The 53,873-nt window shown below is 65.2% G+C and carries 57 protein-coding genes and 1 pseudogene (2 of these 58 only partly in view); 21 read left to right on the forward strand and 37 right to left on the reverse strand.

Annotated features, from left to right (window positions below; genetic code table 11):
- The 3 genes from ACWYRN_RS22400 to ACWYRN_RS22410 all read left to right on the forward strand — a co-directional run.
- Nucleotides 1-71, forward strand: the end of a protein-coding gene (locus ACWYRN_RS22400) for an SDR family NAD(P)-dependent oxidoreductase (protein ID WP_488689954.1). 739 nt of this gene lie to the left of the window's left edge; only the last 71 of its 810 coding nucleotides appear in the window; its start codon lies off the left edge, out of view; it ends in the stop codon at nucleotides 69-71.
- Nucleotides 68-1,033 carry an alpha/beta fold hydrolase gene (locus tag ACWYRN_RS22405; protein WP_488689956.1) on the forward strand — a complete coding sequence of 322 codons (966 nt, stop codon included), beginning with the start codon at nucleotides 68-70 and terminating at the stop codon, nucleotides 1,031-1,033. The genes ACWYRN_RS22400 and ACWYRN_RS22405 overlap by 4 nt, the downstream gene beginning before the upstream one ends.
- Nucleotides 1,034-1,249: 216 nt before the next feature.
- Entirely contained in the window at nucleotides 1,250-2,092 is an 843-nt protein-coding gene (locus tag ACWYRN_RS22410; protein ID WP_488689957.1) for a DUF817 domain-containing protein, read from the forward strand.
- Between the two features lie 52 nt (nucleotides 2,093-2,144).
- Here ACWYRN_RS22410 and ACWYRN_RS22415 read toward each other — a convergent pair whose 3' ends face one another.
- The 6 genes from ACWYRN_RS22415 to ACWYRN_RS22440 all read right to left on the reverse strand — a co-directional run bounded on the left by ACWYRN_RS22415 (nucleotide 2,145) and on the right by ACWYRN_RS22440 (nucleotide 8,349).
- Complete coding sequence (locus ACWYRN_RS22415; RefSeq protein ID WP_488689959.1) at nucleotides 2,145-2,597, reverse strand: hypothetical protein; 453 nt, start codon at nucleotides 2,595-2,597, stop codon at nucleotides 2,145-2,147.
- 283 nt (nucleotides 2,598-2,880) lie between these two features.
- Nucleotides 2,881-3,327: an STY0301 family protein gene (locus ACWYRN_RS22420; protein WP_488689960.1), complete on the reverse strand. Its 447-nt coding sequence runs from the start codon at nucleotides 3,325-3,327 to the stop codon at nucleotides 2,881-2,883.
- A complete protein-coding gene (locus tag ACWYRN_RS22425; RefSeq protein WP_488689962.1) occupies nucleotides 3,324-3,779 on the reverse strand; it encodes a BPSL0067 family protein in 456 nt (151 codons plus the stop codon). Before ACWYRN_RS22425 ends, ACWYRN_RS22420 begins: the two co-directional genes overlap by 4 nt.
- Nucleotides 3,780-3,788: 9 nt before the next feature.
- The gene (locus ACWYRN_RS22430; RefSeq protein WP_488689963.1) at nucleotides 3,789-4,280 is read right to left on the reverse strand and encodes an Hcp family type VI secretion system effector; all 492 of its coding nucleotides are present in this window, start codon (nucleotides 4,278-4,280) and stop codon (nucleotides 3,789-3,791) included.
- Nucleotides 4,281-5,159: 879 nt separating this feature from the next.
- Nucleotides 5,160-7,313 (reverse strand): TonB-dependent siderophore receptor, encoded by a 2,154-nt coding sequence (locus tag ACWYRN_RS22435; RefSeq protein ID WP_488689965.1) that lies wholly within the window; start codon nucleotides 7,311-7,313, stop codon nucleotides 5,160-5,162.
- A gap of 199 nt (nucleotides 7,314-7,512) precedes the next feature.
- On the reverse strand, nucleotides 7,513-8,349 hold the full coding sequence (locus tag ACWYRN_RS22440) for a class I SAM-dependent methyltransferase (RefSeq protein ID WP_488689966.1): 837 nt from the start codon (nucleotides 8,347-8,349) through the stop codon (nucleotides 7,513-7,515).
- A 76-nt stretch (nucleotides 8,350-8,425) separates the two neighbouring features.
- Between ACWYRN_RS22440 and ACWYRN_RS22445 the strand changes: the two genes are divergently transcribed.
- Nucleotides 8,426-8,842 carry a helix-turn-helix domain-containing protein gene (locus tag ACWYRN_RS22445; protein ID WP_488689967.1) on the forward strand — a complete coding sequence of 139 codons (417 nt, stop codon included), beginning with the start codon at nucleotides 8,426-8,428 and terminating at the stop codon, nucleotides 8,840-8,842.
- A gap of 152 nt (nucleotides 8,843-8,994) precedes the next feature.
- Entirely contained in the window at nucleotides 8,995-10,101 is a 1,107-nt protein-coding gene (locus tag ACWYRN_RS22450; protein ID WP_488689968.1) for a metallophosphoesterase, read from the forward strand.
- Between the two features lie 33 nt (nucleotides 10,102-10,134).
- On the opposite strand, the gene ACWYRN_RS22455 is transcribed toward ACWYRN_RS22450, so the two are convergent.
- The 6 genes from ACWYRN_RS22455 to ACWYRN_RS22480 all read right to left on the reverse strand — a co-directional run bounded on the left by ACWYRN_RS22455 (nucleotide 10,135) and on the right by ACWYRN_RS22480 (nucleotide 15,367).
- A complete protein-coding gene (locus ACWYRN_RS22455) occupies nucleotides 10,135-10,464 on the reverse strand; it encodes a DUF3471 domain-containing protein (protein WP_488689969.1) in 330 nt (109 codons plus the stop codon).
- A 6-nt stretch (nucleotides 10,465-10,470) separates the two neighbouring features.
- On the reverse strand, nucleotides 10,471-11,667 hold the full coding sequence (locus ACWYRN_RS22460; RefSeq protein ID WP_488689971.1) for a serine hydrolase domain-containing protein: 1,197 nt from the start codon (nucleotides 11,665-11,667) through the stop codon (nucleotides 10,471-10,473).
- 338 nt (nucleotides 11,668-12,005) lie between these two features.
- A complete protein-coding gene (locus ACWYRN_RS22465) occupies nucleotides 12,006-12,707 on the reverse strand; it encodes an aspartate/glutamate racemase family protein (RefSeq protein WP_488689973.1) in 702 nt (233 codons plus the stop codon).
- 145 nt (nucleotides 12,708-12,852) lie between these two features.
- Nucleotides 12,853-13,224 (reverse strand): hypothetical protein, encoded by a 372-nt coding sequence (locus tag ACWYRN_RS22470; protein WP_229435788.1) that lies wholly within the window; start codon nucleotides 13,222-13,224, stop codon nucleotides 12,853-12,855.
- 129 nt (nucleotides 13,225-13,353) lie between these two features.
- Nucleotides 13,354-14,652, reverse strand: coding sequence for a chloride channel protein (locus tag ACWYRN_RS22475; protein WP_488692868.1), 1,299 nt, complete (start codon nucleotides 14,650-14,652; stop codon nucleotides 13,354-13,356).
- A gap of 217 nt (nucleotides 14,653-14,869) precedes the next feature.
- The gene (locus tag ACWYRN_RS22480) at nucleotides 14,870-15,367 is read right to left on the reverse strand and encodes a hypothetical protein (RefSeq protein ID WP_488689975.1); all 498 of its coding nucleotides are present in this window, start codon (nucleotides 15,365-15,367) and stop codon (nucleotides 14,870-14,872) included.
- A 206-nt stretch (nucleotides 15,368-15,573) separates the two neighbouring features.
- On the opposite strand from ACWYRN_RS22480, the gene xth reads away from it, so the two are divergent.
- The gene (xth, locus tag ACWYRN_RS22485) at nucleotides 15,574-16,356 is read left to right on the forward strand and encodes an exodeoxyribonuclease III (RefSeq protein WP_488689976.1); all 783 of its coding nucleotides are present in this window, start codon (nucleotides 15,574-15,576) and stop codon (nucleotides 16,354-16,356) included.
- 291 nt (nucleotides 16,357-16,647) lie between these two features.
- Here xth and ACWYRN_RS22490 read toward each other — a convergent pair whose 3' ends face one another.
- Genes ACWYRN_RS22490 through ACWYRN_RS22505 form a run of 4 tightly spaced genes read right to left on the reverse strand, consistent with a single transcriptional unit; the run spans nucleotide 16,648 to nucleotide 19,652 of the window.
- Nucleotides 16,648-17,376 carry an amino acid ABC transporter ATP-binding protein gene (locus tag ACWYRN_RS22490; RefSeq protein WP_488689977.1) on the reverse strand — a complete coding sequence of 243 codons (729 nt, stop codon included), beginning with the start codon at nucleotides 17,374-17,376 and terminating at the stop codon, nucleotides 16,648-16,650.
- Between the two features lie 11 nt (nucleotides 17,377-17,387).
- A complete protein-coding gene (locus ACWYRN_RS22495; RefSeq protein WP_488689978.1) occupies nucleotides 17,388-18,104 on the reverse strand; it encodes an amino acid ABC transporter permease in 717 nt (238 codons plus the stop codon).
- Between the two features lie 9 nt (nucleotides 18,105-18,113).
- Complete coding sequence (locus tag ACWYRN_RS22500) at nucleotides 18,114-18,809, reverse strand: amino acid ABC transporter permease (protein WP_488689979.1); 696 nt, start codon at nucleotides 18,807-18,809, stop codon at nucleotides 18,114-18,116.
- A gap of 9 nt (nucleotides 18,810-18,818) precedes the next feature.
- On the reverse strand, nucleotides 18,819-19,652 hold the full coding sequence (locus ACWYRN_RS22505) for an ABC transporter substrate-binding protein (protein ID WP_229435794.1): 834 nt from the start codon (nucleotides 19,650-19,652) through the stop codon (nucleotides 18,819-18,821).
- 246 nt (nucleotides 19,653-19,898) lie between these two features.
- Between ACWYRN_RS22505 and ACWYRN_RS22510 the strand changes: the two genes are divergently transcribed.
- Complete coding sequence (locus ACWYRN_RS22510; protein ID WP_488689980.1) at nucleotides 19,899-20,288, forward strand: cupin domain-containing protein; 390 nt, start codon at nucleotides 19,899-19,901, stop codon at nucleotides 20,286-20,288.
- A gap of 258 nt (nucleotides 20,289-20,546) precedes the next feature.
- Here the strand turns inward: ACWYRN_RS22510 and ACWYRN_RS22515 are convergent, their stop codons facing one another.
- The 6 genes and pseudogenes from ACWYRN_RS22515 to ACWYRN_RS22540 form a co-directional block, all read right to left on the reverse strand.
- Complete coding sequence (locus ACWYRN_RS22515) at nucleotides 20,547-21,824, reverse strand: RNA polymerase sigma factor (RefSeq protein WP_488689981.1); 1,278 nt, start codon at nucleotides 21,822-21,824, stop codon at nucleotides 20,547-20,549.
- A gap of 47 nt (nucleotides 21,825-21,871) precedes the next feature.
- Nucleotides 21,872-23,221: an RNA-guided endonuclease InsQ/TnpB family protein gene (locus ACWYRN_RS22520; RefSeq protein WP_488689983.1), complete on the reverse strand. Its 1,350-nt coding sequence runs from the start codon at nucleotides 23,219-23,221 to the stop codon at nucleotides 21,872-21,874.
- Entirely contained in the window at nucleotides 23,193-23,387 is a 195-nt protein-coding gene (locus ACWYRN_RS22525; protein WP_488692869.1) for a MerR family DNA-binding transcriptional regulator, read from the reverse strand. Before ACWYRN_RS22525 ends, ACWYRN_RS22520 begins: the two co-directional genes overlap by 29 nt.
- Nucleotides 23,388-23,468: 81 nt before the next feature.
- A pseudogene (locus ACWYRN_RS22530) lies at nucleotides 23,469-23,840 on the reverse strand (VOC family protein); the annotation flags it as partial.
- A 45-nt stretch (nucleotides 23,841-23,885) separates the two neighbouring features.
- A complete protein-coding gene (locus tag ACWYRN_RS22535) occupies nucleotides 23,886-24,308 on the reverse strand; it encodes a YciI family protein (RefSeq protein WP_488689984.1) in 423 nt (140 codons plus the stop codon).
- A 126-nt stretch (nucleotides 24,309-24,434) separates the two neighbouring features.
- Nucleotides 24,435-24,791, reverse strand: coding sequence for a YciI family protein (locus tag ACWYRN_RS22540; protein WP_488689986.1), 357 nt, complete (start codon nucleotides 24,789-24,791; stop codon nucleotides 24,435-24,437).
- A gap of 213 nt (nucleotides 24,792-25,004) precedes the next feature.
- Here ACWYRN_RS22540 and ACWYRN_RS22545 point away from each other — a divergent pair, with 213 nt between their 5' ends.
- From ACWYRN_RS22545 to ACWYRN_RS22555, 3 genes are all read left to right on the forward strand, one after another.
- The gene (locus ACWYRN_RS22545) at nucleotides 25,005-25,484 is read left to right on the forward strand and encodes a hypothetical protein (RefSeq protein WP_488689988.1); all 480 of its coding nucleotides are present in this window, start codon (nucleotides 25,005-25,007) and stop codon (nucleotides 25,482-25,484) included.
- A gap of 130 nt (nucleotides 25,485-25,614) precedes the next feature.
- Nucleotides 25,615-26,199 carry a M23 family metallopeptidase gene (locus tag ACWYRN_RS22550; protein WP_488689990.1) on the forward strand — a complete coding sequence of 195 codons (585 nt, stop codon included), beginning with the start codon at nucleotides 25,615-25,617 and terminating at the stop codon, nucleotides 26,197-26,199.
- A 36-nt stretch (nucleotides 26,200-26,235) separates the two neighbouring features.
- The gene (locus ACWYRN_RS22555; protein WP_488689992.1) at nucleotides 26,236-26,778 is read left to right on the forward strand and encodes an ankyrin repeat domain-containing protein; all 543 of its coding nucleotides are present in this window, start codon (nucleotides 26,236-26,238) and stop codon (nucleotides 26,776-26,778) included.
- 101 nt (nucleotides 26,779-26,879) lie between these two features.
- On the opposite strand, the gene ACWYRN_RS22560 is transcribed toward ACWYRN_RS22555, so the two are convergent.
- Entirely contained in the window at nucleotides 26,880-28,046 is a 1,167-nt protein-coding gene (locus ACWYRN_RS22560) for a 4-hydroxybenzoate 3-monooxygenase (RefSeq protein WP_488689993.1), read from the reverse strand.
- A gap of 124 nt (nucleotides 28,047-28,170) precedes the next feature.
- Between ACWYRN_RS22560 and ACWYRN_RS22565 the strand changes: the two genes are divergently transcribed.
- Nucleotides 28,171-29,115: a helix-turn-helix domain-containing protein gene (locus ACWYRN_RS22565; protein ID WP_488689995.1), complete on the forward strand. Its 945-nt coding sequence runs from the start codon at nucleotides 28,171-28,173 to the stop codon at nucleotides 29,113-29,115.
- Nucleotides 29,116-29,166: 51 nt separating this feature from the next.
- Here the strand turns inward: ACWYRN_RS22565 and ACWYRN_RS22570 are convergent, their stop codons facing one another.
- On the reverse strand, nucleotides 29,167-31,575 hold the full coding sequence (locus tag ACWYRN_RS22570) for a TonB-dependent receptor plug domain-containing protein (RefSeq protein WP_488689997.1): 2,409 nt from the start codon (nucleotides 31,573-31,575) through the stop codon (nucleotides 29,167-29,169).
- Between the two features lie 190 nt (nucleotides 31,576-31,765).
- On the opposite strand from ACWYRN_RS22570, the gene ACWYRN_RS22575 reads away from it, so the two are divergent.
- Together ACWYRN_RS22575 and ACWYRN_RS22580 are read left to right on the forward strand one after the other, a co-directional pair.
- Nucleotides 31,766-31,927, forward strand: a complete 162-nt coding sequence (locus tag ACWYRN_RS22575; RefSeq protein WP_488689999.1) for a hypothetical protein — start codon at nucleotides 31,766-31,768, stop codon at nucleotides 31,925-31,927.
- A gap of 69 nt (nucleotides 31,928-31,996) precedes the next feature.
- The gene (locus ACWYRN_RS22580; RefSeq protein WP_488690001.1) at nucleotides 31,997-33,823 is read left to right on the forward strand and encodes a hypothetical protein; all 1,827 of its coding nucleotides are present in this window, start codon (nucleotides 31,997-31,999) and stop codon (nucleotides 33,821-33,823) included.
- A 21-nt stretch (nucleotides 33,824-33,844) separates the two neighbouring features.
- Here the strand turns inward: ACWYRN_RS22580 and ACWYRN_RS22585 are convergent, their stop codons facing one another.
- A complete protein-coding gene (locus tag ACWYRN_RS22585; protein WP_488690003.1) occupies nucleotides 33,845-34,618 on the reverse strand; it encodes an IclR family transcriptional regulator domain-containing protein in 774 nt (257 codons plus the stop codon).
- Between the two features lie 140 nt (nucleotides 34,619-34,758).
- On the opposite strand from ACWYRN_RS22585, the gene pcaH reads away from it, so the two are divergent.
- From pcaH to ACWYRN_RS22610, 5 genes are read left to right on the forward strand one after another with little or no spacing between them, the layout of a single operon-like run.
- Nucleotides 34,759-35,451, forward strand: coding sequence for a protocatechuate 3,4-dioxygenase subunit beta (gene pcaH, locus ACWYRN_RS22590; protein WP_488690005.1), 693 nt, complete (start codon nucleotides 34,759-34,761; stop codon nucleotides 35,449-35,451).
- Between the two features lie 10 nt (nucleotides 35,452-35,461).
- Entirely contained in the window at nucleotides 35,462-35,995 is a 534-nt protein-coding gene (locus ACWYRN_RS22595) for a peptidase associated/transthyretin-like domain-containing protein (RefSeq protein ID WP_488690007.1), read from the forward strand.
- 27 nt (nucleotides 35,996-36,022) lie between these two features.
- On the forward strand, nucleotides 36,023-37,417 hold the full coding sequence (pcaB, locus tag ACWYRN_RS22600; protein ID WP_488690009.1) for a 3-carboxy-cis,cis-muconate cycloisomerase: 1,395 nt from the start codon (nucleotides 36,023-36,025) through the stop codon (nucleotides 37,415-37,417).
- A 10-nt stretch (nucleotides 37,418-37,427) separates the two neighbouring features.
- Nucleotides 37,428-38,690 (forward strand): bifunctional 4-carboxymuconolactone decarboxylase/3-oxoadipate enol-lactonase PcaCD, encoded by a 1,263-nt coding sequence (gene pcaCD, locus ACWYRN_RS22605; protein ID WP_488690011.1) that lies wholly within the window; start codon nucleotides 37,428-37,430, stop codon nucleotides 38,688-38,690.
- A gap of 60 nt (nucleotides 38,691-38,750) precedes the next feature.
- Nucleotides 38,751-39,128: a cupin domain-containing protein gene (locus ACWYRN_RS22610; protein WP_488690012.1), complete on the forward strand. Its 378-nt coding sequence runs from the start codon at nucleotides 38,751-38,753 to the stop codon at nucleotides 39,126-39,128.
- A gap of 280 nt (nucleotides 39,129-39,408) precedes the next feature.
- Here ACWYRN_RS22610 and ACWYRN_RS22615 read toward each other — a convergent pair whose 3' ends face one another.
- Together ACWYRN_RS22615 and ACWYRN_RS22620 are read right to left on the reverse strand one after the other, a co-directional pair.
- A complete protein-coding gene (locus ACWYRN_RS22615) occupies nucleotides 39,409-40,365 on the reverse strand; it encodes a PDR/VanB family oxidoreductase (protein WP_488690013.1) in 957 nt (318 codons plus the stop codon).
- Nucleotides 40,362-41,411 (reverse strand): aromatic ring-hydroxylating dioxygenase subunit alpha, encoded by a 1,050-nt coding sequence (locus ACWYRN_RS22620; protein ID WP_488690014.1) that lies wholly within the window; start codon nucleotides 41,409-41,411, stop codon nucleotides 40,362-40,364. The genes ACWYRN_RS22615 and ACWYRN_RS22620 overlap by 4 nt, the downstream gene beginning before the upstream one ends.
- A 134-nt stretch (nucleotides 41,412-41,545) precedes the next feature.
- Between ACWYRN_RS22620 and ACWYRN_RS22625 the strand changes: the two genes are divergently transcribed.
- Complete coding sequence (locus ACWYRN_RS22625; protein WP_488690015.1) at nucleotides 41,546-42,028, forward strand: MarR family winged helix-turn-helix transcriptional regulator; 483 nt, start codon at nucleotides 41,546-41,548, stop codon at nucleotides 42,026-42,028.
- A 337-nt stretch (nucleotides 42,029-42,365) separates the two neighbouring features.
- On the opposite strand, the gene ACWYRN_RS22630 is transcribed toward ACWYRN_RS22625, so the two are convergent.
- The 8 genes from ACWYRN_RS22630 to ACWYRN_RS22665 form a co-directional block, all read right to left on the reverse strand.
- Complete coding sequence (locus ACWYRN_RS22630; RefSeq protein ID WP_488692870.1) at nucleotides 42,366-43,493, reverse strand: ABC transporter substrate-binding protein; 1,128 nt, start codon at nucleotides 43,491-43,493, stop codon at nucleotides 42,366-42,368.
- A gap of 226 nt (nucleotides 43,494-43,719) precedes the next feature.
- Nucleotides 43,720-44,421: an ABC transporter ATP-binding protein gene (locus ACWYRN_RS22635; RefSeq protein ID WP_488690016.1), complete on the reverse strand. Its 702-nt coding sequence runs from the start codon at nucleotides 44,419-44,421 to the stop codon at nucleotides 43,720-43,722.
- Nucleotides 44,414-45,166: an ABC transporter ATP-binding protein gene (locus ACWYRN_RS22640; RefSeq protein ID WP_488690018.1), complete on the reverse strand. Its 753-nt coding sequence runs from the start codon at nucleotides 45,164-45,166 to the stop codon at nucleotides 44,414-44,416. The genes ACWYRN_RS22635 and ACWYRN_RS22640 overlap by 8 nt, the downstream gene beginning before the upstream one ends.
- Nucleotides 45,163-46,215, reverse strand: a complete 1,053-nt coding sequence (locus ACWYRN_RS22645; protein ID WP_488690019.1) for a branched-chain amino acid ABC transporter permease — start codon at nucleotides 46,213-46,215, stop codon at nucleotides 45,163-45,165. Before ACWYRN_RS22645 ends, ACWYRN_RS22640 begins: the two co-directional genes overlap by 4 nt.
- Nucleotides 46,212-47,078 carry a branched-chain amino acid ABC transporter permease gene (locus tag ACWYRN_RS22650; protein ID WP_488690021.1) on the reverse strand — a complete coding sequence of 289 codons (867 nt, stop codon included), beginning with the start codon at nucleotides 47,076-47,078 and terminating at the stop codon, nucleotides 46,212-46,214. Before ACWYRN_RS22650 ends, ACWYRN_RS22645 begins: the two co-directional genes overlap by 4 nt.
- Nucleotides 47,079-47,162: 84 nt before the next feature.
- Nucleotides 47,163-48,380 (reverse strand): 3-oxoadipyl-CoA thiolase, encoded by a 1,218-nt coding sequence (gene pcaF, locus ACWYRN_RS22655; RefSeq protein WP_488690022.1) that lies wholly within the window; start codon nucleotides 48,378-48,380, stop codon nucleotides 47,163-47,165.
- Nucleotides 48,377-49,042 (reverse strand): CoA transferase subunit B, encoded by a 666-nt coding sequence (locus ACWYRN_RS22660; protein WP_488690024.1) that lies wholly within the window; start codon nucleotides 49,040-49,042, stop codon nucleotides 48,377-48,379. The genes pcaF and ACWYRN_RS22660 overlap by 4 nt, the downstream gene beginning before the upstream one ends.
- Nucleotides 49,039-49,704, reverse strand: coding sequence for a 3-oxoacid CoA-transferase subunit A (locus ACWYRN_RS22665; protein WP_488690025.1), 666 nt, complete (start codon nucleotides 49,702-49,704; stop codon nucleotides 49,039-49,041). Before ACWYRN_RS22665 ends, ACWYRN_RS22660 begins: the two co-directional genes overlap by 4 nt.
- Before the next feature lie 168 nt (nucleotides 49,705-49,872).
- On the opposite strand from ACWYRN_RS22665, the gene ACWYRN_RS22670 reads away from it, so the two are divergent.
- A complete protein-coding gene (locus ACWYRN_RS22670; RefSeq protein WP_229435822.1) occupies nucleotides 49,873-50,727 on the forward strand; it encodes an IclR family transcriptional regulator domain-containing protein in 855 nt (284 codons plus the stop codon).
- Nucleotides 50,728-51,043: 316 nt separating this feature from the next.
- Here the strand turns inward: ACWYRN_RS22670 and ACWYRN_RS22675 are convergent, their stop codons facing one another.
- Nucleotides 51,044-52,144 (reverse strand): porin, encoded by a 1,101-nt coding sequence (locus ACWYRN_RS22675; protein WP_488690026.1) that lies wholly within the window; start codon nucleotides 52,142-52,144, stop codon nucleotides 51,044-51,046.
- A gap of 211 nt (nucleotides 52,145-52,355) precedes the next feature.
- Here ACWYRN_RS22675 and ACWYRN_RS22680 point away from each other — a divergent pair, with 211 nt between their 5' ends.
- A complete protein-coding gene (locus tag ACWYRN_RS22680; RefSeq protein WP_488690027.1) occupies nucleotides 52,356-53,537 on the forward strand; it encodes an ABC transporter substrate-binding protein in 1,182 nt (393 codons plus the stop codon).
- 82 nt (nucleotides 53,538-53,619) lie between these two features.
- Here ACWYRN_RS22680 and ACWYRN_RS22685 read toward each other — a convergent pair whose 3' ends face one another.
- Nucleotides 53,620-53,873, reverse strand: partial view of a DUF1176 domain-containing protein gene (locus tag ACWYRN_RS22685; RefSeq protein ID WP_488690028.1) — the 3' end only. Its footprint extends 844 nt past the window's final position; only the last 254 of its 1,098 coding nucleotides appear in the window; the start codon falls outside the window, past its right edge — the gene reads right to left on this strand; the stop codon is at nucleotides 53,620-53,622.

A 53,873-nucleotide genomic window follows, 5' to 3' on the forward strand; every position in this document is an offset into this window, starting at 1 on the left:
CCGTCTCCATCCTCGAACGCCTGGCGCCGGTGAATTACTGGCGCTACCTGAAGAAAGCGACTTCCCGATGAACACCCTCCTCTTCTTCCTCGGCCTGGCGGCGCTGCCGCTGCTCGGCCTGGCCTGGTTCACGCGGCGCACCGCGGCGCGCATCGTCCAGTACCTGCCTGCCAAGGGACGTTTCGTCGACGTGCCCGGCGGGCAGCTGCACGTGCGCGAGAGCGGGCTTGAGAGCGCTCCGGCCGTGCTGCTGGTGCATGGCCTGGGCGGCCAGATGAGCCATTTCGACTACGGCCTGGCCGAGCAACTGGCACGCTCGTTCCGGGTGGTCGTGGTCGACCGCCCCGGCTCCGGCCACTCGCTGCGCGACGAGATGACCTCGGCCGACGTCTCGACCCAGGCCGCGGCGCTGGCCCTGCTGATCGACAGGCTGGCGCTGGGCCGCCCAACCGTGGTCGGCCACTCGCTGGGCGGGGCGATTGCCCTGGCGCTGGCCGTGGAGCACCCGGCCTCGGTCGGCGCCCTGGCCCTGGTGGCGCCGCTGACGCACGCGCCGGAAACGGCGCCGCAGGTGTTCAAGGCCCTGACCATCGAGACGCGCTGGGTGCGCAAGCTGTTTGCCTGGACCCTGGCCACGCCGGGCGCGATCGTCGGCAGCAAGAAGGTATTGGCCGCCGTGTTCGCACCGGAGCGGCCGCCGGCCGACTTCGCGGTCAAGGGCGGCGGCCTGCACAGCCTGCGCCCTTCGCAGTTCCTGGCCGCGTCCAGCGACCTGCAGGCGATCCCGCTGCGCATGCCGCTGGTGCAAAGCCGCTACGCCGAACTGGCGCTGCCGCTCAGCGTGCTGTACGGGCGCCAGGACGCCATCCTCGACTGGCGGGAAAACGGCCAGGCCCTGGTCGACAAGGTGCCGGGCGCGCGCCTGGAACTGGTCAATGGCGGGCACATGCTGCCCGTGACCCAGCCGCAGGTGGTGGCCGATTTCGTCGAGCGCGCGGCGCGTGCGGCGGCGCCGCAACAGCGGGCGGGGTGAGGTAGAAACCTGCCGCCGCTGTAGGGTGGGTTCTCGAACCCACCATCCCGCAGGCCGCGTACGATCGAATAAATCGCCGGCCTAGAAACACCACCAACCACAACGCCACCACACCGTCGCTTTTCCGTTGCTTCCCGACTCGGCTTGGCTCTACACTGGCGTTGGCGCCCGGCCGTCGAGCCGGGTTTTTCGCAACCGTCCTCCAACCCGGCCACCATGCTTACCGCGCTCGACAACCTCCTGCTCGACGACCGCCCGCGCCAGCTGGCCGGCCTGCGCCGCGGCCTGCTCGAATTCTGGTACTTCGGCATCAAGCAGGCGCGTGCCTGCCTGTTCGTGTTCACCTTCATGGCCGCCGTGCTGCTCATGCCGCGTACCGGCATCGCCGGCATCCCGCGCTACGACCTGCTGCTGGTGGTGGCCCTGGCCATCCAGTTCGGCATGGTCTGGTCGAAACTGGAAACCTGGGACGAACTGAAGGCGGTCTGCCTGTTCCACGCGGTCGGCTTCGCGCTCGAAGCGTTCAAGGTATCGGGCAGCATCCAGTCGTGGAGCTATCCGGACTTCGCCTATACCAAGGTACTGGGCGTGCCGCTGTTCTCCGGCTTCATGTACGCGGCGATCGGCAGCTACATCATCCAGGCCTGGCGCATGCTGGATTTGCGCGTGCGCCACCACCCGCCCTACTGGATGGCGGCCACGATCGCGATCCTGATCTATGCGAACTTCTTTACCCACCACTACATCGGCGACTACCGCTGGTACCTGGCCGCCTGTGCGCTCGGACTGTATTCGCGCACGGTCGTGATCTACCGCCCGCTCGACCGCGAGCGCCAGATGCCGCTGCTGCTGGGCTTCGTGCTGATCGGCTTCTTCATCTGGCTGGCCGAGAACATCGGCACCTTCTGGGGCGTGTGGCGCTATCCGAACCAGCTGGGCGCCTGGTCGCTGGTCCACCTCAGCAAATGGAGTTCGTGGTCGCTGCTGGTGATCATGACCTTCACCATCGTGGCCAGCCTGAAGCACGTAAAGGCCAGGATCCATATTCCGGAAGACTGAGCCGACTGCCGCTTTGAAGGCGCTTCGCAGGAATGGCATTCCTGCAACTCTACTATTTCGCAGGCGCCACAGGATCAGGCAGGTCGGATGTAGCAACCGCAAGCGGCTGGGCGATCGCCGCGGTATTGAGTTTCCTGCAATCTTGCCGATGTTTCGGATGATCTGATATGGGTCTGCAGGATCCCTTCGATTTCCGCAATCGAGAGTTTCTGGCTGTCTCGTTCTTGGCTGACTTCAGCTTTGCGATCAAGTCCGCCACTAGCCTAGATTCACCATTACCCATATTCCTGGCCAATGTGACCAGTTGCGTCTTGAGCGTGTCGATCGTTGCTTTGGTCGAGGTAAGTTCGTTTTCTTGTTGCGTGAAGTGCTCCGTATGTTCGAGCATCGTCTGGTGATTGTTCGCTGCGTCCTGCGCAATACCCTGCAGTTTTTCAAAACCGACCCTGAGCGAGCAGGCGGTGTCATAGCGCTGGAATGCCGCAAGCGCATCGTGGATCGTCAACGCACGGATATCTTCGGTGTACCGCTTCAGAACAGACTGCTTGCTCTTCTCGCTCAGCGTGGATCGACGAGGCAAGCGCCCGCAAGGCTTTTCGAAATAATAGGTCGAACTGAAGTTATCGACGGTCTACCCGATGATGAGATTGGATGTAAAAGCGAGTGTTATGCAGGGTTCGGCTTGTTCGGGTGCACGTCATGTGCACTCATCCGTAAGGGTGATGTTGACGGACCAACAAATAAGGAGTGCTCAAATCGACGGCTCGCCGCACTCCCTTGCGATGTTCTCAATGAGCGGAGGGCTGCTTGCAGTCGGCCGTCGCTTTCCAGACGGTTTGCATCTGCGGCTCTTTCACTTGCCGCACTTTAAGCAAGCAGGAAGTGATTTTGGGGTCAAGCCTCTCCCACCGTTCCACCGTTCCGCCTCCCCACGCATCGCCGCCATACGTGCATACCAACCAGTTCTTGTACTCTGGACTAAAGGTGTACTTGGCATCCCAGCCGCCCTTTACTTTTTTGCTCACTGGGGGCGTAAAGAACTGCTCGCCGTAGAGCTCGCCAAAGTACATATAAGCGTGAGATAGATGCCCTCTTTGGACGCGAGCCGCCCCTGTCTTGCCTAAACTGACTTCGCTAAAGGCGGTCTCGTTGGAGGGGAAGAGCTTGGGGCACTCGATCACTTGCGCGTGTGCGGTCGAGGACAGGACAAGGCTTACGAGTAGGAGTTTGTTCATTTGACAAGCACCACATAAAATTCGTCGGCCATGTTTGAGGGCTTGTAATGGTCTGGGAATCTTGTCATGAACGACTCGGGAAGAATTGCCATTCCTCGTTCGCCGGGCTTCTTCTTTACCCATTGGTCGATCATTGAAAATTCGCAAGGTAGCCCGTTGGTCATGATCCGTCTTCCCTCGAAACGATGGAACAGGCCAGCGTGCCAGCCTTCTTGGTTGGGGAATTTGAATTTACCATCAACCAACTTGAAGTTTGCAATTACTGTGCCGGGGAGCAAGTGGGGAGAGTCAAGCACTTTCGGCCCTCGTATCCAGCCGCTTGTATGACCGACGCTGGTTAGCTCTTGAGGGAGCCGTGCGCACTGCCCGTTAGCAAGTCTCTTCGTGTCCGCGTCTTTCCACTTCTGTAGCAAGGCTTTCAAGTCGCCTTGGTAGACAACTGGGTGCGGCATGTTGCCTCCTTAGGCGCACTTGTTCGTAGCGCAGCACCAGCCGCCGGACGAGTTGCCCTCGGTGCCGCCCCGGATGCCTTGCTTGGTGTATTTCCACTTCATTTTGGAGTAAGCAAGCTGAACGCTCTCTCGAACGACGCCGCCTTCGCCGCTTTCTGGGGTGATGCTGGAGATCATCACGTTCTCGATTTCCACGGTGTAGTAGTTGATCGGCTTGCCGTCACCGTCTGCACGCATGAACTCGAATTTCATCTTGGGGATCGTCTTCCCCATTGCACAGGTTTGCTGCAACACTGGCGACGAAATGTCGGCTAGCTTATTGAAGGAGAGGTTCGACAGTTCGGCTCGCCCGGTTGTCATGCCTCCTGCTGTGGAGGCAACCCCGGCCCGTGGCTGGTAAACGCTCCAAGTCACACCTGTGATTTCTAGCCAATCTTTGTGGCCGCTATCGCTAGATTCACCTTTAATCCCCTCAATTTGCAAGTAAGCGTCCAGTGCCATTCGTTCCTCCGTTGTGGGTTGAGCAAGCGAACGATTGTTGCTTGAGTTAATTATGGAGAGGTTGGGAGCGGTCAAGAGGTAGCGGGAGGGGTATCAAGAGAGGAGCACGCCCACAGCTTGAAAAAACCTAAAATTTTTGGGGGAGTTAGGGTCTGGAGGGAGTTAGTAGCAGATATGCAAAAAAATATATCTGCGGAGGGAGGGCGTTCAGGAATCGGGCAGACTGGAAAAGTCGCGGGGTCGGTTGCCTCCCTCAATGCAAAATAGCCGAGGCCACAGAAGGACCGTGGCGGCTTTAAAATATCTGTTGCTACCCCGTGCCCATGAGCTATTTGGTCCTTGCGGGCTTCCGGTGACCTCTGTTAGCTCTTGGCGGTATAGTAACTTTTAACTGTGGAGTCGGACAGGCCGATGTGGACAGCGGTGGCGCTGATAGAGGCTTTGTTATCAGCCTTCCACAGTTTGACTGCGACAGCGTTGGCCTTGGCAGGACGGCCCATGGTGTTTTACCCTTGTGGGCCGTCCCGGTGTGTTCGTTGGCGTCGGTCGATTATGCCAGTCGACAGCGCCTGGCCAGTCCAGGTTTTTCCGGCAGGCCGTCAAGCCAGTCCGACCCTCGTAGGTCGGCTCCCGAAGTAGATGTGATTCCCATCGCACCTGGAGCGCCGCTTCACTAAGCTGCACCTTCAGCTTGTCCGTGCATCTTGCCAGACATACCGAAGGATGCAGCGAGATCTAGTCCGGCAGGTCTGCCGTGTCATCGTCGGGCGGCTCACCTGGAACGTAGCGGTTGATGTCGCCGGGCTAGCAATCCAGGCGCTCGCAGATTTTCGAGAGCGGCCTATTGCAGTTTTGTGCAGCGCATACAGGCCGGGGCTTCTAGAACTTGTAGTGCAAATTGAGCGTCGCGCTGCGTTCCGTGCCCGGGTTGACCCAGGCCTCGCTGTACGAACTGGCGTAATACGTGCGGTTGAACAGGTTGTCGATGTTCAGGGAAATCCGCAGCCTGGCGCTCGGCGCGTACGAAGAAATCAGCCTCGCCGTGGTATAGGATGGCAAAACAAAACGGCTCGATGCCGCCACATTGCCGAAGCGCTCGCCCACGTAATTCAGTCCGCCGCCCAGCGTCGCCGCGCCGCCGGCGAGCGCAAAGCGTTGGGTGAGAATCAGGTTGGCGCTCTGCTTCGGCACGTTCGGAAAGCGGCTGCCGGTGACGATGGTGTTGTCGCCACGGGTGACGGTGGCGTCCGTGTACGCATAGGCGGCCGACAGGCGCAGGTTCTTCCAGATTTCGCCCGACACGTCCAGCTCCACGCCCTTGCTGCCGACCTCGCCGGCCGAGATCGCATAATCGGTGTTCACCGGATTGGTGGTTAGCACGTTGGTCTTGTCTATCCTGTACAGCGCCAGCGTCGCGCTGGCCTTGCCGCCGGCGCTGTCGAGCTTAGCCCCGATCTCGTAGGAACGGCTGCTTTCGGCCGGAAAGGCCGTGTTTTCCAGGCTGATGCCGCTGTTCGGCCGGAAGCCGCGCGCCGCGTTCGCGTACACGGCGATGTTCGGCAGCGGCTGGTACACGAGGCCGATGCGTGGACTGGTCTCGGACAGCGTTTGCGTATTCGACAGCGCCGTGCGCAGGTTGGCCACGGTCTGCTCGTAGCTGTCGTGGCGCAGGCCGAGCAGCGCCTTCCAGCGCGCCGACAAGTCGATCTGGTCCTGCACGTAGAGGCCGCGCGCCTGCTGCCTTTCCCGCGTCGAGGTCGACAGGGCGAGCGGGTCGGCCACGCCGCCGTAGACGGGGTCGAAGATGTCGATGAGGTAGCCGTTGGCGGCGGAAGGGTTACGCCGCAGCAGGATGCGCGCATCCCTGAAGCGGTAGAAGTCGGCGCCGGCCAGGACGTTGTGGACCAGCCCCGCCGCGCGCAGCTTGCCGACAATCTCGATACGACCGGAGGCGTCGGTCGACGACCAGTCGCGATAGCGGTGCTGCCGCCGCGCGGTGCGGCTGTCGGCCAGGATGTCGTTGACTTCGCTGGAGAAGCCGCGCAAGGAACTGTCGCGGTAGGACAGGCCGCTCTGCAGCGACCAGTCGGGGTTGAATTCGTGGCGCAGGAACAGCTGCTGGCCGAAGGATTTGACGGTGACCTTGCCGTCGCCCGGCTCGCCGAGGAAGCGCGTGTTCGGCACCACGCCCAGCACGCCCTTCACCGCCGGTACGCCGCGGTCGAACGGGGTCTTCTGCTGCGCGGCCTCGATTTCCCAGGACAGCGTGGTCGCTTCGCCGATCAGCCAGATGAACGAGGGCGCCACCAGCGTGCGTTCGACCGTGATGACGTCGCGGAAGCTGTCGCCCTTTTCCAAGGCCGCGTTCAGGCGGTAGGCGAGGTTTTCGCTCAGCGGCCCGGTGAGGTCGACCGCGCTGCGCCAGGTGTGGAAGCTGCCGGCGGACAGGTCGGCCGAATAGCCGGGCTTGAAGCGCGGCTTTTTGGTGACGATGTTCACGGTGCCGCCCGGTTCGCCGCGTCCGTAGAGCGCCGAAGCCGGGCCCTTCAGCACCTCGATGCTGTCGGTATTCGCGTTGTCGCGCAGCCCGTTGTAGCCGCGGCTGGAACTGAAGCCGTTGACCATGTAGTCGGAGCCGAAGTTCGGGTCGCCGGTGAAGCCGCGCATGGCATAGCTGTCCCACAAACCGCCCAGGTTACTCTGGCGCGTGACGCCGCTGGTGAGGTCGAGCGCGCCCGCCAGTGTCTGTATGCCGGCATCGGCCAGCAGGTCGGAGGTCAGCACGCGCACGCTTTGCGGCAGGTCGATCAACAGGGCGTCGGTCTTGGTGGCGCCGGTGGCCGACAGGCTGCGGTAGTGCTGGCGCTGTCCGCTCACGCGTACCGTGGACTGGGCCGGCGCGGCGGGTGTGCCCGCGCTGGCTGCGTCGGCTGATGGCCCGGCGGTCTCCGCCTCGTCGTGTGCATGGCTGGCGGCGGCGCAGGACAGGGTGGCGAGCAGCACGGCAAGCGTGATACGGCGGGGTACGGGCATTCTTGCGTTCATGTGGTGTGTTCAGGAATACGGCTGCCGTCCAGCGTGGTCGAAGGCTGGCGAGGCGGGAAAAGCGCAGCAAAGACTTGCCGCTAACGATAACGCATTCTCATTATAAGGAAGAGCTATCCTTATGGCAATTAAATAAATGCCTGGCGCGTCGTGCGTGCCCCCGCTGATCCCGCCGGGCTGGCCCCCGTCAGCCGGCCCGCGCGCTGACCACCCAGCAGGCCGCCCGGAACGACACCGTGTCGCCGCTGATACAAGCGTTGAAGGCGGACCGCACCGCGCCGAGTACGCGCTGCCGCATGTCGGCATCCAGGCCCGCGAGCGCCCGGCCGACCGGGCCCATGCGGCTGAGGTAGCCGTCGAGTTCGCTCTCGGGAAAGCGGCATGGCACATCGAGTCGTTCGACTGTCGCCTGCTGCCAGCCGCCCTGCGCCAGGATGGTACGAATCCTGTCCTCGCGCGCAAAGCCGAACTGGCCGGCTTCATCGGCGTGACGCTGGGGCAGGCCGGGCAGCAGGAGGCGCGCCGCGTGTTCGGCCGCCGTCATGAAGGGGTTTTCCTCGGCCGCGCGCCAGGCGACGAAAAACAGGCGTCCACCCGGGCGCGTGGCCTGGCGCAGGTTGGCAAAGGCGGCGACGGGGTCGTCGAAGAACATCACGCCGAAGCGCGACAGCACCAGATCGACACTGGCCGGCTCGAAGCGGTGATGCTGGGCGTCGGCGCAGACGAAGTCCACCGGCAAGCCCTCCTGCCGCGCCTGGCGCCGGGCGCTGGCGATCATCGGCTCCGAGATGTCGATCCCGGTGCACCTGGCGCCCGGCCCCAGGCGCCGGGCCAGCGCCAGCGTGGTGCCGCCGGTGCCGCAGCCGACGTCCAGCGCCCGTTCCACCGGCGTCGTTGCCGCCGCCTCCACCAGCAGCGTCTCGATCGGCCGGAACATCTGGTCGATCACCGCTTGCTCGTCCACCCAGGCATTACCGGCGCTGCCTGTCCACAATGCGCCCTGCCCGCTCGCTTCGGTTCCCATGCTCGTCTCCTTGTCTGGAATGGTCGTCCGGTGCTATCGTGCCAGCTCAAGTGGACTTGAAGTCAAGGACGAATCGATGGATATCGCGGAAGTGGCGGCACGCAGCGGCTTGCCCGCCTCGACGCTGCGCTACTACGAGGAACAAGGCTTGATCGCCTCGACCGGCCGGCGCGGGCTGCGGCGCGTGTTCGGCGCCGGCGTGCTCGAACGCCTGGCCCTGGTCGCCCTCGGCCGCGCCGCCGGCTTCTCGCTGGCCGAGATCGGCGCCATGTTCACGGCGGACGGCAGGCTGGCCATCGACCGTCCCCTGCTGAGCGCCAGGGCCGACGAGCTCGACCGCACCATCCGCAAGCTGACGGTGTTGCGCGACGGCCTGCGCCACGCCGCCGCCTGCCCGGCCCCCAGCCACCTCGAATGCCCGCGCTTCCGGCGCATCCTGGCCGGTGCCGCCCGGCCCGTACCGAACAAGCGGCGCGCGCCGGGGCAGACCTGAGCGGCACGCGTACGCTGCATGCTTGAGCTGCACCCGTGTACGGCCGAGCCCGGCAAGCGGGCAGCGGATGGGTTAAGATCGCCGCTCTTCCGGCACCAGCTCCAGGCCCGCCGGCCTCATTCGATACTGCCGCCCGGCGGCGCAGCCAGACCATGTTTTCGATCATCCTGAACGTCATCGGTTCCCTCTTTCACTTCTACGTTGCCCACCGCATCCACCGCGTCGGTCCGGTCCGCCGCCGAATTCCGGCGCGCGCCTGGTGGATCGCCGTCATCCTGGTCTGGATCTTCTACTTGTGGGGCGTGCGCCTGGGCGACGAGGCGATCGACTGGCGCTGGTGGCCGGGCCAGTTCGCCATGACCTGGCTCGGCGTGCTATTCCTGATGACCCTGTGCCTGCTCGTGGCCGACCTGCTGGCCGGTTTCGGCCTGTGGTGGCGCGACCGCGCGCCGCGCCTGCTCGGCATGGCCGCCGTGGCTGGCGTGCTGGTGAGCGCCTTCGCGATCTTCCAGGCGGTGCGCGCGCCGGCCATCAGCGAATACGAAGTGGCCTTGAAGAACCTGCCGAAGGAGCTCGACGGCATGGTGCTGGTGGCGTTGTCCGACCTGCACCTGGGCGCCCAGCGCCGCTCCGAATGGATGGCGCAGCGGGTCGAGCAGATCAACGCCCTGCAGCCGGCTGCCGTGGTGATGGTGGGGGACCAGGTCGAGGACAATCCGCTGGGCGAGCCGGAACTGGCCGCCGTGCTGCGCCGGCTGAAAGCGCCGCGCGGCGTGTGGGCGGTGACCGGCAACCATGAGTTCTATGGCGACGTCGACACCACGATCACCGAGTTCACGGCAGGCGGCGTGCGCTGGCTGCGCAACGAAAAGGTCGAGCTGGCGCCGGGACTGGTGCTGGCGGGGATCGACGACATCGGCCGCACCATGCGCGGCGGCGGCGAGTTCCTGGGTGGACTGGATACGGTCGTGCCGGCGGACAGCGGCGTGGCGACCATCCTGCTATGCCATATTCCGGCCACACGCATCGTCGAGGGTGCGGCGGCGCGTGGTGTGGATTTGATGCTGTCGGGGCATACGCACGGCGGGCAGATCTGGCCCTTCAATTACCTGGTGCAGCGCCAGTTCCCGCGCTACATGGGCGAGTACAAGGTCAACGGCATGGACCTGGTGGTCAGCCGCGGCGCCGGCGGCTGGGGGCCGCGCATGCGCCTGTGGCAGCCGGGGGAGATTGTGAAGCTGACGCTGCGCTCAAAGTAAGCTGCGAGGCCCGACGCGTGTGGTGCGTCCCCATCATTTGATGCGGGTGGCCCGATAGTTGCCGAAGTACGCCACGTCGACAGCATCGACAGCTCCATCGGATTGCGGAAGGAATGTCAGTGTCAGGTTTGCTTCCAGCGCAAAATAGCGTGTGGCAGATTCCGGCAGCAATGCAATGGGCTGGGTGCCAAACGAATCCTCCTGTACAAATAATGTGTCATCCCGGGTTGTCACCGTGATCGTACGGCCGGCAACAGCGAATTTGCCCGTGTATCGGGCGAACAGGGCGGGTTCGGCCGGCGCCAGGACGCGTTCGACCGGTTTGTAATCGTTCCACTTGTATTCCGCTGCAATCCCGCGCAACAGTTCCTAAATCAAACCGCCTCCGTTATCGCTGTTGGTCAAGATGACTGCACCCTGACCTTTGTAGACATATCCGACCATCGTTGAACGGATGCCGGCGTTGACACCGCTGTGGAAAAAACGCGCGTCTGCGCCTCGCCCGTCGAGGGACATGCCCAGGCCATATTGGTTCAGGACAGGCGTCAGCATGGCGCTGGCCATTGGCTTGGACAGGAAGGTGGCCGACTTGCCGTCGCTGGCTTGCTCGATTGCTATCACGAAGCGCGCCAGGTCGCTCGGTGTGCTCCACAGGCCGGCTGCGGCGAGGGTCGGATAGGTGTTCCATTTCCCGGGAAGCACGGCGCCGGACTTGTCATGGGCGCTGGCGGCATTGGCTTGCAAGCGTGGGGGAAGCGGCTGCGCGAAGGTGCTGTGGCGCATGTTCAGCGGATCGAACACGCTGGCCTGCATCAGCTTGTCAAATGGCTGGCCGGTCATGTCCATCACCATTTGCTGCAGCACGGTATAGCCACCGCCCGAGTAGCGGAGCGCCTGGCCGGGTCGGGTGTCGACAAAGATGCGCGGCGAATTGGCAGGTTTCTCGCCGTTCAGAATCGCTTGCAGGCCGGGCACAGGCTCGGTAGGTGTGTAGCCGGCGAACCCGCTGACGGTGGAACCGCCCGTATGGCTGAGCAGCTGGCGCACCGTCACCACTGGCGCGGGCGCGCCTGGGGCGCCTTGCAGTTTCCACGACAGCAGGCGGCTGTTAACGTCGTCGTCAAGGCCAAGCTTTCCTTGCTGGACCAGGCGCAGGATCGCGGCGGCCGACACGCTCTTGCTGATTGATGCGACCTGAAACAAGGTGTCGGTCGAGACCGGACGCTTGTCGCTGGCATCAGCCACGCCGTAACCACGCGCCCATTCGATCTTGCCGTCGTTGATGATGGCGATGCTCACACCTGGAACGTTCAGTGCAAGCATGCGCTCGGAAAGGGCCATGCGCTTCGGCGCCTGGCCTGTGATAGCGACCGGTCCAAGCAGGCCAGTTTCCACCCGTTCAATGCGCGCACTGATGGTAGCGGCATCGTTTGCGCCTGTCTGCGCCTGCGCCATCGGTGGAAGCACGCTGATCATTGCGAGGAGATATAAAGGCGTGCGGCGCGTACTGGTGTACGTTTCGGCAAACATTGCGATGACGTTCATGCAGTTGATGACTGTTTTCATGGATTCCGGTGCTGTCGTTGGGATGGCACGACTCTAGCGGCCTTGTGATGGCCGTGCTCGACAGTGGGATGAAAGCGGTCCGTCACGTAACCAGACCCCGCCTAGGTGTCACGAACACCCCAGCAGAGAATATGCAGCCGCTCCGTGGACAAGGGTCCGGGGAATTTCGCCAGTATCGAGGTTCCGTACTCCGGACAGAATGTTCAACAGCAGCCAAGGCGTCGCTGTTCTCAACGCCAATTGCTGTCGCGAGAACGCGATCCTGCGTGTGCTCCGCGCGCGTTGTTGCCGACGGCCGGAACAGTGGCGTCGCCTTGCCAGCGCCGTGGCCGGCCACCCTAGGTTTTTGACGCGTCCGCAGCCCTGGCCAGCGCCGCGCGCGCCAGCAGGCGCGTCGAATCCAAAGTAGGCAGGCGCGAATTGCCGGGATTGATCACCAGCGGAATCTCGGTGCAGCCGAGCACCACCGCGTCGCAGCCTTCTGCCGCCAGCCCCTGGATCACGCTCTGGAAACGCGGCACGGCCTCCGGCGTGATGTCGCCGCGCACCAGTTCGTCCATGATGAGACGGTTGATGTCCTCGCGCTCCTCCTGCGGCGGGCGCACGCATTCGATGCCGAGCGGCGCCAGGCGCTCCGGATAGACTTCGCTCTCGACCAGCCAGCGCGTGCCGAGCAGCCCGAGCCTGCTGTAGCCGCGCGCCTGCGCCTGGGCCGCGACGGCATCGACGATGTGCAGCCAGGGCAGCGGTGAGCGCGCGGCGATCAGGGGCAAGGCCTGGTGGATCGTATTGTCCGGGCAGATCAGGAAATCGGCGCCGCTGCGCGCCAGTTTCTCGCTCGACGCCAGCATCAGTTCGCCCACACCCTGCCAGTCGCCCGCCTCGATGCACGCAAGGTAGTCGGCCAGCGAATGCGTGTGCATGCTGACTTCGGGATGGGCGTGCGGGCCGCGCTGCTGTTCGCCTTCGATGCAGATGGTGCGGTAGCACAGGGCCGCACCCTCGGCCGAGCAGCCGACGATACCGATGTGTTGGGTCATGGGTGTTTCACTCCGCCTGTTCGTTCGCTTGCGCCGCAGTGTGCACCACGGCGTGCGACGACGCACGTGACGAGGCGCCCGCGCGGCATATCGCCCGGGCGTCCCGTCGTGCCAAAGCATCCGGTGCAGGCCGGATGCCGCCCGCTTAGCGGTTCTCGCTGCCGCTGCCCGACTCCGAGGCGCCGCGCGCTTCGGACTGGGCCTTCTGTTCGTCCTGCTGGCGGTTGCCCGCGCCGTTGCCGCTCAGGCTGCCGATGCCAGCCATGCCGGTCTGGATCTCGCCCTTGCCGTTCGGGTTCTGGAAGCCCTCGGCGCCGCCTTTTTCGTCGGCGCCGGAAGCGAGCAGGTCATCGGTGCGCGTATCTTGCTGGCTGCTGCCGGCGTCGGTGTTGCCCGACATGCTGCCGATGTCGCCGGTGCCGCCGGCGCCCATGCTGCCGGCGCTGCTGGTGCCGTCCTTGGTGATCTGGTCCCAGGAACGGCCCTGTACGTCCTGCTTGTTGTCTTTCGTATCCATCGTGCTCTCCGTATCGTGACTGTGGTGTCGATACTAACAATCCGGCAGAGCATCGCAATAGGTACACGGGCGATGCTGTTGTAGGACTAGCCGCACGGGACCGTATGCATGGGCCAAGGAGGCGAGCACTCAGGCGCCTGGCTTGTCGCCGGCGCCTGGAATGCGCTCGAGCTGCAGGCGCGCCAAGGTCGGATACAGCGGCGGGCTGATCAGCCGCGAGACGAAGCTGGCCACCAGCGCGCAGCTCATCAGGCTAAGCACCATGGCGTGGCCGTTCACCATTTCCATCACGATGATGAAAGCGGTCAATGGCGCCTGGGTAGCCGCCGCCAGGAAGCCGACCATGCCCAGGGCAATCAGGGCCGGCACCTGGGTGTGGAAGACCAGCAAGGCGACGTCGTTGCCGAGCGCGGCGCCGATCGCCAGCGAGGGCGCAAAGATACCGGCCGGCACGCCCGACCAGGTCGAGAGCCAGGTCGCCACGAACTTGAAGACCACATAGGCCACGTGCATGACCTCGCTGCCCTCGACCATCGCGCGCGTCGATTCATAGCCCGAGCCGAAGGTGGCGCCACCGGTCACGATGCCGATCACCGCCACCAGCAGGCCGCAGACCGCGGCGAAGACCACGGGCCGCTTGCGCCGCAGCCGGCTCATCGGGTCCCGCCCTTGGCCGCGCAGCGAGGCGATCAGCAGGCGCGAGAACAGCCCGCCGGCCACCCCGGCCAGCAGGGTCAGCACCAGGCCCGGCAGCAGCAGGCCGAGGTCGAGCTGGGCCACGCGGATGATGCCGAAATAGGTGGCGTTGCCGTACACCGACACCGCGACCAGGCCGGCAAGCACGATGGCGGTGATGATCAGGCCGCTGTTGCGCTGCTCGGGCGCACGCGCCAGTTCCTCGATGGCGAACACGACGCCGGCCAGCGGCGTGTTGAAGGCCGCCGCGATACCGGCCGCGCCGCCGGCCACCAGCAGGCCGTGCACGGGAATGCGGCGCAGGTCGGGCATCAGGCGCCGCGCCTGCAGCATGACGCCGGCGGCAATCTGCACCGAGGGGCCTTCGCGCCCGATCGACAGGCCGGCCAGCAGGCCGCCGGTGGTCAGCGCGATCTTCGCCAGGCTCAGCCGCAGGGAGACGAACAGGCCGCGCGCACCCGGGCCGGAATCGAGGGCCGCCATCACCTGCGGAATGCCGGAGCCGGCCGCGCCGGGAGCGAAGCGGCGCGTGAGCCAGACCATGCCGGCGGCCAGCGCAGGCGTCCACAGCAGCGGGAACCACCAGCCCATGCCGCGCAGGTCCTGGAAGATATGGAAGGCGTGCTCACCCAGTGCGGTAAAGGCGACGATGACCAGGCCCGAAGCGACCGCCATGGCGACCACCACGGCGCGCGCCCACCAGGTGCGCCAGTCCGAGAATTCGGTGCGCATCGCCAGGCGCCAGTCGTGCCGCTGCCCGCCCTTGCCTGCCGGTGGAGGTGAAGGGTCCTGCGCTTCCGGTGGCTGCGCACCCGGATCTGGAGCTGTCATGTGAAACGCCGTCTGGAATGAAAAAACGAGCCCGCAGGCTCGCCTTTCAGGGTACTCCTGTCAGCGAAACTTGGCAACTTCATTTGTGCAAATGAAGTTGCATTTCGCACGGCCCGGCTCACTTGTCCTTGAACAGCACGCGGCCGACGAGCTTGATGGTGCCTTTGCCGGTGGCCATGTCTTCGCCGCCGCTCAGGACGCCGCCGCCGGTGATCTTGGCGTATTTGCCGGTGCCGCCGGTCACCTGGAAGGTGGCGCCCGAGAACACGTACTGGGTGCCCTGGCCGGTCGGCACGAACTGGCCGCTGTAGTTAGCGTAGATCTGGTCGCCCGAGGTGGTCATCACGACGAACTTGCCGCCGCTGAAGTTGAACAGCGGGCCGATCGGGGTAATGCAGTCGGTGCCGATGAAGACCACCTTGCCCATGAGCGCGCTGTTGCCGTGGCCGCTGATGGTGCCACCGAATTTCGACAGGCAACGGCTCGCCGGGCCGACTTCCTCGACCAGTTCGCCTTCGATCTCCAGCGGCTTGTAGACCCAGCCGCCGGCGGCGGCGTGGGCGGAAGCGGCCAGCAGAACGGAAGCGGTGAGCACGCGCAGGGGGTTTTTAAACATGAGCATCTCCAGTGGTGGTGTGTAAAATCTTATGTTACCTATTTTGCAAATTACGGCGCGCACGCTCAGCAGTATTTACCCACCGTGGCGGCCCCATGCACGGAGCATGAAAAGGCCATGAAAAAGCGTTGAGCCGGGCCGCTGGCGTGCGCCAAAACGCGCCACACTGGCATATAAACAAGTTAACTCATCAGATCGGAGAATCCATGCGCATCGCCACGTTCAACGTCAACGGCATCGGCAGCCGCCTGCCTGCCCTGCTCCAGTGGCTAGAAGAAACCAAACCCGACGTCGCCTGCCTGCAGGAACTGAAGGCGCCGCAGGAGCGCTTCCCGCTGGCGGAAATCAACGCGGCCGGCTACGGCGCCATCTGGCACGGCCAGAAAAGCTGGAACGGGGTCGCGATCCTGGCGCGCGGGGTCGACCCGGTGGAAGTCACGCGCGGCCTGCCGGGCGACCCGAGCGACGAGCAGAGCCGCTATATCGAGGCGGTGGTGAACGACATCGTGGTTTGCGGGCTGTATCTACCGAACGGCAACCCGGCGCCGGGGCCGAAGTTCGACTACAAGCTGGCCTGGTTCGAGCGCCTCATTACGCGCGCGGCGCAGTTGCTGGAAACCGGCGCGAAGGTGGTGATCGCCGGCGACTACAACGTGATGCCGACCGAGCTCGACGTATACAAGCCCGAGCGCTGGGGCGACGACGCCCTGTTCCGGCCCGAAACGCGCGAAGCCTTCCACCGGCTGGTGGCGCAGGGCTGGACCGACGCGCTGCGCGCCATGCATCCGGGCGAAGTGATCTATACGTTCTACGATTATTTCCGCAACGCCTATGGGCGCAATGCCGGGCTGCGGATCGACCACCTGCTGCTCAGCCCCAGCCTGGCGCCGGCCCTGGTTGCGGCCGGGACCGACCACGAGGTGCGCGGCCGGGAGAAGCCGAGCGACCACGTGCCGACCTGGGTCGAGCTGGATTTGTCGAAATTGTAGGGTGGGTTGGTTGAAGTTCCAGCGATGCGCGCGCTGGATTGGTGGGTTCGAGAACCCACCCTACGTATCTGGTAGGCCTGAATCGTAGGGTGGGCACTCCGTGCCCACGCGGAACGCGCCGCTATGTTGGCGGTGTTTGAACCCGAGACGCGGCCATGTGGAAGCGCGTCCGAATGATCATTCGAGACGTTTCGACAGGCCGGCAGATCCCGCCGCAATGATGTCAACAATGATCGTCGTTCCGCGTGGGCACGGAGTGCCCACCGTACGGTCACAGTTCCAGGCCAATATTTAGCGATTGCTGCGATCCGCCAGGAACTGCTGCGCCCGTGGATGCTGCGGGTTCGTGAAGAAATCCTCCGGTGTCGCCTTTTCGAGGATCTTCCCCTCAGCCATGAACCAGATCCGGTCCGCCACGTCGCGCGCAAAGCCCATCTCGTGGGTGACGCACACCATGGTCATGCCCTGCCCGGCCAGCCTGCGCATCACCTGCAGCACCTCGCCCACCATTTCCGGATCGAGCGCGCTGGTCGGTTCGTCGAACAGCATGATCGGCGGCCGCATGGCCAGCGCGCGGGCAATCGCCACGCGCTGCTGCTGCCCGCCGGACAGCTCGTGCGGATAGGCATCCGCCTTGTGCGCCAGGCCCACGCCGTCGAGCAGTTCCATGGCATAGGCACGCGCGTCGGCCTTGCTGGCACGCTTGAGCGACACCGGCGCCAGCATGCAGTTCTCCAGCGCCGTCAGGTGCGGGAACAGATTGAATTGCTGGAACACGAAGCCGATCCCGGCGCGCAGCGTGTTCACGTCAAGACCGCGCGCGTGGATGTCGCGACCGTCGATGGCGATGCGGCCGCCGTCGATGTCTTCCAGCCGGTTCAGGGTGCGGATCAGGGTCGATTTGCCGGAGCCCGACGGCCCGCACACGACCACCACCTCGTTCTTGCCGACGGTTTCAGATACGTCGACCAGCGCGTGATACTCGCCGTACCACTTGTTGACTTGTTCGAGAACGATCATCGTTCGAATCCTTACAGCGAAATGGGGGCCACCGGGGCGCTTTGTTGGCTCGACCGGCGCCCCAGCCGGCGTTCCAGCATGAAGGCCAGCCGCGACAGCCCGAAGCACAGCACGAAATAGGTCAGCGCCAGGATAATGTAGACCTCGACCGCCTTGGTGAACACCAGGGTATTGACCTGGGTGGCAATGAACGACACCTCGGACAGGCCGATGATGTAGCCGAGCGAGGTGGCCTTGATGGTCGACACCAGCTGGTTCACCAGCGAAGGCAGCACGTTCTTCAGCGCCTGCGGCAGCAGCACCAGGCGCAGCGCCCCGAAGTAGCCCAGGCCGAGCGAACGCGCGCTTTCCATCTGCCCTTTCGGCAGCGCGCGGATGCCGGCGGCCACGATCTCGGCGAGGTAGACCGCATCGAACAGCACCAGCGTCATCAGCATGGTAGTGGCCTGGCCGGTCTTCACGCCGGTCACGGCCGGCAGGAAGAAGTAGGCCCAGAACACGACCAGCAGCAGCGGCACGGCGCGCACCACCTGCACCAGCGCGGTGGCGGGCCAGCGCACGGCGCGGAAGGGACTCACGCGCGCGATGCCCAGCAAGAGGCCGAGCGGCATCGCCAGCAGCAGCGCCGCGCCGGACAGCAAGATAGTCAGCGACAGGCCGCCCAGCGGCCCATTCGGGTATTGGCCGACAAGGAAGTACAGCCAGTATTCCTGGATCAGTTCGATCATGCCGTCCCCTTACACCGTGCGCACCGGGAAGCGGCGCCCATACAGCTGCGCGACCAGGGAAATCAGCAGCGACACCGTCAGGTAGGCCAGCGTCGCGAACGTAAACGCCTCGACGCTGCGAAAGCTCGCGGTTTCCACGCGCGCGGCCTGGTACATCATTTCGGCGGCGCCGATCACGGTGGCCACGCTGGTGTCCTTCCACAGGTTGACGGTCTGCGACAGCAGCGGCGGCACGGAAATGCGGATTGCCTGCGGCATCAGCACCAGGCGCACGGCGGCGAAGCGCCCCAGGCCGAGCGAACGCGCGGCTTCGAGCTGGGCGGCCGGCACGGCGCGGATGCCGCTGCGGATGTCCTCGGCCATGTGCACGCCGGCGTACAGGCTGAGGGCGATCACGGCGCAAATCGCTTCCGGATTGCTGTCGTAGAGCGCCATCTTCACCGGCTCGGGCAGCAGTTCGGGAAAGGCGAAGTACCAGAACAGCAGGTGCGCCAGCAGCGGCACGTTGCGGATGCTCTCGACGATGATGGCGCCGACCGATTGCAGCACGCGGTTCGGCGAACTGCGCATCAGCGCCACCAGCGCGCCAAACGGCAAGGCCAGCACGAAGCTGGCCGCCGTCAATTGCAGGGAAAGGATGAGACCCTGCACCAGCCAGTCATGGTACTGGCCGGATTGCAGGATGGATGGATCGAAAAAGCTCAAGGCGACAACTTAGATCTTGTCGGTGCTGATGGTGAAGTTGCGCTTGGCGATGTTCGGGCGGGTGCCCGGGCCGTACCACTTGTTGAACAACTGATTGGCCGCGCCGCTAGTTTCCAGCTCGCGCAGGGTGGCGTCGACCACGCCCTTCAGGTTCTTTTCGCCCTTGCGCAGGCCGAGGGCGATCGACTCGACGCCGATGCTGGTCGGCAGGATGGTGAAATTCTTGGCGGCCGGGCCCAGCTTGCCGTAGTCGGCCAGCAGCGAGGATTCGTCGTTCACGTAGGCGATGCCTTTGCCCTGCTGCAGCGCCTGGAAGGCTTGCTGGGTGTTTTCGAAGGTAACGATGTTCGCGGTCGGGACGGCGGCGCGGATGTTCGTTTCCTGGGTGCCGCCGCGCACGGTGACGACCTTCTTGCCGGCCAGTTGCGGCAGCGCCTTGATGCCGCTGGCGCTGCGCACCATGACTTTCGAGCCGGTGACGAAGTGGGTCAGCGCGAAGTCGACCTGGGATTCGCGTTCCTTGTTGTGGGTGAGCGTAGCGGCCAGCACGTCGACGTGGCCCTGCTGCAGCTCTGGAATGCGGGCGGCCACCGACAGCTGCTTGAACACCGGCTTGACGCCGATTTTTTTTGCCACGGCCTTGGCCAGGTCGATCTCGTAGCCGACCAGTTCGCGGGTCTTCGGGTCGATGAAGCTGTTCGGCTCGTCGGTGCCGAGCACGCCGAAGACGATCTCGCCCTTTTTCTTGATATCGGCCAGCTGGTCGGCGTGTGCGGTGGCAGCGAACGACAGCTGCGCGGCAAGCGCGGCTGCGACGGCGATGAAAGTGCGGCGATTGCCCATGAATTCTCCAACGGCGAAATAACGAGCCGTGCAGTATAGGGCATGTTCACTTCTGCAAGAACGATAAATTTCCCATATAGACATGCGCAGGTGCTATAAGCGCGACCGCACCCCGGGGCACCGCGTTTTCGCGGGCAGGATGGAAATGCGCGCCACCGGCAAGCCGCAACGCGCTGCTATACAATCAATATTGAGCGTCGCCCAACAGCACCTGAACGGGGCGGCGCCAACTTATTTGGAGAAATCATGTCGGGCTATAGCATCAACATCGAAGAAAAAACGCTTGCGGGCAACAACTTCCGCGAAGTCCTGTACACCACCGAGCGCAGCCAGCTGGTCATCATGACCCTGCAGCCGGGCGAGGAGATCGGCCTCGAGCACCACACCGGCCACGACCAGTTCATCCGCGTGGAAGCGGGCGAAGGCGTGGCGATCCTGGACGGCGAACAGCACAAGCTGGAAGACGGCGTCGCGGTCGTGATCCCGGCCGGCACCGAGCACAATGTGATCAATACCTCGCAAACCGAGCCGATGCGCTTGTACACGCTGTACACCCCGCCGGAGCATCCGGATGGGATCGTGCACGCCACCAAGGCGGAAGCGGACGAGTACGAGAAGACGCATCACGCGGAGTAAACGAAAAGCAAGCCCAGGCCACTGCCGTGGTATGCCGTTGTCGTTGTAGGGTGGACTCCCGAGTCCACGCGGTACGGCGGCAGGATGTCGATATGCTGCAGGCGGCCTGGCTTGCATGTACAGCGGTGGCTTTTTAGCGCTTGTGGTTTGCACACGTACGACAGCGTGGACTCGGGAGTCCACCCTACGAACTTCGGCGCCCGTAGGCGATTTTGGAGTGGTGGGTTCGAGAACCCACCCTACGGCCCCGCGCCACGCTTAGTTATTTGCGCGGGCACGCTCTTCCATTAAGGCGCGTTCGCGTGCATTCGTGGTCATCGCCGCGGCGCGGGTGAACTCGGCGCGCGCTTCTTCCCTCCTCCCCAGCTTTTCCAGCAAGTCGCCGCGCACGCTCGGCAGCCACTGGTAATCCCTGAGCAGCGTGTCGCCCGCCAGCACGTCGACCAGCGCCAGGCCGGCCGCCGGCCCCTCGGCCATGCCCACCGCCACGGCCCGGTTCAGTTCGACCACCGGCGAGGGCATTACGCGCGCCAGCTCGCCGTACAGCGCCGCGATCCGCGCCCAGTCGGTGTCTTGCGCCGTGCGCGCCTGCGCATGGCAGGCGGCAATCGCGGCCTGCAGCGCGTAGGGGCCGAGCCGGCCGGCCAGCTGTTCGGCGCGCGCCAGCGCCGCCAAGCCGCGCCGGATCAGCAGGGCGTCCCAGCGCGCGCGGTCCTGCTCCAGCAGCAGCACCGGCCGCCCGGCCGCATCCACCCGCGCCCTGGCGCGTGAGGCCTGCAATTCCATCAGCGCGATCAGGCCATGCGCCTCCGGCTCCAGCGGCGCCAGCCCGGCCAGCATGCGGCCCAGGCGCAGCGCTTCGTCCAGCAGCGCCGGGCGCATCCAGTCGCCGCCGGCCGTGGCCGTGTAACCCTCGTTGAAGACCAGGTAAACCACCTCGAGCACCGAGCCCAGGCGCTCGGCCAGCTCCGCGCGCGGCGGCAGCTCGAACGGCACGCCGGCCTGGCCGAGGCTGCGCTTGGCGCGCACGATGCGCTGCGCGACCGTCGGCTCCGGCACCAGGAAGGCGCGCGCGATCTCGTGCGTAGCCAAGCCGCCGACCAGCTTCAGGGTCAGGGCAAGGCGCGCCTCCTGCGGCAGGATCGGATGGCAGGCGATGAACATCAGGCGCAGCAGGTCGTCGCCGACGCCGCTGCGCGCCTCGTCCAGGCTGTCGACAAAGTCCGGCACGATGGCGGCCTCCTGCGCTTCCAGGTCGAGTCCGATCTGCTGGAGCTTTTCCCGGAGCAGCTTGTCGCGGCGCAGGCGGTCGAGCGCAGCGTTCTTTGCCGTGCGCATCAGCCAGGCGCCTGGGTTGTCGGGCAGGCCGGCAGCCGGCCAGGTTTCCAGCGCGGCGACCAGGGCGTCCCCGGCCAGTTCCTCGGCCAGACCGATGTCGCGCACCAGTCGCGCCACGCCGGCCACGATATTCGCGGACTCGATGCGCCAGACCGCGGCGATGGCGCTGTCGGTGGCCGCCCTGGTCGTCGTCTGCATCAGGAGTGCGGAGGCACGGCGTTCGGGTCCATGTACATCAGCTGCTATCAAAAACGTGCGCAAACGTACGCAGCGTATTCTTCCTGCCCCGAACCGTCCTGTTGACCGTGTTCGTCTCTGACAGGCGTCACTTCCCCGCCTGCCGCCGGAACCGCTCCGGTGGCAGTGCCCGGCGTCACCGCCTGGCTCGCCTCGGGTAGCGCCGGGCGCGCCACAAGAGCGCCGGTGGCGAGCCGTTGCAAATTGACGGCCGCGTTGACATCGCGGTCGTGGCGGATGCCGCAAGCGGCGCAGGTCCAGACCCGTTCACCCAGGGTCAACTCACCATTGCGCGCCGCGCATCTTGAGCACAGCTTACTCGACGGATACCAGCGGTCGGCCAGTACGATCCTGGTGCCGTAACGCGCCGACTTGTATTGCATCTGGCGCCGGATGGTATGGAAGCCGACATCGGCAATGGCTCGGGCCAGTTTGTGGTTGGCGAGCATGCCGTGGACGTTTAGATCCTCGATCACCACCGTTTGGTTTTCCCGGCAGAGACGGGTCGTCAGCTTGTGCGTGAAATCGGCGCGGACCTGCGCAATGCGCTCATGCAGGCGCGCCAGCGACAGCGCTCCCTTCGTGCGGTTTTTCGATACCGGCAGCCGGGTTCCCTTCGGCATCGGTCCGGTGATACCGGACACCTGCTTGGCAGCCTTTAGCTTGCGCGACTGGCGCCGAGTGCGGATGCGAAGGCGCCGCAGCGCGGCTTTCAGCGGACGCGGGGCGAGGATCCTTTCTCCGCTGGACAGGGTCGCCGCAGCCGTCACGCCCAGATCGATACCAATCATAGCATCGCCTGTCCGCGACCGCATCGCCAGTTGCTCGGACACCTCCACCTGGACCGACAGATACCAGTGATCGGCCTGGCGCGAGACACTGGCGCCCATGATCTTCCCCGCCCAGCGCAGCGGCTCACGCAGCAGTACACGGCCAAGTTTGGGCAGAACGACGGCAATGCCTTCCATCCTGAATTTATCGTTGGCCAGGTAGAAGCTGTCCCGGCACCGGCCCTTTTTCTTGAAGCGCGGCGGGTGGGCAGGCTGGCCGGCGCGGCGCTGTTCGACGTAACGCGTCCACGCCTTGGCCAAATTGGCGAAGGGCTGTGCATGGGCATCGCGGTGGATGGTATGCAACCAGGGCTGGCCGTGTTCGTCGAGCCAATCCGGGTCGCTGTACTTAATGTTGTTGAAACGCTTCTTGAGCGCCATGGCGTTCGGGCGCAGGCCAAGCGCCACCTGGCGCTGCCATTCGGCCAGTGCCCAGTTCCAGACCCGTCGGGCAGTGCCGGCCGCGCGCGCGAAATAGTCGCGCTGGTCAGGTGACGGCTCAAGCCTGATCCGATGCGCCAGCAGCATGGCTGCTCTCCAATCCCGTGTGCAACTGGTTTTCCGTGTTACGTCGCCGGTTACTGGCCGTACGCGCTGCGGCAACGAGCCGTCCTTCGCGCTCCCAATGCTGCAGCGACCCCACCGTACTCCCGAGTAACCTGGCCGCCTGACCTACGGGCATGATGTTTTTCATGATCACAATTGGATACGGACATACCCATTTAGTTCGACTAGAGTCAAGCTCCCAGCCATGGCCGTCGATGTCCTCGAAATCAAGCTCCCAGCCATTACCATCGATATCCTCGAAAGCGTGGTAGTACATGAAACCGTGGTCCTGGCTGGCATTCGGCGTCCGCCCGCCGCCGGCAAGCGCTTTCGCCACCAGGCTGTCGACCTGCTCGCGGCTGTCGCACGACAGGCAGGTCAGCACCTCGGTGCTGGTCCTGGCGTCCGCCACCGGCTTCGTGGTGGAGGTCTGGAAGTAGCTTTCCTGCAGCAGCATGGCGTAGATGTTCTCGCCGATGATCATGCAGAGCGCGCGCTCGTCGCTGAACTGCGGATTGAAGGCGAAGCCGAGGCTGGCGAAGAATTCACGGGTCTTGCCGATGTCTTTGACCGGCAGGTTCACGAAGATCTGCTTGTGCATGGGATATCCCTGTGGTAGGTGGTCGAGGATGGTGTCGCGCGGCGCTCAATGCTGGACCGGGCCGCCGGCTTCCAGCTCACGGAAGCGCTCGATGGCCGGCGTCTCCGGAAAATCGTCGAGCTCGATGATCTGGCGCACTTCGATTTCCGCGTCCAGGCCCTCGCCGCGCGGGTTCGGGAAACGGCGCGCCCACTCCAGGGCTTCCTCGCGCGAGCGCACTCCAATCATGGTGAAGCCGGCGATCATTTCCTTCGACTCCGTAAACGGACCGTCGATCACGGTGCGTTCGCCGCCGCGGTAGCGGATGCGCATGCCCTGGCTGCTCGGGTGCAGGCCGCTGGCGTCGAGCAGGACGCCGGCACGAGCCAGTTCGCCATGGTAGTCGGCCATCGCATTGAGCAGGTCTTCGCCGGGCATGCAGCCGGCTTCGGACTCGGGCGTGGCCTTGACGATGATCATGTAGCGCATGTTCGTTCTCCTGTGCTTGAAGAAACCGGTCCGGGGCGGGCGCTCCGTGAAAACCGGCTTCCGACAACACGACGAACGGGCGCGCCGGAAATCGACACGCCCTGCAAGAATAGTTCAGCGCACGGCTCAGCGCTCGTAGCAAGGCGCCAAGCCGCGCACCTCGACCGTGGCCCACTCGGCCGCCGGGCAACGTGCGGCGAGTGCCAGCGCTTCTTCGCGCGTGGCCACGTTCACATGGAAAAAGCCGCCGATCATTTCCTTGGCCTCGGCAAACGGGCCATCGACCACCCGCGCCTTGCCGTTATCGACACGCACCCGCGCCGCCTGGCCCAGCGGGGCCAGCGATTGCGCATCGAGCAGCACGCCTTCCTCGCGCAGGGCATCGCCGAAGCGCAGCATGCGCTCATACAGGGCGCGGCCCTCGGCTTCGCTGCGGGTGGCGCGCTGGCCGACGGGTTCGTGGATCAACAGCATGTAAGACATGGAGGCGGCCCCTGTGAATCGACATGGATGGGAGCACCCATTCTACGAGCGGATGGCCGGGTAAAGCACGCTGCGCTGCGGTATCCGGCTTTCTGCTCGGACTAGGCTGAGGCTCCGTGCGACCATTCCTACAGACTTGTCGCCCTCTCTCCTATTGCCCCACGCCGGCGACGCGCTACCATGGGTCATCGACATTCAAAGCAGGAGGCCAGAATGGGTGAAAACAAGGGTAAAGGTACGAAAGGCCGCAACTACGACGAACTGAGCGGCGTCGGCACCAGCAGTGCCGGCATCACCGGGACGACCGGCAACCTGAACAACGGTGTGCGCGACGGCGGTATCGGCAAGCCATCGGCACGCGACAGCGGCAACCGGGCGGGCAACATGCAATCGGCCGACCTGGACGACGACGTCACCCCGGCACTCGGCACGGGCAGCCGCTCGGGCGGTGCAGCCGGCAACCAGCAAAGCGGTCAGCCGCAGGGCCAGCAGTCGAACCTGCAGCAGTCCGGCTCGCAGTCTGGTATGCAGTCCGGTTCGCAATCCGGTTCGCAACAGTCGGGCCTGCAGCAATCCGGTTCCCAGCAGTCGGGGTCCCAGCAGTCTCAATCCGGGCAATCCGGGTCGCAACAGTCCAGCACGCTGAAATCGAAGCGCAGCCTGGACCAGGACGTGTTAGGCAAGGAGAATTGAACTCCGGCGGCATCCTCCGCCGCCATGACTCCGACCGGCGCAGGCGCAGCGGCACACACCGCTCGCCTGCGCCTTCTTGCGTCCGGCGCCGTCCCGCGTGCCGGGCGGCGCCTACCCGACTCCTTATCCCATGCGAATACTGCTGCGCAGCCTGGTCCTGATTGCCCTGTTCGTCGGCGCCTACGCGCTGTTCGGCCCGTATATCAAGAACGCCCTGTATGCGATGCGGCTGGCATCGCAGCCCGTGCCGACAGCCCTGCCGGTGCCGGTACGCGGCGTTGAAGCGCGCGCCCTGCGCGACACCTGGGGCGGCGCGCGCAGCGGCGGGCGCAAGCACGAAGGCATCGACATCTTTGCCAAGCGCGGCACGGCCGTGGTCTCGGCCACCGAAGGCGTGGTGCTGCGCGTGAGCACCAATTCGCTTGGCGGCCAGGTGGTGTGGGTGCTCGGCCCCGGCGGCCAGCGCCATTACTATGCCCACCTCGACCGCTATGCCGACATCGAGAACGGCCAACGCGTGCGTCCCGGCACCATCCTCGGCTATGTCGGCACCACCGGCAACGCGGCCGGCACGCCGCCGCACCTGCACTACGGCATCTACGAAAGCGGCGGCGCCATCAATCCCTACCCCCTGCTGCGCGCGAAAGCCGCGCCGGCGCGCACCACGACGCGCGCGCGCCAGGGTGCCGCCGCGACGCCCTTCGCCCGCCTGTGATGTAATGCAGTCCTGACTACCGAACAGGAGAACCCGATGCAAGCCCAGGAACCGACCCGCCCCGCCAACCCCAGCGAGCTCGACGAAGACACCCTCGCCTTCGTACGCCGCGTGTTCCAGCACGCACGCGCCGGGGAAGCCGGCGAGCTGGCCACGCTGCTGGGCCAGGGCCTGCCGCCCAACCTGCGCAACGAACGCGGCGACAGCCTCTTGATGCTGGCCTGCTACCACGGCCACCTGGACGCCGCGCGCGTGCTGCTGGAACACGGCGCCGACCCGGAACTGCTGAACGACGCCAGCCAGACCCCGCTGGCCGGCGCCGCCTTCAAGGGCGACCTGGCCGTGACCACGCTACTGCTCGACAGCGGCGCCGCAGTCGATGCCGCCGGCCCGAACGGCAAGACCGCGCTGATGATCGCCGCCATGTTCAACCGCGTCGACATCGCCCGCCTGCTGCTCGCGCGCGGCGCCGATCCCTACGCCGTCGACGCCACCGGCATCTCGGCCCTTGACGCCGCCGCGAAAATGGGCGCCCACGACACGGTCGCCCTCCTGACCTCGATCACCGAAGAACGCTAACAGGTAGGGTGGACCGGGCCGCGCAAGGCGGCTATGCCGTCCACGCGTTCAACGAACGCCGGATCAATCGCGGTTCAACCATCATCCCGCTATCGGATCTCTCAGAACGCCCCCACATAATTCTCCGCCAGCGCCGTACTCATCGCCCGCGACGCCACCACATTCTCCAGCTCCGCCCGCTGCACCTGGCGCTCGAACGGCGACGCATCCGCGAACGTGTGCAGCATCCTCGTCATCCACCACGAGAAATACTCCGCCCGCCAGATCCGCTTGAGCGCCGCATCCGAATACCCATCCAGCCCCGCCTCGCTGCCCCGCTTGTAGAAATCGTCCAGCGCCTGCGCCAGGATCTTCACGTCCGAAATGGCCAGGTTCATCCCCTTGGCCCCGGTCGGCGGCACGATGTGCGCCGCATCCCCCGCCAGGAACAGCCTCCCCGAGCGCATCGGCGCGCACACGAAGCTGCGCATGCCGATGATCCCCTTCTGGAAGATGCGCCCTTCGTTCAGCTTCCAGCCGTCGTCGTTCTCCAGCCGGGCGTGCAGTTCGGCCCAGATGCGGTCGTCCGACCAGTTGTCCACGTGGTCCTTCGGGTCGCACTGGAAGTACAGGCGCTGCACGGTGGGCGAGCGCGTCGACACCAGCGCAAAGCCGCGTTCGTGCTGCGCGTAGATCAGTTCATCCGACGACGGCGCCGATTCCACCAGGATGCCGAACCAGCCGAAGGGATAGGTCCGTTGAAAGTCCTGGCGCAGCGACGCCGGAATCGCCGGGCGCGACACGCCATGAAAGCCGTCGCAGCCGATCACGAAATCGGCCTCGATGCGCTGCGCCTCGCCCACGTGCACGAAGCTCACCGACGGACGCGCGCCATCGGTGCCGTCCAGCGCCACCTCGCTCGTCTCGAACAGGATCTGCCCACCGGCTGCCAGGCGCGCCGCCACCAGGTCGATGATGACCTCGTGCTGCGGATAGACCGTGATCGCCTTGCCCGTCAGTTCGGTCAGGTCGATGCGGTGGCGGCGCCCGCCAAAGGCGAGCTCGACGCCATGGTGCAGCGCGCCTTCCGCACGCATGCGCGCGCCGACACCGGCGTCGTTGAGGATGTCCATGCTGCCCTGTTCCAGCACGCCGGCGCGGATCGTCGCTTCGATCTCAAGGCGGCTGCGCGACTCGAGCACCACCGACTCGATGCCGTTCAGGTGCAGCAGATGGGATAGCAACAGGCCGGCCGGACCGGCGCCGATGATGGCGACCTGGGTGCGCATGATATGTCTCCGTTTGTGTTTTGTATAAGGACATCGTAGTGCGCAAGGCCACCGATATGAATGGATGAAACGCGATAAAACTTGTACTATTTTTGCATTCCGATGCGAACACCCAGGACCCGCCATGCCCCTTGCACCCGCTGCGCGCAGCTTTCCGGCCACGGCCCAAATCCCGCAATTCGCCCTGTATGGCGAGCTCACGCGGGGCACGGACGCCGAAGGCGTGCATATCGAGCTGATCGAAACGCGCAGCCGCCAATACGACTGGCATATCGACACCCATACCCATGCCGGCCTGTTCCAGGTACTTTTTTTACTGGGCGGACAGGTCCGTGCGAACATCGACGGCGACCTGTGGGAATGCGATGGGCCGGTGGCGCTGACCATCCACCCCGCGCTGCCGCATGGCTTCGACTTTTCGGAGGGGGCCCACGGCTATGTGCTGACCATCGACCAGGACATGCTGTTCGCGGCGGACGGCCACGAAGGCGACCTGTTCACGCCGCTGTTCGTGCAGCCGCAGGCCGTCCGGCTCGATGCCGTGCCCGACACCTGCGCCCGCATCGAGGCCCTGCTGCAGAACCTGATCTTCGAGGCCGCCTGGCCGCGCCAGGGCCACACGCTGATGCTGGAATGGCTGGCGCGCAGCGCGCTCTTGATGCTGGTGCGGGTGCAGGCAGAACGGAGGCTTGCCGATACCTCGGGCCGCGGGGATTTTGAGCTGTTCAGCCGCTTCCGGGTGGAGGTGGAACGGCACTACAAGGAGCAATGGCAGGTCAGGCGCTACGCCGACCTGCTGCGGGTGGCGCCAACGCGCCTGAACCGGCTGTGCCTGAAACTGTCGGGGAAGTCGGCCTTCGAGATCACGCAAGACCGCTTGATGCTCGAAGCCTGCCGCAAGCTGACCTACGTACCGGCGGGGATCGCCAGCATCGCCTACGAACTGGGCTTCCAGGACCCGGCCTACTTCAGCCGCCTGTTCAAGAAGCTGATCGGCGTGACGCCGAAGGCATTCCGCCAGCAGACCGCCGGCGGCGCGGCCAGGACGATTGGGGACGCCCCGGCCTGATCGAACGGGGCAGGAATGCCGCCCGCGCAGCGGAGCACGGGCGAGCGTTCATCACCAGGTGTAGCCGGCCTTCAGGTAGTAGTAACGACCATTGAAGCCGTTCGGCGCCCACACGCTGTACGGCTGGGTGCCGTTCACGTTCAGGTTGGCCAGCGAGGTCACCTGCGCCGGGTAGCGGTTGGTGACGTTGTCGATGCCGGCGGTCAGGCGCCACCCGCTGCCAACACGCACGCTGGCGGCCAGGTCGAGCACCCATTGCGGATCGTAGTCCTGGTCCAGGGCCGGGTCGTTCTGCGGCACGGTGAACTCGCCGTAGCGGGTAACGGTGGCGCGGCCGTTCCAGATGCCGCGGGTATAGTCGCCGGCCAGGCTGAACTTGTCCTTCGGCGAGCCGACGGTCAGGCGGTTCACGGTCTGGCGGTCGACCAGGCGCAGGTTCTGCGCCGACAGCACGGCCGGCGAGTCGGCCACGCGCTTCACTTCGTTGTCGTTGTGGTTGTAGGCCAGCGTCAGGTCGGCGCGGCCGTACTGCTGCAGGTTCAGGCGGTAGGTGCTGACCAGGTCCACGCCCTCCGTGCGGGTGTCCACGGCATTCGTGAAGTAGCGCGCGGCGCCGACGTAGATGCCCTGGCTGGCCAGGGTGCTGGCGAGCGCCGGCGCATTCGCCAGCTGCAGGTTCGACGAGAACACGATGCGGTCGTCGATGTCGATGCGGTACAGGTCCAGGGTCGTGGTCCAGTTGCGGGTTGGCTGCCACTGTGCGCCGATGCTCAGGTTGCGCGCCTTTTCCGCCTTCAGCGGCTGCGCGCCGAGGGCGGCGGCGGCTGCGCTGGCGACCGGGAAGGTGCCGGTTTCGACCAGCGCGCTGGTGCCGTTTACCAGCAGCGAATTGGTGGTCGTGATCGTGTAGAACGACTGGGCCAGCGAGGGCGCGCGGAAGCCGCTCGACGCCGTGCCGCGCAGCGCGAATTCCGGCGTGAACGCATAGCGCGCCGAGGCCTTGGCCGAGGTGGTGTTGCCGAAGTCGCTGTAGCGCTCATGGCGCACCGCCAGCGCACCCGACAGGTCCTGCGTGATCTCGCCTTCCAGGTTCAGGTAAAGCGACTTGTTGTTGCGTGTGTTCTTGCCGGCGTTCTCGGGACGGAAGCCGGAGTAACCCTGGGCGCCGCCGCCGAAATAGGAATTCGCTTCGCCCGCGCCGATCTTGTACGACTCGAAACGCGCCTCGGCGCCGAGGGCCACCGTCAGCGGGCCGCTCATGAAGGAGACCGGAATGTCGCGCGCCACGTCGAGATTGGCCAGCTTCTGGGTCGAGATCAGCTCGCCCGCATAGAAGCTGGTCGGGCTGGCGGCGCCCAGGCTGTAGTTGACGGTGTTGTCGACATCCAGCGTGAAGCGGTTGCGGCCGAAGTTGACGCTCGCATCCCAGCGCCAGCCGGCCAGGTCGCCGCGCAGGCCGGTGACCAGCGAGGAGTCTTCGGATTTGCTGTCCAGCAGCGGGCTGAAGCCTTCGGGATACAGCGGCGTGCGCAGCGTGGTCTGCGTGTTGTCGGTAAAGGCGGTGCGGAAGGTCGCGGCCGACGAGGTCTTGCGCTCGCCGTAGTTGGCGAAGCCGTACCAGTCCATGTTCTCGTTGATGCGGATCTGGCTGTTGAGGAACAGCGTGCGCGGCTTGCTGTCCGGGTCGCCGTAGCGCTGGGTCACGGTACCCTGGCGCGGACCGGCCGAGGGACGCGGGTCGGCGAAGGCACGGTTGGTGTAGTCGCGGTCGGCCGCCTCGACAGCCACGCGCACCCAGCCATCCTCGCCGATCTTGAAGCCGGCCGAGCCGCGCACAGTCACCTGTTCGCCGTCGCCCTTGTCGTATTGGCCGTAGACCAGTTCGGCATCGCCGCCGTCGGCGCCCTTCTTCAGGATGATGTTGACCACGCCGGCGATCGCGTCCGAGCCGTATTGGGCGGCGGCGCCGTCGCGCAGCACCTCGATGTGGTCGATGGCCGCCAGCGGGATCGCGTTCAGGTCGACCGGGGCCGAGCCACGGCCGAGGGTTCCGTTGACGTTCACCACGCTGGACGCATGGCGGCGCTTGCCGTTCACCAGCACCAGGGTCTGGTCGGGCGACAGGCCGCGCAGCTGCGCCGGACGCACCGCGTCGCTGGCGTCGGCGCCGGTCGGGCGCGGGAAGTTCATCGACGGCAGCAGGCGGCCCAGCACGGTGGCCAGCTCGCTCGAGCCGGTGCTCAGCAGCTCCTTGCTGCCGATGACGTCGACCGGGGACTCGGTTTCCAGGGTGCGGCGGTTCAGGGAGCGGGTGCCGGTGACGATGACAGTTTGCAGTTCGGCGGATTCTTGTGCCGGTTGCGTTACCTGGGCATGGGTAGCCGCCGGGAAGGTCGACGCAATCAGGCCGAGGACCAGCACGGCACGGGCCGGATTGGCGTGGGAATGTTTGCAGCTCATGGTTTCCTCTTCTTCAATTTAGAGCGGCGGCGCTTTGGCGGCCGGGGGGGAACCAAGCTTAGCAGGGATGCCAAGACGATACCAATACCGTTTACGCTTATGCTTATGCGAAGCAAAATCGAAAAAACGCTTTACTGTGCAGGTCACAAAATTAGACTGAAGGCTCCATTCACTACGACAGGAGTCCATCATGGACCGCAAGGAAGCAGACCACCACGCCAACCAGCGCAACCCGGAAAATATTGCGTACAAGCAGGCACAGGACAACCACGCGAACCAGACGAATCCAACCAGTCCGGCCTATACCAAGCCTGGTACGGCGCCGGCACCGAAGGCAAGCAAAACCCGCTAAACGCGTAGCAGAGAAACAACAGCCGGGGGCGGCATGAGGTGTCGTCCCCGCGCTTTTTTGGGGAATTGAATGGCAAGGAACAAGGCAAGTGGCGGCGTGCAAGCGACCATCGAGCGGCTCACGGAAAAGGCACCGTGTCCGCGGTACCTGCGCGACGCACTCAACAAGTACCTGTACCGTGAAGAGTTGTTCGACGGTGCAAGCAGCAAGACCAAGCAAATGGGTCAGCTGAACAGTCCAGATACCGACAACCTGGTACGGAACCTGCTGGAACTCGACGGCTTGTTTTGCGGCGACACGAGCACGGTGACCGCACTGGTCACAGGCAAGCTGGATACGGCCGACCTGAACGAGAAGCTGGACCGCATCGAACACGACATGCGGCAGCGTCTCGAGATCTACAGCTACTGGCTGGAGCGGCTGCCATCGGCACGGGCCATCCTGGCGGACGGTCGGCTCAATCTGAAGGAAGACAGGCTGGACCATAGCCTGACCGCCGAGATACGGAATGCGGAACGCGCAGCGCCTGTCTTTGCGCTACAGGCCCTGCGCATACAGGAAGAGAGCGAAGCGAAGGTACGCATGGGCCCGCCAAGCGCGGCCGAGTATGTGGAACGCGCCGAGGCCTACCTGGCGCTGAACGATCACGAAAATGCCGATCGGAATGCCTGTCTTGCGCTGGAGCAGGATGCCCGCTGCGGACGTGCCTGGTTCCTGCGCGTTGCAATCGCACTGCGCGGGCGTAACGCGGCAGAACGCAACTATTGGCAAAAAAGCATGGAGGCGCAGGAGATTGCCGAACCGTGTTCTTCCCATGAGCAGTGGGCGAGGGAGCAAGCGGATGAAGCAGCCGATGAAGTCATGAAACACCAGCGTCAGCTCGATGACATCTTGCCCAATGCGCTCTCGTGCTGGCCGCAAGCGGCGGGACGACGCGCGCATCCGGAATCGTGGCGGCAAGTGCGCAGCATCTTCATCGACAGGATGTTCTCGGTTGTCGTAAAAAACACCCGGTGGGCCGGCACCTACCAGCAAAGGGCGGCGTGGAACGGCTTCGAACCCGAATGGGAGCTGAAGCGCCAGAAATACCCTTACCTGCACTGCGATGGACTAGCGGAGGGTTTGCCATTTACTCCAGAAGAGACCCAGGCGCTTGTCGACTTGCTGACCGACTACGACAGCGGCCCCGATGAGTTTTTCCTGTACTTCGAGGATGGGCGGCTGGCCCGCGAGCTGCGCTTGTTTCACCTGCGCTACGTCCTGCGTCTGGATGGCGGCGCCGCGCACTGGGACAGGCTTCACGCGGCTGTCACACAACATGCAGCCAGCCACCAGGTCGCGCAGTTAATGCACGATGCATCCGCCGCCAGGATTTGGCAGATGCACTACTGCCGCAACCTGCCCCCATCAGACCTGGCGAAATGGTATGCGCAATGGTACAAGGACGCGGAAACGCGCAGCGGCGCGGCACTGCGCCATGGACTGCTGCGCCAGTACGCCTTTCTCTACCATCACCAGTTTGCGCGGCAGCAGTTTCATGAATGCGGCGAGATCGCTGCAAGTGCCCTCGGCTTGTTCGATGGCGCTGCGGCATTGGCGGACTGGTTCAGCGGCGAGCAGCACCCCGAAGACGAGGCGGTCGCCATGCCGCTCCATCGCGCCCGCTACTGGGACTATCTTGCCGCACTCGCTGCTGCCGAGCAGCACAAGCGAGCGCAAACGCTTGCACCGCATGCACAGGCGATACTCGCGGACGCGACACACTGGTGCACCGCCTTTTCCGAGGACACGCAGTGTCTATGGACGGAGTCCGAGGAGTACGACGATGGCGGAGGCGAAGACTGGCCCACGCCACCTTATGGCGTCGACCTGCGTACACTTGACGGCTGGAAGTGAAAGCGATCACCGCTGGACAGTTCAAAGCAGCGCGCCCAGCTCCACTTGTATCTTGATCATCGCCGGCAAGCAGCGTTCCACCATCTGCGCCACCGGTAGCCGGCCGGCATGCACGCTGACGTTCATCGCCGCCACCACGTCGCCACGGAAGTTGCGCAGCGGGACGGCCACCGTGCGCAAGCCCAGCTCCAGTTCCTGGTCGACCAGCGCATAGCCCTGCGCCCGCGCCCGCGCGATTTCCAGCGCCAAGCGCTCCTTGTTGACGATGGTGTGCTGGGTAATCGGCTCGGGCTCGGCGCGCTCGAGAAAGCGCGCGATCTGCTCTTGCGGCAGGCTGGCCAGCAGTATGCGGCCATTCGCGGTGCAGTAGGCCGGCACGCGCGTGCCCGGCTGCAGCGTGGCCGACACCAGCTGGCCGGCACTGACCGCTGCCACGCAGACCAGTTGATCATGGTCGAGTACGCCAACCGAGGCAGCCTCGCCCAGCGAGTAGGCCAGCCGGTACAGCAGCGGCTGGGCAATGCGTGGCAGGCGCGCCGAGTGCAGGTAGGACTGCCCGAGCCGCAGCACGGCCGGCGTCAGCGAAAACAGCTTGTTTTCGTGGCGCATGTAGCCGAGGTGGGTCAGCGTGATCAGGTAGCGGCGGGCCGCGGCGCGGGTCAGGCCGGTGGCTTCGGCCACCTCGGCAATCGTCAGGCGCGAGCGCTCCTGGTCGAAGGCTTCGATGACTTTCAGGCCCTTTTCCAGGCCGGCGACGAGGTCGCGTTCGAGAGGTGCTTCGCTGTCTTGGGCCATGTGAGCAGAAAATCCACGATTTGTGCGATTATCGCACAATCCGTGCGCTCTGCGAATGCCCCGGTCGCGCCGCCGCTTGTGGTCAGTTGCGCGATTGCCTACCATTTTTGGCACCAAGACCAAAGCGAAGGAGACACGCCGTGAAATTCGATACCGTCGAACCGGGCACCTGGCCGGAACTCATCTATCCCCCGTATAAATCCACCGTCAAGCGAGGCCCCCTGCAGCCGAACCTGCGCATCGAGGCGCCGGTGCCGGTGTCGCAGAACATCGCCGCCACGCCGCGCATCCTGCTGCCGCACGACGCCGACCTGACGGCGCACGGCGAATCCGAGCCACTGGGCGAAAAGATCGTGGTCACCGGCCGCGTGCTCGACGAAGACGGCAAGCCGGTGCGCAATTCGCTGGTCGAAGTCTGGCAATGCAATTCGGCCGGCCGCTACTGGCACAGCCGCGACCAGCACGCCGCACCGCTCGACCCGAACTTCTATGGCCTGGGCAAGATGCTGACCGACGACGACGGCCGCTACCGCTTCGTCACCATCAAGCCCGGCCCCTACCCCTGGGGCAACCACGACAAGGCCTGGCGCCCGGCGCACATCCACTTTTCGTTGTTCGGCAACGTGTACGCCCAGCGCCTGGTGACGCAGATGTACTTCCCGAGCGACCCGCTATTCGACTACGACCCGATCTTCCAGAGCATCCCCGACGAGGCGGCGCGCCAGCGCCTGGTTTCGCGCTTCAGCCAGGAGCAGACCGTGGGCGCCGAGATGCTCGGCTACGAATTCGACATCGTCCTGCGCGGACGCAACGCCACGCCGATGGGCCTGTAAGGAGACGACCATGGAAAACATCACTGCAAAGATCACGACGTCCCAAACCATCGGCCCGTTCTCGCACGAAGCCTGGAAGTGGGCCACCGACGCCGCGCAGCCCGGCACCCTGAAGATCGACGGCCCCAGCATCCTGGTCAGCGGCGTCATCTACGACGGCGACGGCAACCCGATCAACGATGCCCAGATCGAAGCCTGGATGCCCGATGGCGCCGCCATCGAAGCCGAGCAGGCGATTCCCGGTTTCCGCCGCGTGCCGAGCGGCGCCGATGGCGAGTTCAGCATGCGCGTGCCGCTGCCGCAGCCGGCCACGCGCGGCGAGCCGGTCATGTACGTGACCGTGTTCGCGCGCGGCCTGGTCAAGCACCAGTTCACTGCCGTCTTCCTCGAGGACGACACGGGCCTGGCCCAGTCGACCATCCTGAACCAGGTCCCGGAAGAGCGCCGCGCCACCCTGCTGGCGCGGAAAACCGGCGACGAGCAGTATCATTGGGACATCTGGATGCAGACCGAGAAGGAAACCGTCTTCTTCGATTATGCCTAAGCCTACGCATCAACCACGGGAGCCTGCATGAGTGTGTCGATCTTCGACAGTTTCCTGACCACGCCCGACATGATCGCCGCCTTCGACGACGCGGCGGTCGTGCAGGCGATGTTCCGTTTCGAGGCCGCCCTGGCGCGGGCCCAGGCCGAGGAAGGCCTGATTCCAAAGGCCGCCGCCGGCGCGATTGCCGGCGTGTGCAATGCCCAGCTCTACGACATCCCGGCCCTGATCGTCGCCGGCCGCCGCGCCGGCAGCCTGGCCATTCCGCTGGTGAAGGAGCTGACCAGGACCGTCGGCCTCTACGACGAAGCGGCGGCGCGCCACGTACACTGGGGCAGCACCAGCCAGGACGTGATCGACACGGCGATGGTGCTGGTCACGCGCGAGGCGCTGCAATTGCTCGACGACGGCCTGCACGACCTGTGCGGCCATTTGCTGCGCCTGGCGGACGCGCACCTGGCCACGCCGGTGCTGGCGCGCACGCTGATGCAGCCGGCCCAGGTAACCAGTCTCGGCTTCAAGGCCGCCGGCTGGCTGGCGCCGCTGGTGCGCGCACGGGCGAGACTGCGCGAGGCGGCGTCGCGCGCGCTGCAGCTGCAACTGGGCGGCGCGGTTGGCACGCTGTCGGTGATGGGCCAAGCCGGGCATGCGGTAGCCGAACGCATGGCGCGCGAACTGGGGCTGAAGGTGGCGAACGCGGCCTGGCATACCCAGCGCGACGAATGGGTGCGGCTCGGCATGGAAGTCGCCGTACTCACCGGCAGCCTGGGCAAGCTCGCCACCGACCTGAGTTTGATGGCGCAGGGAGAAATCGGCGAGCTGGCCGAGCCATCCGGCGGCGGGCGCGGCGGCTCCTCGGCCATGCCGCACAAGCGCAATCCGGTGTCGGCCATGATCACGATTGCAGCGGCGCGGCGCACGCCCCAGCATGCGGCGGCGCTGCTGGCCTGCATGAATGGGGAACACGAGCGCGGGCTCGGCAACTGGCAGGCGGAACTGGCCGAGTGGCCGCAACTGTTCCTGTCGCCGCACGGCGCCCTGCGCGCGCTCGACGAAGCCTTTGCCGGCCTGAAGGTCGACAGCGAGCGCATGCTGGCGAACATCCACGCCCTGCACGGGCTGGTGTGTGCAGAAGCGGCTTCAAACTACCTGGCCTCGGCCGTCGGCCGCCCGAAGGCGCATGCGCTGCTGGAAGACCTGAGCGGCCGCGCCGCCGCCGGCAAGCGCGGCCTCGACGAACTGCTGAAGGAGGCGGTGCAGGCCGATCCGGCCCTGGCCTCTCACGTCGACCTCGACAAGCTGTCCAGCATCTTCGACCCCGCCACCGCCGCCCTGCCCGCGCGCCGCCTGGCCGAGCGCCAGTTGGACGCACTGCGCGCCGACATGGCCGCCTTCGGCCACCACCACCCTTTTCACGAGTGATTGACAAACCATGAGTTTCGACCCGATTGACCACGACTTCGAACGCGGCCTGCAAAACCGCCGCAATGTGCTCGGCGACGCCTGGGTGGACCGTTCGCTGGACAAGGCCACCGCCTTCAACGCCGACTTCCAGAATTTCATTACCCGCTTCGCCTGGAACGAGATCTGGGGCCGGCCCGGCCTGGACCACAAGACGCGCCGTGCGATCGTCCTGTCGATCACGATCGCGCTCGGGCGCTGGGAAGAATTCGAGCTGCACGTGCGCGCGGCGCTGCTGGGCGACGAAGACAGCCGCCTCACGCCCGACGAGATCAAGGAAATCCTGATGCAGTCGGCCATCTACGCGGGCGTGCCGGCGGCGAATACTGCCTTTACGCATACGCTGGCGATCCTGCGCGAGGTGGGCGATCAGATTGGGTACGTGCTGGAGCCTGCCGCCCCGGCCGATGCAAGCCACAGCGGCATCGGGCGCGAAGGCCGCACCGCCAGCAGCCCGGTGCTGCACTACAGCGTGCGCGAGCCGCGCAGTGGCAAGGCGCCGCGCCAGACGGTGGTGCTCAGCCACGCGCTCGGCTGCGACCTGACGATGTGGGACGCGCTGGCCAACACCCTGGCGCTTGAACACCGCGTGATCGCCTACGACCACCGCGGACATGGCAGCTCGGATGCGCCCGACGCCCTGTACTCGATGGCGGACCTGGCCGACGACGCCGCGCGCCTGCTGCGCGAACTCGATACCGGGCCGGTGGTGTGGGTCGGTTTGTCGATGGGCGGCATGGTCGGCCAGGAGCTGGCGCTGCGCCATCCTGCCCTAGTGCGCGCGCTGGTGCTGGCGAATACCACGAGCGGCTACCCGGAAGCCGCGCAGGCGGTCTGGGAGCAGCGCATCGCCACCGTGCGCGAACAGGGAATCGAGGCGATTGCCGATGCGGTGATGGGGCGCTACTTCCACGATGGCTTCCGTGCGCAGAAGCCCGGCACCGTGGCGCGCTTCCGCCGCCGCGTGGTGAGCACCGATGCGGTCGGCTATGTCGGCTGCTGCAATGCGGTGGGCAAGGTGGATACTGGCTCGCGCCTGGGTTCGATCACCGTGCCGACGCTGGTGATTGCCGGTGAACTGGACCAGGGCACGCCGGTGGCGATGGCGCAGGCGCTGGCCGATGGGATTCCCGAAGCGCGGCTGGTGGTGCTGCAGGAGGCGTCGCACCTGAGCGCGATCGAGCAGCCGCAGGCGTTCGAGGAGGCGGTGGTGGGCTTCGTTACCTGGATCTGATCCGGGCGGCCGGTGTGATGCTAGGATGACGGGTCTTCCTTCGCATCCATCGGAGCGGTCATGGTCCTGCATCCCCGGCACACCTACGTTCATCTGGCGGAAGACGGCGCCGCGCGCACGTTTTCCGCCGCTGATTTCTGGCAGCTTCCCGAGTCCGAGGCCGAACAAAGCGGCCAGGGCTGGCTGATCAGCGAGTACGCGTTCACCGAAGATTGGCCGACCTGGGAGATGCATCCCGAAGGTGACGAATTCGTTTACTTATTATCGGGCGCGGTGGAGTTGTTGCTGGAACGTGCCGGGATGATCGAGCGCATTGCCGTGGATGGCACCGGCGCCGTCGTCGTCCCGCGCGGCGTCTGGCACACCGCCAAGGTCCGCAGCCCAAGCCGCATGCTGCACGTCACACGAGGCGCCCGCACCCAAACCCGCCCCGTGTAGGGTGGACACCCGTGTCCACGCTGTCCGGCACCTGCAAATCGAAACACCGCCCGATAGGATCGGGATGCCAGCACGGTTCCGTAGGGTGGGCTCTCGAGCCCACGCGGTGCGGCATCGGCAAGTCGAAACACCACCCGGTAGGGTCGGGGCGCAGGCACAGAGATAGGTTCGCGGGCGATACCTCGCTGCCACAGGTGTAAGCAAACGCACGTAACCGCGTGGGCACGTCCTTGATGCCCCCGGCATCAAGGACCCCACCGTACGGGGAAGATTCCGGATTCTACAAGTCCAGCACCAGCACCGGCGTCTTCGCCCTTGAACAGCAGGGCGTAAACTGATCGTTCGCCGCCTGCTCCTCTTCGGTCAAATACATGTCGCGGTGATCCGGCACACCCTCGATCACGCGCGTCAGGCAGGTCCCGCACACCCCCTCCTCGCAGGAATACGGAATCACCACACCCTGCTCTTCCAGGATCTTGATCACCGTCTTCCCGGCCGGGATCGTAAACGTCTGCCCGCTCGACGCCAGTTTCACCTCGAACGACCCATCCCCGCTGGTATCCACCGCCGCCGCACTGAAATACTCCACGTGCAGCTGCGCCGCCGGCCAGCCCTGCGCCTTGGCCGTGTTCATCACATACTCGATGAAGCCCTGCGGACCGCAGACGTAGACGTGCGTACCCTCTTCCGGCTTCGCCAGCAGCGTCGCCAGGTCGAGCTTCTGCCCCGCCTCGCCGCTATCGTAATGAAACTGCACCTGCGCCGCGAAGCCGCAGGTGGCCAGGCGCTCCTTGAACGCCGCCTTCTCCGGCGAACGGGCGCAGTAATGCATCTCGAAAGCAGCGCCCCTGGCTGCCAGCGATTCGGCCATCGCCAGGATCGGCGTCACCCCGATCCCGCCGGCCAGCAGCACGGTGCGCTGCGCCTCGACCAGCGGAAAATGGTTCTTCGGCGCGCTGATCTGCAGGACCGATCCGAGGTCCACGTGATCGTGCATGGCCTGCGATCCGCCGCGCGAGTCGGCGTCGCGCAGCACGCCGATCTGGTAGCGGTGGGTCTCGCCCGGTGCATTGCAGAGCGAGTACTGGCGGATCAGGTTCCCGGCCAGGTGCACGTCGATGTGGGCGCCGGCCTCGAAAGGCGGCAGGGCCTGGCCGTCGTTGCGCACCAGCTCGTAGCTGCAGATGCCGTCTGCCTCGCACACACGGTTCGCCACCTTCACTTCGATGGTGCTCATGCCGCCACCTCCTGCTGTTGCGGACGCTCGCGCGCCAGCCAGGCGTCGATGATGCGGCGCGACTGCACGCCGCCGGCGTCGATGTTCAGCATCAGGAGTCTACGGTCCGGGTGGCGCAGGATGTTCTGCTGCTGCAGTTCCAGCATCTCGCGGTCTTCGCTGAAGATCTTGCCCTGGCCGGTGCGGATGGTGTCGGTTAGCGCCGCGTCGTCCGGCTTGAAGTTGCGCGCCATGCCCCAGAAGTACCAGTGCGAGGTTTCGGTTTCGGGCGTGATGAAGTCGACCACGATGCTCGACGCCTTGCATTCGGCCGGCGCGTGGTAGCCGCCCTTGCCCGCGTGGGCCACGCCGACCTCGATCATCACGTGGCTCGGCGCGTTGAAGCGGCAGATCTGCCAGCGGTCGACGGGCACATCGTCGGCCAGGCCGTTGCCGCGCAGGGCCGCCTGCCAGAACGGCGGTGGCATGATGTTTTCCATGAAGCGGCTGGTGACCACTTGCTCGCCTTCGAGCTTGGTGGTCACCGGCGCCTCGTCGATTTCCTTCTGGCCGATGGACGAGGCATGCACGTAGGTTTCGTGGGTCAGGTCCATCAGGTTATCGACCATCAGGCGATAGTCGCAGTTGATGTGGTACAAGCCGCCGCCGTAGGCCCATTCCGGGTTATCGGCCCACTCCAGGTGGTGGATGGTGGCCGGGTCGGCGAGCGCCTTGTCGCCCGGCCAGACCCAGATGAAGCCGTAGCGCTCTTCGACGGCGTAGCTGCGGATGCAGGGGAAGCCGCGCACGCGCTGGCCCGGCATGCTGATTGCCTTGCCTTCGCAGCCCATTTCCAAACCGTGGTAGCCGCAGACCAGGTTGCCGTCACGGACGAAACCGAGCGACAGAGGCGCGCCGCGGTGCGGGCAGAAGTCTTCGACAGCAGCGACCTTGCCGCCTTGTCCGCGGTAGAACACGATCTTTTCGCCGCAGATCTGGCGGCCCAGGGGTTTGCCTTCGATTTCGTCGGGGGTGCAGGCCACGTACCAGGCGTTTTTCGGGAACATCGTTGTCTCCTTGATGGTTGTGCTTTATATTCAGTGTACTGAATGTGGAAAAAAGTATTACGCGTTTGCGGGACAAAGTAAACTGCGTTTTCAAACTTTTTGATGGTGCAGCGCACCAGATTTAGACGGGAAATATGCCGACAGAAAAAGCACACGAAAACCAGGGCAAGATGCTGGATTTGTACGAACATCCGGGGCACTTACTGCGGCGGGCGCAGCAGATTTCGGTGTCCCTGTTTTACGACGAAATGGGCGATGAATTGACGCCGGTGCAGTATGCGATCCTGAGCCGGCTGGCCGAGCATCCGGGGATCGACCAGGTGTCGCTGGCGGGGCTGGCGGCGATCGATACCTCGACCGGGGCGACGGTGTGTGCGCGGCTCGAGGAAAAGGGGCTGCTGGAGCGGAAGGTGTTGCCGCATAATCGGAGGCAGCGGGCGTTGACCATTACGGCTGCGGGGACGCGGTTGTTGCAGGGGCTGGTGCCAGGGGCGCAGAAGTTGCGGGATCGGTTGCTGGCGCCGCTCAGTGAGGCGGAACAAGCGCAATTCATGGAATTGTTGGGTAAGCTCGTGCGCGAGAACAATGGGCAAAGCCGGGCGCCGTTGACTTTGTAGGGTGGGCACCTGTGCCCACGCGGTCTCATCGAATTCGCATCGGCGCCGCCAATCAATACCGATCGCGTCCGCTAATGGGGCTGTTGCCTGTGCCGTTATTGGTATGTTAAATCCGCGTGGGCACGAGTGCCCACCCTACGGGAAACGCCGGTGACTACCGGTCAGGAAACCCAGTCTCATCGAATGATCAGCGGCGCCGCAAATCAACACCGCATGCTTGCGCTAATGGGGCTGTTGCCTGTGCCGTTATTGGTGTGTTGAATCCGCGTGGGCACAGAGTGCCCACCCTACGGGAGACGTTCCGGACTGGCGGTTGTGAAAACCGCGTCTCCTATCTTTAATCCACGCCTGGGTCCTTGAACTTTTCGACCTTATCGAACTCGACGTTGTAGATCCCGCCATCGACCTGCTCGGCCTTGCGGATGTACACCGTCTGCACGATATCGCGCGTGGCGGGATCGATGCTCACCGGCCCGCGCACGCTGTTCCACGACAGGCCCTTCATCGCTTCGACCAGCTTCGGCCCCGTGCTGTCGCCGTTCGTCTTCTTCAGCGCCGCATACAGCATCTGCATGCCGTCGTACGCGCCAACGGCGTGGAAGTTCGGCCGCATGTCCTTGTTCGCCTTGGTGAATGCAGCAACGAAGGCCTTGTTCTCGGGCGACGGGTGGGCTGCCGAGTAGTGGTGGCTGCTGACCACGCCCAGCGCGGCCGGGCCGATGCTTGGCATCAGGTCGTCATCCAGGACGTCGCCGGTGGCGATCAGCTTGATGCCGGCGGCAGCCAGGCCGCGGTCGGTGAACTGCTTCAGGACGGCGGCGCCCTCCCCCGATGGCACGAACACGAACACGGCGTCCGGCTTGGCATCCTTCACGCGCGCCAGGAAAGGCGCGTAGTCGGGGTTGCGCAGCGGTGCGCGCAGCGAGGCGACGATCTTGCCGCCGGCCGCGGTGAAGTCTTGCACGAAGACCTTTTCGGCATCGATGCCGGGGCCGTAGTCGGAGACGAAGGTGACCACCGACTTGATCTTGTTCTTTGCCGCCCACTGGGCCATCGGCGCGGTGACTTGCGCCAGCGTGAAGCCGCTGCGCACGATGTAGGGCGAGCGCTGCGGGATGACCGAGGTGGCGGCGTTCATGACGATCATCGGCACCTTGGCTTGCGTGGCGACCGGAGCGGCGGCAAAGGCCAGCGGCGTCAGGCCGAAGCCGGCCAGCACCTGCACCTTGTCGCGCGCGACCAGTTCCTGGGCCAGGCGCTTGGTGACGTCGGGCGAGACGCCGCCGTCGTCCTTCAGGATGATCTGCACCTGGCGCCCGGCGACTGTGTTGCCGTTTTGCTGGAGGAAGAGCTTCACCGCCGCGTCGACCTGGCGGCCGGTGGAGGCGAAGGGGCCGGACATGGGGACGATCAGGCCGACTTTCAGGGGTTCTGCGGCGTGGGCGGTGAAGCCGGCGGTGAGCATGGCGGCGCCGAGCAGGATGTGGCGGCGGGTGGTGTTCAGTTTTGACACGTTGTCTCCTCGTTTCTATGTGATACCCGTTCGGGTTTGTAATACCGATACATCCGTAGGGTGGACGGGTTCCCCGTCCACGCGTCGATAGTTGACAGCGAGATAAACGAGCAGATAATCGGAGCCGATAACGATCAACGCGTGGACGGCGAAGCCGCCTCTCGCGGCCCGGTCCACCCTACGCAACTGCAACCAGACGATCGAGCTTCTCGCCATCGGCCAGCAAGCTGGCCGAATCCGAGTCATGCACAATCCGCCCCCGGTCCAGCACGATCGCACGCGAGGTCAGCGACAGGGCCAGCCGCGCATGCTGCTCGACCACGATCACCGACATGCCCTCATCCGCCACCAGCCGGCGGATCACGCGCACCAGTTCCTGCACGATGATCGGCGCCAGGCCTTCCATCGGCTCGTCCAGCAGCAGGATGCGCGGGTTCGTCATCAAGGCCCGGGCAATGGCCAACATTTGTTGCTCGCCACCAGACAATTGATTACCCATATTCGCGCGACGTTCGTGCAGGCGCGGGAAAATCTCGTAGATCTTGGCCAGGTTCCATGGCCCCGGCCGTTCTACCACGGTCAGGTGTTCCTCGACCGTCAGCGACGGGAACATGTGGCGCTCCTGCGGCACCCAGCCCAGCCCCGAGCGCGAGCGTTGATAGGTCGGCACGCGCGCGATGTCGCCGCCGGCCCAGCGGATCGCGCCCTTGTGCAGCTTGGTCAATCCCATCAGCGTCACGAGCAGACTGGTCTTGCCGACGCCGTTGCGGCCCAAGAGTGCCAGGCTGTCGCCCTCGTTCATCGCGAACGACACATCCTCCAGAACGATCGATTCGCCGTAGCCGGCGGTCACGCGGTCCAGCGCAAGCAATTCAGGCATGTTCGGCCTCCCCCAGATACACTTCCTTCACGCGCGGATCGGCCGCGATTTCCTCGGGCGTCCCTTCGGTCAGCACCTTGCCGCCCACCAGCACCGTGATGCGGTCGGCGAAGCGGAACACCAGGCCCATGTCGTGCTCGATGAAGAGCACCGTCACGTCGCGCGGCAGGCCGGCGATGACCTCGAACAGTTCCTTGCTCTCGGCCGAGGGAATGCCGGCCGCCGGTTCGTCCAGCAGCAAAATCGTCGGCTTGGTGGCCAGCGCCAGGGCAATCTCCACGAGGCGCTGCTTGCCGTATGCCATGCTGCGCGTGATGCTGTTGGCTTCCTTCGTGAGCTTGAGCGTGGCCAGCAGCGCCATCGCTTCCTCGACCACGTCGGCGTGGTTCGCCACCGTCTTCCACCACACCTTTTGCAGGCCGCGCCGCTCGCAGATCGCCAGCATCACCGATTCCAGCACCGTCATGCCGGCGAACAGGGTATTGATCTGGAAGGTGCGGGTCATGCCGCGTTTCACGCGCTCGTGCTGGGCCAGGCGGGTGATGTCCTCGTCGCCCAGGAACACCTTGCCGCTCGACGGCGGAAAGCCGCCGGTGAGCAAATTGATGAAGGTGGTCTTGCCGGCGCCGTTCGGGCCGATCAGCGCGTGGCGCGCGCCCGGCTCGAAGCGCAGCGAAATATCGGTGTTGGCCTTGAAGCCGCCCCACTGCTTGCAGAGCGCTTCGGTGCGCAAGGTCATGGTCATGCTGCCTCCGAACGTTTGAAACGGGCGACGATCTTCTCCAGACCGCCCAGGATGCCGCCGCGTGCGAACAGCACGATCAGCACCAGCAGCAGGCCGATGTAGAACTGCCAGTAGGTCGGGTCGAAGCCCGAGATCTTGTCCTGCGCGATCATGAACACGGCCGCGCCGACGAGCGCGCCGTACAGGCGCCCGGTCCCGCCCAGCACCAGCATGATCAGGAGTTCCGCCGAACGCGGGAAGCCGAGTACGTCCAGGCCCACGAACTGCGTGGTCTGGGCCAGCAGCGCGCCGGCAATGCCGGCCACCGCTGCGGCGAGCGTGAAGATGGCCACCAGGCGGCGGTCGACGTTCGCGCCGATGGCCGGCATGCGCCGCCCGCCTTCGCGGATGCCGCGCAGCGACAGGCCGAAGGGCGAATTCACCACGCGCCGCATGGCGACGAACAGGATGAACAGCACGGCGAAGCTGTACCAGAAGGCCGTCTTGCCGAACAGGTCGAACTCGAAGGTGCCGAACAGCGGCTCCATCACCATGCCCGACAGACCGTCGACGCCACCGGTGATGAAGGCGGCCTTGTTAGCGGCCTCGAACAGCATCAGGCCGATGCCGAGCGTGACCATCAGGCGCGCCAGGTCCTGGCCGCGAATCACCAGGAAGCTGACGATGAAGCCGGCCACCGCCGCCACCAGCGCCGCCGCCAGCAGCCCGGAGATCGGCTCGCCCCAGCCATGCACCGACAGCAGGCCGGCCGTGTAGGCGCCCAGCCCGAAGAAGGCGGCGTGACCGAGCGAGACGATGCCGGCATACCCCAGGATCAGGTCGAGCGACATCGCGAACAGGCCGATGATCATGATCTGGCTGATCAGGACCAGGTAGTCCGGGAAGAAGAAGTAGGAGGCCACCGGCAGCAGCCAGAACACGATTTCCAGCGCCTTCCAGCGGTCATTCGGCAGGCGCAGCGCGCTGTGGTTCACAGGCTGGGAATCGGCCGCTGCCGGCGTATCGGTGGCAGCCTTGGCCTTGAGGGCCGTCGTCGAATAGGCGTTCATGCTTTCCTCCGTACCAGGCCAAACGGGAACAGGATGAGCAGCACCACCATCAGCGTGTAGATGACAAAGGCGCCCACTTCCGGCACATAGTATTTACCGGCGACGTCGAACACGCCGAGGATCACCGCCGCGATCAGCGGCCCCTTGATGGAACCGGCGCCGCCCACGGCGACCACCAGCAGGAAGTAGACCATGTACTTGATCGGGAAGCTCGGGTCCAGGCCCAGCACGTCGATGCCGAGGCCGCCGCCCAGGCCGGCCAGGCCCGAGCCCAGCGCAAAGGTGAGCGAGAACACGCGGCTGACGTTGATGCCCAGGCCCTCGGCCGCCGTCTGGTTGTCGACCGAGGCGCGGATCTGGGCGCCGAAGCGGGTACGCTCGATCAGCAGGTAGAGGCCGAAGGTAATCAGGATCACGACGGCGATCAGGAACAGGCGGTAGGCGCCGAGGTCGAGGCCGAGCACGTGCACCTGGCCGCGCAGCCAGTCCGGCAGGTGCACCGGCTGCTGGGTGGGGCCGAACAGGAAGGTGGCGCCGGCCACCGCCATGAAGGTCAGGCCGATCGAGAACAGCACCTGGTCGAGGTGGGTGGCTTTATACAGCTGGCGGTACAGGGTGCGTTCCAGCACCAGGCCGACCACGGCCGCGGCGACGAATGCCAGCGGCAGCGTGGCCAGGAAAGGCAGGCCCAGCTTGCTGAGCAAGGTGACGCAGACATAGCCGCCGACCATGGCGAAGGCGCCGTGGGCCAGGTTAATGAAGTTCATCATGCCCATCGTGACCGACAGGCCGACGCTGATCAGGAACAGCAGTGCGCCGTAGGCGACGCCGTCGAATAGCACGCCGATGAAATTGCCGATCATGGCAGCCTCCCGGGTACGCAAGTTATATACGTCATGTTTGTCTCCTGCTTCTCTTCTGCTTCTTTTTTTGTGGTTGCGGGTGGATCAGACGCGCTCGATGACCATGGCGATGCCCTGCCCCACGCCGATGCACATCGTGCACAGCGCGTAGCGCCCGCCGGTACGGTGCAGCTGGTACATCGCCGTCGTCACCAGGCGCGCGCCGCTCATGCCCAGCGGGTGGCCCAGGGCGATGCCACCGCCGTAGGGGTTCACTCTTGGATCATCATCCGCAACGCCGAGTTCGCGCAACACGGCCAGGGCTTGCGATGCGAACGCTTCATTGAGTTCGATGATGTCCATCTGGTCGATTGTCATTCCCAGCTGGGCCAGCAGTTTCTTCGACGCCGGCGCCGGGCCGATGCCCATCACCCGCGGCGGCACGCCGGCCGTGGCCATGCCGACGATGCGGGCACGCGGCGTCAGGCCATGTTTGGCTGCCGCTTCGGCGCTGGCGATCAGCACGGCGCAGGCGCCGTCGTTCACGCCCGACGCGTTACCCGCGGTGACGGAGCCTTCCGGATGCACCACGCCCTTCAGCCTGGCCAGCGCTTCGAGGCTGGTCTCGCGCGGATGCTCGTCGTGCTCGAATTTGATATGGTCGCCCGCCCCCGCTGCGCGACGGCTCTGCGGAATCAGGACCGGCACGATCTCGTCCGCGAACAGGCCTTCCTTCTGCGCGCGCGCCACCTTCTGCTGGCTGGCCAGGGCAAAGCGGTCCTGGTCTTCGCGCGACACCTTGTAGTCGACCGCCACGTTCTCGGCCGTCTCCGGCATCGAATCGGTGCCGTACAGGTGCTTCATCTGCTTGTTCGGGAAGCGCCAGCCGATGGTGGTGTCGTAGATCGTGGCCTGGCGCGAGAAGGCGGAATCCGCCTTGCCCATGACGAAAGGCGCGCGCGTCATCGATTCGACGCCGCCGGCGATCATCAACTGGGTTTCGCCGGCCTTGATGGCGCGCGCAGCGATGCCGATGGCGTCCATGCCCGAGCCGCACAGGCGGTTGACGGTCGTGCCCGGAACGTCCGGCGGCAGGCCGGCCAGCAGCGAGGCCATGTGGGCGACGTTGCGGTTGTCTTCGCCGGCCTGGTTGGCGCAGCCGTAGATGACGTCGTCGACCTGCGTCCAGTCGACGGAAGGATTGCGCGACATGAGTTCGCGCAGCGGGATGGCGCCAAGGTCGTCGGCCCGCACGTCCTTCAGTGCGCCGCCGTAGCGGCCGATCGGGGTGCGGATGGCGTCACAAATGAAAGCGTCGGTCATGCTGGGTCTCCTGATTCAGGCGGCAGCAAAGGCGCCGCGGTAACAGCCTGCAGTTCGTAAAGGCTCAGGCCCGGCGCCATTTCGCGCACGCGCAGGCCATGCGGGGTAACGTCGAGGACGGCCAGGTCGGTGTAGATACGGTTCACGCAGGCCACGCCGGTGAGCGGATAAGTGCATTGCCGGACCACCTTGCTCTCCCCGGTCTTGGTCTGGTGGTCCATCATTACGAACACCTGCTTGGCGCCGATGGCGAGGTCCATCGCGCCGCCCACGGCCGGAATCGCATCCGGTGCGCCGGTGTGCCAGTTGGCCAGGTCGCCCTTTTCCGACACCTGGAAGGCGCCCAGCACGCAGATGTCGAGGTGGCCGCCGCGCATCATGGCAAACGAATCGCCATGGTGGAAATAGGCGCCGCCCGTGAGGATGGTGACCGGCTGCTTGCCGGCGTTGATCAGGTCTTCGTCTTCCTCGCCCTCGAGCGGGGCCGGGCCCATGCCGAGCAGGCCGTTCTCGCTGTGCAGGAAGACTTCGCGATCGGCCGGCAGGTAGTTGGCCACCTTGGTCGGCAGGCCGATGCCGAGGTTCACGTAGGCGCCTTCGTGGGTGTCCTGGGCAACGCGCGCGGCGATCTGGTCCCTTGTAAAGCGGTTCTGGATACTCATGCTGCCTCCTTCACGACGCGCTGGACGAAGATGCCGGGCGTGACAATGACTTCCGGATCGAGTTCGCCCAGCGGAACGATCTCCGCCACCTGGGCAATGGTGATCTTGGCGGCCATCGCCATGATCGGGCCGAAGTTGCGTGCGGTCTTGCGGTACACGAGGTTGCCCCAGCGGTCGCCGCGGTGTGCCTTGATCAGCGCGAAGTCGGCGTGGATGGGGGCTTCCAGCACGTAGTGGCGGCCGTCGATCAGGCGCGTTTCCTTGCCCTCGGCCAGCAGCGTGCCGTAGCCGGTGGGCGTGAAGAAGCCGCCGATGCCGGCGCCGGCGGCGCGGATGCGTTCGGCCAGGTTGCCTTGCGGGGTGAGTTCGAGTTCGATTTCGCCGGCCCGGTACAGGGCGTCGAAGTGGTGGGAATCGGTCTGGCGCGGGAAGGAGCAGATGATCTTGCGTACCCGCTTGGCGGCCAGCAGTGCGGCCAGGCCCGTGTCACCGTTGCCGGCGTTATTGTTGACGATCGTGAGGTCACGCGCGCCCTGCGCGATGAGAGCGTCGATCAGCTGCGCCGGCATGCCCGCATTGCCGAAGCCGCCGATCATGACGGTCGCCCCGTCGTGCACGTCGGCGACGGCACGCTCCAGCGATTGGTAGGTTTTGTCGATCATGTCTCCGCCTTGGGGCCGGAACCATCCGGCCCACTTGAAATGATGTTGCCGTTGTTCGATAATCGAACTATTGTTTGATTACCGCCCAACGCAGTGTAGTAGTAGCGTGGCCGAAAGGTCAAGAAAAAAGACCAATCGAAGCGCACCCTACTGCATTACAATCCCGCCATGACAAATATTGCGATCACCAACAACGAGGCCGACAGCCCGGAGACACTCGACGCCGGCGAGGAGCGCGAGCTCAGCATCGCCGAGCAGATCGACGCCCTGACCGACCCCAGTTTCATGACCTCGCTGGCGCGCGGCCTGGCCGTGGTGCAGGCCTTCAGCGACTCGCGCAAGCCCCAGACCATCGCCCAGATCAGCCAGAAGACCGGCATCCCGCGCGCGGCCGTGCGCCGCTGCCTGTACACGCTGCAGCAGCTCGGCTACGTCGACGCCGAGCACAACAACTTTTCGCTGCGGCCGAAGGTGCTGACCCTCGGCTACTCCTACCTGTCGTCGACGCCGCTCACCGTGTCGAGCCAGCCCTACCTGAACAACATCAGCCGCGAGCTGGGCGAATCGAGCTCGCTCGCCGTGCTCGACGACGGCGAAGTGCTGTACGTGGCACGCGCCGCCACCACGCGCGTGATGTCGGTGGCGCTGAACACCGGCAGCCGCCTGCCCGCCTACTGCACCTCGCTGGGCCGGGTGATGCTGGCCCACCTGGCGCCGGACGAGCTGAACGCCTACTTCGCCAGGACCCGCCTGAAGGCGATGACCGACAAGACCGTCACCACGCAGAAGCGCCTGCGCGAGATCCTCGCCGGCGTGCGCCAGAGCGGCTACGCCATCAACGACGAGGAACTGGAACTGGGGCTGCGCTCGATCTCGGTGCCGGTGCGCGGCGCGTCGGGCCAGGTGGTCGCGGCGCTGAACGTGGGTGCCCAGGCGGCCCGCGTCAGCGTGGAGCGGATGCAGGGGGAGTTCCTGCCGGTGCTGCTGCGCGGGGCGCAGGAGCTGTCAGTGCTGTTGCCCTGATGGTTGCCGGACGTTCGTAGGGTGGGCTCTCGAGCCCACGCCGTACTGCGCATGCATCTCGAAATGCGTCTGCAGTTCGTAGGGTGGACTCCCGAGTCCACGCGGTACTGCGCGTGCATCTCGACATGCATGCATAGGCAGGCCTGCATGCAGGATCCGGTCATGTCACGCTTAGCGATATGCACAGGTACGACAGCGTGGACTCGGGAGCCTGCGCGGCCCGGTCCACCCTACGAAGTACAACACCGCCGCGGTGCAATAAGAAGTACCGTAGGGTGGGTTCTCGAACCCACCAGGTAGCACCGTAGCCGGTCAATCAGAAGTGGTGCCGCAGCCCCAGCATCACACCGTTCTGGGTCTTGCCCGCACCCACCGAGCCGCCCGCATCCAGCGCCACCGCCGAGTTGCCGTCGTTGTCCATGCGCCCGATCGCCGAATACAGCACGGTGCGCTTCGACAGCGCGTAGCTCAGGCGCGCGACCAGCATGGTGACGTCGTCGTCGGAGTTCTTCGTGTTGCGTGCCGCTGCCTGGACATCGATCACGAAATTGTTAACCGGGTGGCTCACGCCCAGGTACCACAGTAGCGACTCGGTCTGGCCGGTGGCCGCATTCGTTTCGCGGTCGATGGCGCCGCCGCCGATCTTGGTCGGGCCGATCATCAGGTAGCCGTTGACGGTGGTGCGGATGTCGGTGTTGTTCGCGCTGGTCAAGCCGCCGGCTGCGCCGGTGTTGCCGTTCAGGCGGTCGTAGGAGGCGTTCAGGCCCCACTGCTTGTTCTCGTAGCCGAGCAGCGCCGTGTACTGGCGGCAGGCCTTCGAGTTGCCGGCCACTTCGCCGGCGCAGTTGGTGGCGGCCGGGCCGCCGGCGGCGGAGGCGTCGCGCCCGAAGCTGTAGGTGGCGCCCACCACGACGCCATTGAAGTTGCCCATGTAGCCGATGGCATTGTCGCTGCGCGCGTTCGGCAGGTAGGGGTCGATGCTGCCGATGGCGAACAGGTGCGGACCGAGGACGTCGGTCTTCAGGCCGGAGATATAGGTCATGTTGTTCTGGCGGCCCAGGGTCAGGATGCCCCAGTCGCCCTTCAGGCCGACCTGCGCGGCGCGGCCGAACATGCGCCCGCCCTGCTGGGACGAGCCGTTGTCCATGGCCAGCCCGCTTTCCAGCACGAAGAACGCCTGCAGTCCACCGCCGAGTTCCTCGCTGCCCTTGAAGCCGATGCGCGAGGGGAAGGAGCTGGTCAGCGACGGCACCTTGGTGTTGGAATCGCCGGCAGCGTTGACATTGGTCAGGTGGGCGACACCGCTGTCGACGATACCGTAGACCTGGACCGAGGTCTGGGCGTGGGCAGAAGTGCTTGCGGCGGCGGCGGCGAGGCCGCACATCAGCGCGGCGGCGCTGGACAGGACGTTCTTCATGTTGTCTCCATGGGTTTATTGGTATGGCGTGTGCGATTACCGAACAAGAGGTTGTTAATCGAACGCTAAAACGATACTATTGTTGTCACGTAACCTTGTCAACAATATGCTTGAGTCATTTTTTGATGAGGTTGCGACATGGCGACGACATCGCCGGCGCGCACACAGACGACAAGCAGAAGACAAGCAGACCAACCGACAGGAGACCAGCATGCAATCGAAGACCATCGCGGCGCTCGCCGTAGCCACCGCCTTTGCTACCACGTTCGCCGCACCTGCGGCCTGGGGCCAGGACACCATCAAGGTGGGCGTGATCGCCTCCTTCTCCGGGCCGTTTGCCGACTACGGCAAGCAGATGCAGGGCGGGATCAAGGCCTGGATGGCCCAGCATGGCGACAGCGTCGCCGGCAAGAAGATCCAGATCATCTACAAGGACACCACCGGCCCCTCGCCGGAAATCGCCAAGCGCCTGGCGCAGGAACTGGTGGTGCGCGACAAGGTCGACTTCCTGGCCGGCTTCGGCCTGACGCCGGAAGCGCTGGCCGTGGCCCCGATCGCACAGCAGGCGAAGAAGCCGATGATCATCATGAACGCGGCCACTTCCATCATCACCACCAAGTCCGACTACATCGCGCGCTTCTCGATGACGCTGCCGCAGATCTCGGCGCCGATGGGCGACTGGGCGCTGAAGAACAAAATTAAAAACGTGGCGACGGTGGTGGCCGACTACGGCCCCGGCATCGATGCCGAAAAGGCCTTCAGCGACCGCCTGGTGAAAAACGGCGGCAAGGTGGTGGAAGCGATCCGCGTCCCGCTGCGCAACCCGGAATTCGCGCCCTTCATCCAGCGCATCAAGGATGCCAAGCCGGACGCGGTGTTCGTGTTCGTGCCGGCCGGCGAGCAAAGCATCGCCTTCATGAAGGGTTACCGCGAGCGCGGCCTGGCCGCTGCCGGCATCAAGGTGATCGCCACCGGCGACCTGACCGACGACCACGTGCTGCCGGCGATGGGCGACAACACCCTGGGCGTGATCACCACCTTCCACTACTCGGCCGCGCACAAGTCGCCCGAGAACGACGCCTTCCTGAAGAACTTCGCCGCCACCAACCCGCAAGGCGGCCGCCCGAACTTCATGGCCGTGGCGGCCTACGACGGCATGAACGCGATCTACCAGGTCAGCAACAAGCTGGGTGGCAAGATCGACGGCACCAAGGCGATGGCGGTCTTGAAAGGCATGAAAATCAACAGCCCGCGCGGCCCGATCTCGATCGACCCGGCCACGCGCGACGTGGTGCAGACGGTGTACGTGCGCAAGGTGGAAAAAGTCAACGGCGAACCCTACAACGTCGAGTTCGACCAGTTCCCGAACATGAAGGACCCGGGCAAGCAATAAGCAGCCGGATCAGGTCTGACATCCGGACACGAGCCCAGCCTTGGTATGGCTGTGCTTGTGTCCAGGGCACTGCGTGCGGGCCTCAGGGCTGGGCCTTTCCTCCCGCCTCTCCCGCCTTGCGCACGGTCGCCACCAGCACCGGGAGCGACCAGGCGCCGCCCGGCGCCACCATCCGGCAGTCGCCAGTGTCGCCCTCGCTGGTCTGGACGAAGCGCCTGCCGTCCCAGGTCCAGGATTCGTACGCCCAGCAGTCGCCCAGGCCGCGTCCCTTGTGCGATCCGCTGATGGTGCCGCCCTCGTACTCGGAGCCGGCGGTCGTGACCAGCTGCGGGGCAT

The sequence above is a fragment of the Massilia sp. BAP21 genome, assembly GCF_057801335.1.

Bases quoted from the DNA above. Each gene is read 5' to 3' on its own strand.
- ACWYRN_RS22405 (WP_488689956.1), top strand. From the start codon at position 68: ATGAACACCCTCCTCTTCTTCCTCGGCCTGGCGGCGCTGCCGCTGCTC.
- ACWYRN_RS22410 (WP_488689957.1), top strand. From the start codon at position 1,250: ATGCTTACCGCGCTCGACAACCTCCTGCTCGACGACCGCCCGCGCCAG.
- ACWYRN_RS22420 (WP_488689960.1), bottom strand. From the start codon at position 3,327: ATGAACAAACTCCTACTCGTAAGCCTTGTCCTGTCCTCGACCGCACAC.
- ACWYRN_RS22425 (WP_488689962.1), bottom strand. From the start codon at position 3,779: ATGCCGCACCCAGTTGTCTACCAAGGCGACTTGAAAGCCTTGCTACAG.
- ACWYRN_RS22430 (WP_488689963.1), bottom strand. From the start codon at position 4,280: ATGGCACTGGACGCTTACTTGCAAATTGAGGGGATTAAAGGTGAATCT.
- ACWYRN_RS22435 (WP_488689965.1), bottom strand. From the start codon at position 7,313: ATGCCCGTACCCCGCCGTATCACGCTTGCCGTGCTGCTCGCCACCCTG.
- ACWYRN_RS22440 (WP_488689966.1), bottom strand. From the start codon at position 8,349: ATGGGAACCGAAGCGAGCGGGCAGGGCGCATTGTGGACAGGCAGCGCC.
- ACWYRN_RS22445 (WP_488689967.1), top strand. From the start codon at position 8,426: ATGGATATCGCGGAAGTGGCGGCACGCAGCGGCTTGCCCGCCTCGACG.
- ACWYRN_RS22450 (WP_488689968.1), top strand. From the start codon at position 8,995: ATGTTTTCGATCATCCTGAACGTCATCGGTTCCCTCTTTCACTTCTAC.
- ACWYRN_RS22460 (WP_488689971.1), bottom strand. From the start codon at position 11,667: ATGAAAACAGTCATCAACTGCATGAACGTCATCGCAATGTTTGCCGAA.
- ACWYRN_RS22465 (WP_488689973.1), bottom strand. From the start codon at position 12,707: ATGACCCAACACATCGGTATCGTCGGCTGCTCGGCCGAGGGTGCGGCC.
- ACWYRN_RS22470 (WP_229435788.1), bottom strand. From the start codon at position 13,224: ATGGATACGAAAGACAACAAGCAGGACGTACAGGGCCGTTCCTGGGAC.
- ACWYRN_RS22475 (WP_488692868.1), bottom strand. From the start codon at position 14,652: ATGCGCACCGAATTCTCGGACTGGCGCACCTGGTGGGCGCGCGCCGTG.
- ACWYRN_RS22480 (WP_488689975.1), bottom strand. From the start codon at position 15,367: ATGTTTAAAAACCCCCTGCGCGTGCTCACCGCTTCCGTTCTGCTGGCC.
- xth (WP_488689976.1), top strand. From the start codon at position 15,574: ATGCGCATCGCCACGTTCAACGTCAACGGCATCGGCAGCCGCCTGCCT.
- ACWYRN_RS22490 (WP_488689977.1), bottom strand. From the start codon at position 17,376: ATGATCGTTCTCGAACAAGTCAACAAGTGGTACGGCGAGTATCACGCG.
- ACWYRN_RS22495 (WP_488689978.1), bottom strand. From the start codon at position 18,104: ATGATCGAACTGATCCAGGAATACTGGCTGTACTTCCTTGTCGGCCAA.
- ACWYRN_RS22505 (WP_229435794.1), bottom strand. From the start codon at position 19,652: ATGGGCAATCGCCGCACTTTCATCGCCGTCGCAGCCGCGCTTGCCGCG.
- ACWYRN_RS22510 (WP_488689980.1), top strand. From the start codon at position 19,899: ATGTCGGGCTATAGCATCAACATCGAAGAAAAAACGCTTGCGGGCAAC.
- ACWYRN_RS22515 (WP_488689981.1), bottom strand. From the start codon at position 21,824: ATGCAGACGACGACCAGGGCGGCCACCGACAGCGCCATCGCCGCGGTC.
- ACWYRN_RS22520 (WP_488689983.1), bottom strand. From the start codon at position 23,221: ATGCTGCTGGCGCATCGGATCAGGCTTGAGCCGTCACCTGACCAGCGC.
- ACWYRN_RS22525 (WP_488692869.1), bottom strand. From the start codon at position 23,387: ATGAAAAACATCATGCCCGTAGGTCAGGCGGCCAGGTTACTCGGGAGT.
- ACWYRN_RS22535 (WP_488689984.1), bottom strand. From the start codon at position 24,308: ATGCGCTACATGATCATCGTCAAGGCCACGCCCGAGTCCGAAGCCGGC.
- ACWYRN_RS22540 (WP_488689986.1), bottom strand. From the start codon at position 24,791: ATGTCTTACATGCTGTTGATCCACGAACCCGTCGGCCAGCGCGCCACC.
- ACWYRN_RS22545 (WP_488689988.1), top strand. From the start codon at position 25,005: ATGGGTGAAAACAAGGGTAAAGGTACGAAAGGCCGCAACTACGACGAA.
- ACWYRN_RS22550 (WP_488689990.1), top strand. From the start codon at position 25,615: ATGCGAATACTGCTGCGCAGCCTGGTCCTGATTGCCCTGTTCGTCGGC.
- ACWYRN_RS22555 (WP_488689992.1), top strand. From the start codon at position 26,236: ATGCAAGCCCAGGAACCGACCCGCCCCGCCAACCCCAGCGAGCTCGAC.
- ACWYRN_RS22560 (WP_488689993.1), bottom strand. From the start codon at position 28,046: ATGCGCACCCAGGTCGCCATCATCGGCGCCGGTCCGGCCGGCCTGTTG.
- ACWYRN_RS22565 (WP_488689995.1), top strand. From the start codon at position 28,171: ATGCCCCTTGCACCCGCTGCGCGCAGCTTTCCGGCCACGGCCCAAATC.
- ACWYRN_RS22570 (WP_488689997.1), bottom strand. From the start codon at position 31,575: ATGAGCTGCAAACATTCCCACGCCAATCCGGCCCGTGCCGTGCTGGTC.
- ACWYRN_RS22575 (WP_488689999.1), top strand. From the start codon at position 31,766: ATGGACCGCAAGGAAGCAGACCACCACGCCAACCAGCGCAACCCGGAA.
- ACWYRN_RS22580 (WP_488690001.1), top strand. From the start codon at position 31,997: ATGGCAAGGAACAAGGCAAGTGGCGGCGTGCAAGCGACCATCGAGCGG.
- ACWYRN_RS22585 (WP_488690003.1), bottom strand. From the start codon at position 34,618: ATGGCCCAAGACAGCGAAGCACCTCTCGAACGCGACCTCGTCGCCGGC.
- ACWYRN_RS22595 (WP_488690007.1), top strand. From the start codon at position 35,462: ATGGAAAACATCACTGCAAAGATCACGACGTCCCAAACCATCGGCCCG.
- pcaB (WP_488690009.1), top strand. From the start codon at position 36,023: ATGAGTGTGTCGATCTTCGACAGTTTCCTGACCACGCCCGACATGATC.
- pcaCD (WP_488690011.1), top strand. From the start codon at position 37,428: ATGAGTTTCGACCCGATTGACCACGACTTCGAACGCGGCCTGCAAAAC.
- ACWYRN_RS22610 (WP_488690012.1), top strand. From the start codon at position 38,751: ATGGTCCTGCATCCCCGGCACACCTACGTTCATCTGGCGGAAGACGGC.
- ACWYRN_RS22615 (WP_488690013.1), bottom strand. From the start codon at position 40,365: ATGAGCACCATCGAAGTGAAGGTGGCGAACCGTGTGTGCGAGGCAGAC.
- ACWYRN_RS22620 (WP_488690014.1), bottom strand. From the start codon at position 41,411: ATGTTCCCGAAAAACGCCTGGTACGTGGCCTGCACCCCCGACGAAATC.
- ACWYRN_RS22625 (WP_488690015.1), top strand. From the start codon at position 41,546: ATGCCGACAGAAAAAGCACACGAAAACCAGGGCAAGATGCTGGATTTG.
- ACWYRN_RS22630 (WP_488692870.1), bottom strand. From the start codon at position 43,493: ATGCTCACCGCCGGCTTCACCGCCCACGCCGCAGAACCCCTGAAAGTC.
- ACWYRN_RS22635 (WP_488690016.1), bottom strand. From the start codon at position 44,421: ATGCCTGAATTGCTTGCGCTGGACCGCGTGACCGCCGGCTACGGCGAA.
- ACWYRN_RS22640 (WP_488690018.1), bottom strand. From the start codon at position 45,166: ATGACCATGACCTTGCGCACCGAAGCGCTCTGCAAGCAGTGGGGCGGC.
- ACWYRN_RS22645 (WP_488690019.1), bottom strand. From the start codon at position 46,215: ATGAACGCCTATTCGACGACGGCCCTCAAGGCCAAGGCTGCCACCGAT.
- ACWYRN_RS22650 (WP_488690021.1), bottom strand. From the start codon at position 47,078: ATGATCGGCAATTTCATCGGCGTGCTATTCGACGGCGTCGCCTACGGC.
- pcaF (WP_488690022.1), bottom strand. From the start codon at position 48,380: ATGACCGACGCTTTCATTTGTGACGCCATCCGCACCCCGATCGGCCGC.
- ACWYRN_RS22660 (WP_488690024.1), bottom strand. From the start codon at position 49,042: ATGAGTATCCAGAACCGCTTTACAAGGGACCAGATCGCCGCGCGCGTT.
- ACWYRN_RS22665 (WP_488690025.1), bottom strand. From the start codon at position 49,704: ATGATCGACAAAACCTACCAATCGCTGGAGCGTGCCGTCGCCGACGTG.
- ACWYRN_RS22670 (WP_229435822.1), top strand. From the start codon at position 49,873: ATGACAAATATTGCGATCACCAACAACGAGGCCGACAGCCCGGAGACA.
- ACWYRN_RS22675 (WP_488690026.1), bottom strand. From the start codon at position 52,144: ATGAAGAACGTCCTGTCCAGCGCCGCCGCGCTGATGTGCGGCCTCGCC.
- ACWYRN_RS22680 (WP_488690027.1), top strand. From the start codon at position 52,356: ATGCAATCGAAGACCATCGCGGCGCTCGCCGTAGCCACCGCCTTTGCT.